This is a genomic window from Paenibacillus sp. J22P90, assembly GCF_059692195.1.
This window is the reverse complement of record NZ_JCAUAY010000002.1, coordinates 1,038,087-1,095,757: the sequence shown is the minus strand read 5'-3', so window position 1 is coordinate 1,095,757 and position 57,671 is coordinate 1,038,087. Positions and strand designations below refer to the sequence as shown.

General features: G+C 42.3%; 37 protein-coding genes and 1 riboswitch. Of the genes, 35 read left to right on the top strand and 2 right to left on the bottom strand.

What is annotated here, in order from left to right:
* Positions 1-176: 176 nt before the first annotated feature.
* From AC58UX_RS09485 to AC58UX_RS09330, 32 genes are all read left to right on the top strand, one after another.
* Positions 177-6,767, top strand: a complete 6,591-nt coding sequence (locus AC58UX_RS09485; RefSeq protein ID WP_497251770.1) for an S-layer homology domain-containing protein — start codon at positions 177-179, stop codon at positions 6,765-6,767.
* Between the two features lie 159 nt (positions 6,768-6,926).
* Positions 6,927-8,504: an extracellular solute-binding protein gene (locus AC58UX_RS09480; protein WP_497251768.1), complete on the top strand. Its 1,578-nt coding sequence runs from the start codon at positions 6,927-6,929 to the stop codon at positions 8,502-8,504.
* Positions 8,505-8,677: 173 nt separating this feature from the next.
* Complete coding sequence (locus AC58UX_RS09475; RefSeq protein WP_497251766.1) at positions 8,678-9,640, top strand: Gfo/Idh/MocA family protein; 963 nt, start codon at positions 8,678-8,680, stop codon at positions 9,638-9,640.
* 18 nt (positions 9,641-9,658) lie between these two features.
* A complete protein-coding gene (locus tag AC58UX_RS09470; RefSeq protein WP_497251764.1) occupies positions 9,659-11,779 on the top strand; it encodes a glycoside hydrolase family 31 protein in 2,121 nt (706 codons plus the stop codon).
* A gap of 80 nt (positions 11,780-11,859) precedes the next feature.
* Entirely contained in the window at positions 11,860-12,879 is a 1,020-nt protein-coding gene (locus tag AC58UX_RS09465) for a response regulator transcription factor (RefSeq protein WP_497251762.1), read from the top strand.
* Positions 12,876-14,711, top strand: coding sequence for a cache domain-containing sensor histidine kinase (locus tag AC58UX_RS09460; protein WP_497251760.1), 1,836 nt, complete (start codon positions 12,876-12,878; stop codon positions 14,709-14,711). Before AC58UX_RS09465 ends, AC58UX_RS09460 begins: the two co-directional genes overlap by 4 nt.
* Positions 14,712-14,722: 11 nt before the next feature.
* Positions 14,723-17,011 (top strand): glycoside hydrolase family 95 protein, encoded by a 2,289-nt coding sequence (locus tag AC58UX_RS09455; RefSeq protein ID WP_497251758.1) that lies wholly within the window; start codon positions 14,723-14,725, stop codon positions 17,009-17,011.
* Between the two features lie 177 nt (positions 17,012-17,188).
* The gene (locus tag AC58UX_RS09450; RefSeq protein ID WP_497251756.1) at positions 17,189-19,084 is read left to right on the top strand and encodes a PrkA family serine protein kinase; all 1,896 of its coding nucleotides are present in this window, start codon (positions 17,189-17,191) and stop codon (positions 19,082-19,084) included.
* A gap of 148 nt (positions 19,085-19,232) precedes the next feature.
* Positions 19,233-19,454: a hypothetical protein gene (locus AC58UX_RS09445; RefSeq protein ID WP_497251754.1), complete on the top strand. Its 222-nt coding sequence runs from the start codon at positions 19,233-19,235 to the stop codon at positions 19,452-19,454.
* Positions 19,426-19,749: a hypothetical protein gene (locus tag AC58UX_RS09440; RefSeq protein WP_497251752.1), complete on the top strand. Its 324-nt coding sequence runs from the start codon at positions 19,426-19,428 to the stop codon at positions 19,747-19,749. The genes AC58UX_RS09445 and AC58UX_RS09440 overlap by 29 nt, the downstream gene beginning before the upstream one ends.
* 440 nt (positions 19,750-20,189) lie before the next feature.
* Positions 20,190-20,960 carry a tyrosine-protein phosphatase gene (locus tag AC58UX_RS09435; protein WP_497251750.1) on the top strand — a complete coding sequence of 257 codons (771 nt, stop codon included), beginning with the start codon at positions 20,190-20,192 and terminating at the stop codon, positions 20,958-20,960.
* A 36-nt stretch (positions 20,961-20,996) separates the two neighbouring features.
* Complete coding sequence (locus AC58UX_RS09430) at positions 20,997-23,381, top strand: S-layer homology domain-containing protein (protein ID WP_497251748.1); 2,385 nt, start codon at positions 20,997-20,999, stop codon at positions 23,379-23,381.
* Positions 23,382-23,470: 89 nt separating this feature from the next.
* Complete coding sequence (locus AC58UX_RS09425; protein WP_497251746.1) at positions 23,471-24,232, top strand: YveK family protein; 762 nt, start codon at positions 23,471-23,473, stop codon at positions 24,230-24,232.
* Positions 24,210-24,902 (top strand): CpsD/CapB family tyrosine-protein kinase, encoded by a 693-nt coding sequence (locus AC58UX_RS09420; RefSeq protein WP_497251744.1) that lies wholly within the window; start codon positions 24,210-24,212, stop codon positions 24,900-24,902. The genes AC58UX_RS09425 and AC58UX_RS09420 overlap by 23 nt, the downstream gene beginning before the upstream one ends.
* 248 nt (positions 24,903-25,150) lie before the next feature.
* Positions 25,151-26,041, top strand: coding sequence for a UTP--glucose-1-phosphate uridylyltransferase GalU (gene galU, locus AC58UX_RS09415; protein WP_497251742.1), 891 nt, complete (start codon positions 25,151-25,153; stop codon positions 26,039-26,041).
* Between the two features lie 17 nt (positions 26,042-26,058).
* The gene (locus AC58UX_RS09410) at positions 26,059-26,751 is read left to right on the top strand and encodes a sugar transferase (protein WP_497251740.1); all 693 of its coding nucleotides are present in this window, start codon (positions 26,059-26,061) and stop codon (positions 26,749-26,751) included.
* Between the two features lie 26 nt (positions 26,752-26,777).
* Positions 26,778-27,719, top strand: coding sequence for a GDP-L-fucose synthase (gene fcl / locus AC58UX_RS09405; protein ID WP_497251738.1), 942 nt, complete (start codon positions 26,778-26,780; stop codon positions 27,717-27,719).
* Between the two features lie 27 nt (positions 27,720-27,746).
* Complete coding sequence (gene gmd / locus AC58UX_RS09400) at positions 27,747-28,826, top strand: GDP-mannose 4,6-dehydratase (protein ID WP_497251736.1); 1,080 nt, start codon at positions 27,747-27,749, stop codon at positions 28,824-28,826.
* A gap of 125 nt (positions 28,827-28,951) precedes the next feature.
* Positions 28,952-29,734 carry a WecB/TagA/CpsF family glycosyltransferase gene (locus tag AC58UX_RS09395; protein ID WP_497251734.1) on the top strand — a complete coding sequence of 261 codons (783 nt, stop codon included), beginning with the start codon at positions 28,952-28,954 and terminating at the stop codon, positions 29,732-29,734.
* Between the two features lie 14 nt (positions 29,735-29,748).
* Positions 29,749-30,951, top strand: coding sequence for a glycosyltransferase family 4 protein (locus AC58UX_RS09390; protein WP_497251732.1), 1,203 nt, complete (start codon positions 29,749-29,751; stop codon positions 30,949-30,951).
* Between the two features lie 19 nt (positions 30,952-30,970).
* Positions 30,971-31,924 carry a phosphotransferase gene (locus AC58UX_RS09385; RefSeq protein WP_497251730.1) on the top strand — a complete coding sequence of 318 codons (954 nt, stop codon included), beginning with the start codon at positions 30,971-30,973 and terminating at the stop codon, positions 31,922-31,924.
* Between the two features lie 22 nt (positions 31,925-31,946).
* Positions 31,947-33,230, top strand: a complete 1,284-nt coding sequence (locus tag AC58UX_RS09380) for a nucleoside/nucleotide kinase family protein (protein WP_497251728.1) — start codon at positions 31,947-31,949, stop codon at positions 33,228-33,230.
* A complete protein-coding gene (locus AC58UX_RS09375; RefSeq protein WP_497251726.1) occupies positions 33,224-34,486 on the top strand; it encodes a glycosyltransferase family 4 protein in 1,263 nt (420 codons plus the stop codon). The genes AC58UX_RS09380 and AC58UX_RS09375 overlap by 7 nt, the downstream gene beginning before the upstream one ends.
* Before the next feature lie 290 nt (positions 34,487-34,776).
* On the top strand, positions 34,777-35,562 hold the full coding sequence (locus AC58UX_RS09370) for a glycosyltransferase family 2 protein (protein WP_497251724.1): 786 nt from the start codon (positions 34,777-34,779) through the stop codon (positions 35,560-35,562).
* The gene (locus AC58UX_RS09365; RefSeq protein WP_497251722.1) at positions 35,562-36,764 is read left to right on the top strand and encodes a hypothetical protein; all 1,203 of its coding nucleotides are present in this window, start codon (positions 35,562-35,564) and stop codon (positions 36,762-36,764) included. The genes AC58UX_RS09370 and AC58UX_RS09365 overlap by 1 nt, the downstream gene beginning before the upstream one ends.
* Positions 36,761-37,696, top strand: a complete 936-nt coding sequence (locus AC58UX_RS09360) for an alpha-1,2-fucosyltransferase (RefSeq protein ID WP_497251720.1) — start codon at positions 36,761-36,763, stop codon at positions 37,694-37,696. The genes AC58UX_RS09365 and AC58UX_RS09360 overlap by 4 nt, the downstream gene beginning before the upstream one ends.
* 320 nt (positions 37,697-38,016) lie before the next feature.
* A complete protein-coding gene (locus AC58UX_RS09355) occupies positions 38,017-38,895 on the top strand; it encodes a hypothetical protein (RefSeq protein WP_497251718.1) in 879 nt (292 codons plus the stop codon).
* 6 nt (positions 38,896-38,901) lie between these two features.
* Positions 38,902-40,344, top strand: coding sequence for a flippase (locus AC58UX_RS09350; RefSeq protein WP_497251716.1), 1,443 nt, complete (start codon positions 38,902-38,904; stop codon positions 40,342-40,344).
* A 526-nt stretch (positions 40,345-40,870) separates the two neighbouring features.
* The gene (locus AC58UX_RS09345; protein ID WP_497251714.1) at positions 40,871-42,235 is read left to right on the top strand and encodes a sugar phosphate nucleotidyltransferase; all 1,365 of its coding nucleotides are present in this window, start codon (positions 40,871-40,873) and stop codon (positions 42,233-42,235) included.
* 82 nt (positions 42,236-42,317) lie between these two features.
* Positions 42,318-43,304, top strand: coding sequence for a hypothetical protein (locus AC58UX_RS09340; RefSeq protein ID WP_497251712.1), 987 nt, complete (start codon positions 42,318-42,320; stop codon positions 43,302-43,304).
* A 116-nt stretch (positions 43,305-43,420) separates the two neighbouring features.
* Positions 43,421-43,509, top strand: a riboswitch (cyclic di-GMP riboswitch).
* A gap of 53 nt (positions 43,510-43,562) precedes the next feature.
* On the top strand, positions 43,563-43,709 hold the full coding sequence (locus tag AC58UX_RS09335; RefSeq protein WP_497251710.1) for a hypothetical protein: 147 nt from the start codon (positions 43,563-43,565) through the stop codon (positions 43,707-43,709).
* Positions 43,710-43,850: 141 nt separating this feature from the next.
* Entirely contained in the window at positions 43,851-44,819 is a 969-nt protein-coding gene (locus AC58UX_RS09330; RefSeq protein ID WP_497251708.1) for a phosphotransferase, read from the top strand.
* 68 nt (positions 44,820-44,887) lie between these two features.
* Here the strand turns inward: AC58UX_RS09330 and AC58UX_RS09325 are convergent, their stop codons facing one another.
* On the bottom strand, positions 44,888-45,019 hold the full coding sequence (locus AC58UX_RS09325) for a hypothetical protein (RefSeq protein WP_497251706.1): 132 nt from the start codon (positions 45,017-45,019) through the stop codon (positions 44,888-44,890).
* A gap of 239 nt (positions 45,020-45,258) precedes the next feature.
* On the opposite strand from AC58UX_RS09325, the gene AC58UX_RS09320 reads away from it, so the two are divergent.
* From AC58UX_RS09320 to AC58UX_RS09310, 3 genes are all read left to right on the top strand, one after another.
* Complete coding sequence (locus AC58UX_RS09320; protein ID WP_497251704.1) at positions 45,259-46,224, top strand: copper amine oxidase N-terminal domain-containing protein; 966 nt, start codon at positions 45,259-45,261, stop codon at positions 46,222-46,224.
* A gap of 97 nt (positions 46,225-46,321) precedes the next feature.
* On the top strand, positions 46,322-46,765 hold the full coding sequence (locus AC58UX_RS09315) for a hypothetical protein (protein WP_497251702.1): 444 nt from the start codon (positions 46,322-46,324) through the stop codon (positions 46,763-46,765).
* A 604-nt stretch (positions 46,766-47,369) separates the two neighbouring features.
* Positions 47,370-51,140, top strand: a complete 3,771-nt coding sequence (locus AC58UX_RS09310) for a heparinase II/III domain-containing protein (protein ID WP_497251700.1) — start codon at positions 47,370-47,372, stop codon at positions 51,138-51,140.
* A gap of 90 nt (positions 51,141-51,230) precedes the next feature.
* Here AC58UX_RS09310 and AC58UX_RS09305 read toward each other — a convergent pair whose 3' ends face one another.
* Positions 51,231-57,182, bottom strand: coding sequence for a discoidin domain-containing protein (locus tag AC58UX_RS09305; RefSeq protein WP_497251698.1), 5,952 nt, complete (start codon positions 57,180-57,182; stop codon positions 51,231-51,233).
* Positions 57,183-57,671: the final 489 nt, after the last annotated feature.

Genomic DNA, 57,671 nt, shown 5'->3' with positions numbered 1-57,671 from the left:
AAATAAAGCAACTGTAATCGTAAATTTTTACATATATGGAAATTAATTAGTGATTTACAATCAGTCGAGTAGGGGAAGGAAGGAGATGAACGTAACTTTCGTTATGGAAGCGATTGCACTGTGAACGATAACCCCTTGTTTCAAATAGGTGTAGCTGACTCAAAGGAGGCTTTAGAATGTTCAGTAGGATGTTGAAGCAACAAGTACTTAAAAAGGCCGTAAGCTTAGTGCTTTCATTAGCTCTTGTTCTTACATTGATTAACATGAATCCAGTAGAGACGGTTCATGCAGCGCCGGAAGACAACTTGGGCATTTTGGACATACACGTGAATAAGCCAGCTAACGCAGTCGTTGATCTTACTGATGCAACAATCGGCATATCCTTGCCTTATGGAACCCTATATCAAATGCTGAATGTAACAACGAATGGTGCAAACGCAGTTCTGTACAGAAGTGACGATACAACGGTAATCCCTTTTGCTGCCAGCGGCATTAACAAAGGTGATGCGAAAATGGACCAATTTTCAACAAGTGGAACCACGACGTATTATTTGGTAGTAACGGATACCAATAACAGCAGCAATAGCAGAAAATACACTATAACAGTAACGGTAGATAAAGTGGTGCCTCCTATTGCAGGTACAATGGGGCCCAATGACAAATTTTCACCGCTCAATATTCAGGCAGGCGAATCCGCATGGGATGTAATGGGCGCCTCCAAGATCGGCAATGGCAGTGGTACGGGTTCCATCGAGGGCCCAACTAGCCCTTCTTCCTATAGTGGGAAACCATGGGCGGAGTCGGTATACGACCGTTCAGGGGACTACCCCGTGGCTTCGACTGTAAATGAATCATGGCTAGGAGACAATATGTATTTGCAGACGATCGGGCGAAATGATCTGAATGCGCTTACGAAATATGGTATAGCAGGCGTGCCAGGAACGTCTAAACTCACCTCTGACATTTTGCGCTTTCACGAGTTTAAACCTTTTGTTACGCCAGAAGGGGTAAGTCGGGACGACGGAGATCGCGGAGCGGTGGGCAGCGACCGGCAGAGATTGGAGATCAAGAGTAATACCAGCGCAGCCAACATCGATGCCAATAGCGTTGGCGGCGACATTATGACCCATCACTGGAGACTCATGCTCCCGTCGGAAACGTTAAGGTTTGGGCAGGATGTTGGTGAATATAAAGCTGGTGATTTTATTAATCCACATCGGTTCTGGCACATCTTTCAACTGAAAGAAATAGCTGGTAACGCAGCCGGCCAACCTGTAACTACGCTAACTCTGGTTTCCAGCGAAGGCAAAGGGCAGCTCGAATTTAGAAACAATCCGGATGGCAGCTATGCGGATCGGATTAAGCCATTATTCACGATACCTTTTGAGAAGGTAGCAGATCGCTGGCTTGATTTTGAAGTCACGATCTTAACGGCTGATAAAGGTTATGTATACGGTAAGCTTGTCGACTTGGAAACTGGCGAAGAGTTATTCAAAGGCGGAATGACAGCCGAAACCTCTAGACGGCCTGAAGTGACCAATCCGACAACTGGCAGACTTGAGAGAACGGATCTCCCCGTTGAAGCGGGTCAACAAAACCGTTCTAAATGGGGGCTTTACCGGGGGTTGTATAACAGCCCAGCAGATGCCGCCTATGCCGATGAATGGCAAGCAGCAACCATGTATTTGTCGGATATTCACTTAATTAAAAGGGATAAAGACAGCTATATTTTTCCTGACGGCTGGAACCCTAATGTTCAAGCGAAGGACGTTGTTGCATGGGCAAGGCCAACAGCCATTTCAGCTTCTCAAGGTACGGCTTTTGGTAGTTTAGCTTTACCTTCACAGCTTGATGTCACCCTGAGTACGGGGAAAACAGAGAAGGTGAACGTTACCTGGAGCTCAGCTGGCTATAACCCTGATCATACGGGCATGAATAAAATCGTTGGTGAATTTAATGGTTCCGGAATTACGAACTCATCGCATATTCAACCATTTATTGAAGTGAATCTTTCCAGTTATAAAAATTGGGCGGTAACTCCCGGGGCTGCGCTTAAGGTTGTGTCTAGCAGCAGCAACAGCAAAAACAACTTTATTGATGATAATGCCACAACGGCTTGGCAGGCGAACAGCTCCCTTACCAAAACAGAGGGTTACCAATATTGGGCGGCTGTACAGCTGGAAAAGAAAATAGATGTGAGTAACATTCAAATTGAGTGGACGAGTAATAGTAAGTTTTTGAAAAATTATCAGGTGTACTACGCGAATGATGCAGCAGCATTTAATGAACTCAAAGAGGGCAATGCCCTGTCGGCAACTTCGGAGGCAACGCGTAAACCGCTTGAGACGGCAAATGGAGCCTTATGGCAGCCAATCCCTGGCGTAGGAAAAACGACACAACTAGAAAATAACGAAAAAGCCAATCACACACTGGCCGAGCCGATTGGAGCGCAATATGTATTGCTTGTGTCCGATGTGCAATTAGATAGTAGTGCTGGCGGAATCAAAGCAAATGTATTCAATGTGTTCGGTGAACCTTCAGTAACGGAAATTCCAGTTATCCCTAGTGCGTCAGTTAACCTGCTAGATCCTTCTCGTTTTACACCGCAAGCTGGTGTCAATCTCAAAGTAAGCTCGGAAGCGAGTAATCATTTGGGGATAGATGCGTTACGATCAGGTGGAAGCGGTTATTGGCGTAATGAAAGCTCAGCTGTCTATAAAGGCGACTATTCGCCATCTTCACTAGCGTTAACGCTTGACTTAGGCGTTCCTAAAACAGTTGATAAAGTATACCTTGAAATACCTAACACCATCACGAATATTCAAAGTAATGCTACCAGGTTTGAGGTATATTACAGCAATGATCCTGCATCATGGTCAAGTGCACCTACGACCTCATCTTCTAATGGGGCACATGATTATGATTGGAAGGCAAACGGCTGGAAGCTCGCTGGCGGAACGGAGACCGAAGGTCTGTGGTCTTATGTGACGTATAACGGTCAACAATGGGGCTATGATACGAAGACGTTTTTGTATCCGTTCACAGCACGGTATGTCATGATCAACACGGTGCTGGTTGGCCCTAGCGATAAGCGTGCGAATGATACCAATTCTATGATGGGGTTATCCGGATTGACGATTTACGGCAAAGATGTCGTTACGAATGAAACTGCGTTAGTACCGGCTAAGGATACCTACAGTACATGGGATCAAGTTGCACCTGTCACGACAACGATGAACCTTGGCGGGCAAGTGTTAACGAGCATTACGAAGGGTGACAATACGCTTCTACTAAATACGGATTACTCCCTATCTGGTAATAAGGTTACCTTTACACCTTCTTATCTTGCCAAATTACCTCTAGGCACGCATGAAATGATGTTCCATTTTAACAGCAGTACCCCTTCGTTATTTACTTTGGATGTCATTGCTCGGGGGTACGGTGCAAATGCGAAGACGATCAAGATGAACGCTATTGAAGGCGTATCTCCTTACAATGTGCTAGGCGGGGCAATGGGGACCGACGAACCAGTTGAAGGCGTTACGAAAAGAATAAGAGATGCCTACCATGCCTTTTATGGTGACCAGCCTCGGGCGACTGCGGCAGATGATCATATCCAGAGTGTTTGGGACAGCACCTTGCAAAAAAACGTGTTCAAGATTTTTGAATACGGTAGAGGTTTGAATAATGAGTTCTTGGATAAAACTCGTGATGGCGAGTATGGTCACAAAGGTGTATTTGACCCAAGTGTCGGCTATATCGTTGATGGCGCAGCTACAACGGATCGGCAACGAGTTGAAATTCGCCCAAGCGAAGATTCAAATAAGGATTTTGTCGCGTACGAAGGGGATTTAGTTTCCTACGAATGGATGTGGAATATTCCAGATGGCATCCAATGGAATCAGCCAAACTTCAGGCATCTCTTCCAATTGAAGGCAACGAATCGTCAAGCGCCGGATACATTGCCAGGCGGCAACAACGGCGGCGAAAATGGCGCCTATATCATTGCGATGTCTATCTCTGGAACAACGAACAGGGACCTGGTTGTCAATCATAACCGTTATGACGGCGATAAGACGCTGATGAGAATTCCTATGAAGGACATTGATGGGCACTGGATCAAGGTAGAGATGAAAGCTCACATTTCTGACAGCGGCTGGCTCACCATTAAGATTACGGATCAAGTGACGGGCAAGGTATACAGCTTTGACAGTCCCGATGTTTATCAGGTGTTCGGTAATCAAGGTACAGGCGACGGAGTTAAAGATCTATGGCGGAGACCGGAACGAGCAGGCGGCTTTGAGACCGAGTATCCGGCTGCGTTTGATCAATATTTGCGTCCAAAATGGGGGATTTACCGCAGCTCCGCTAACGGCACCAACTCTGCATATGACGCTGAGCTCGGGCTGTCCGACATTACGATAAGTAAGTTGGCATCAGGGGTGTCATCTGTTAACCTAGCGCTTAATAAAAAGGCGTATAATGTTGGTCCGACAGTAGGTGCTAACCCGATTCAGCTGCAATCGGCTACCGCAAATGGTTACGGAAATGCCAACAAATTGACCAATGGTGTCCTCCAGGATCCGACCAAATGGACGGTAACAAACGTTACCTATTTAGATCAAATTGGCAATTATTCATGGCTGGGTACTGACGGAGCGCGCAAAGGCAGCTTTGTTATCGACCTTGGCCAGGCTATGGATTTTAGCCAAATTAGATTGTTTGCCAAATCCACGAGGTTAAAGGGCGCAACGGTGTCTGTGGCTGCTGATTATAGCGATCATTCATCGGCAGCTGAATTTAATCATATGACCTTTCAACAAGTGGATAAGCAGACAGCTTTAGGGTATACGTATGATACTGGCATTAGGGATGGCGGTACGGATTCAGCAGATAGCTCTCATCCAATAAACCTGGGGAAAACTTACCATGCCAGATATATTAAAGTAACCGTAGAGAACGCTTCTGGGGGAAATGCAGGTGCAGATCTTACTGGACCTCCACGCCTTACACAAGTACAAGTGTTCAATGCGCCTCTTCCTCCGCAGCATCTGACGATCGAAGCAAGCGGTGCAGGTAACCTGCTGAAGTGGAACGCTAATGTATTAAGTGAAGGTTACACAGTGTACAATGAGACAACGGTACTGGCTGATTTACCAGCAGGTGTCACAACCTATATGTTACCGAGTACCATAACTGATTTCTCCAAAGTGAATGTAAGATCCAAAGGAACCGATCCGTATTCACGCAAATTTATGATTTCGGCACCGACCTTACTTAACATGTCAACGGATATCGTAGGTATAGCACCAATTAGCATCACTACTACTGTAGGAGTAGCTCCTGTGCTACCGACAGTCGTTACAGCGGTTTACAGCGACAACACGACAGGCCAGCGGCCAGTGATTTGGGATACGGTTACAGCATCCCAATATGCTGCTGCAGGGAGCTTTAGCGTGCAAGGAACCGTAACGGGTGTAACTTATAAGGCTTTGGCCAATATTACAGTTACAGCCCGTACGACAGATCCAGGGCCAAGTACAGGGCCAGGTAGCGGAACAGGAACAGGTTCTAGTTCAGGAACAACGGGGATCATCGATCTGGCTAAAGATGCCAAAGTAACGAAAGAAACAACGCCGGATGGAAAGACGGTTACGAAAGTTACCCTAGATCCGGATAAGCTGGAGAAAGCATCAACAGCGCCAGTTGTTGTCATCGAAGTGAAAGACAGTGCCTCCATTGTTAATGTGGAACTGCCAGGTCAAGCGATCCTGAACGCAATCAAGAAGCAACCTGACGTGGTGATTCAAATTAAAGCGAATGGTGCGACGTACGAATTGCCAGCCCAATTGTTTAGCAACATGGCTAAGGATTCAACGGTTAGCGTTGTGATTTCGAAAGTTTCCGGAAAAGCCGGAGACGATGTCCTTGCAGCAGTGAACAAGTTGAACGCGAAGCAAATCGTTACGAATCCAATTGAATTTACGATCACGGTTAACGGAAAAGAAATGAATGATTTTGGCGGCGTTTATGTTAACCGTACGCTGAGCTTGGGGACATGGACAGGTGACCCCGAGAAGGTAACTGCGGTGTGGATCGATGAGAATGATCAAATCCATTTCATACCGGCTATCATTACGACCAAGAATGGGTCATCTGAAGTTACGATTCATTCGCCGCACAACAGTACGTACACGGTTATTCAATCCAATCAATCCTTTGCAGATTTAGCTGGACATTGGGCCAAAGCGGATGTTGAGCTGCTGGCGAATAAAAGGATTGTTGACGGAATGACGGAACACCAGTTTGCACCTGAGGCACAAGTTACGCGTGCTGAGTTTGCGGCGATGTTAGTTCGCTCACTTGGACTCGCTCAGAAGAAAGCAGATGCATTCCGTGATGTACAACCAAGCGACTGGTTCGCTGGAGCTGTTAGCACGGCGCATCAAGCGGGCTTGATCAACGGCTACGAGGATGGTACGTTTAGACCTAACGCCATCATCACTCGCGAACAAATGGTGGCGATGATGATGCGCGCGATGCAAGTAGGCGGCAAGGAAATCCAAGCCGGCAGCACTGTATTAGATCGTTTCACTGACCGCTCGCATATCGGTGAATGGTCGAAAACAGCCATTGCACAAGCACTGACTGCCGGGCTTATTCAAGGCGTGACCAACAATGCCTTCGCGCCGACAGAGCCAGCAACACGTGCACAAGCAGCCACCATACTGAAGCGCATGCTGCAATTCTTACAATTTATAAGCTGATTGATGCCCAGACCGCCATGCTGTTTGGCGGTCTTTTCTTCAATCGTATAAAATGACATAGCGTCTTAAATTTATACATTCAGTAATTCGAGCGTACTCGTTATGATAAACACAGATCGATGCAATCGCTTTCAGTTTAAGAAGGAAGAAGGGGTATCAATGAAAAAAACAATCAGTCTTAGTTTAGCAGTTTTGATGGCAGCTACTGCATTAACCGCATGTTCTTCAGATGGCAAAGTTGCAGGCACGGCTTCACCACAGCCATCAGGTAACGTAAAGGCAGCGCCGGTCAAGTTCTCGTTGCTTTTTCCAACGACAGTCAGTACGGGTTACCACACAAGAATCCCTGATTTAAATAAGGATAAGTGGGTTTTGAAGCTAGAGGAATTAACGAATACGGACTTGGATGTCCGGGTTGTTGAGGATGCCAAATTCGGAGTAATGTTCGCAAGCAACGATATTCCTGATGTTGTTGGCAGCATCGGCGGTCCAGGCAGTAAGTCGATGTCTGGTTCGGTTGAAAACGGCGTGTTTATGCCGCTAGACGATCTACTGAAGCAGTATGGACCTAATTTGCTGAAAAATGTACCGAAAGCAGCTTGGGAAAGTGTTTCATACAATGGCAAGATTTACGGCATTCCTGAATATTTGAGCAATCCTTCCCGCCGTGCCACTTACATTCGGACAGATTTGCTAGAGAAAACGGGGCTGCAAGCTCCTAAAACAGTAGAGGAATTTCTGAATGTTCTGCGGGCGTTCAAAAAACTGGGCGTCGAGAGTCCTTATCAAATGCGGGAAAACTTCAAGTATGCAGACGTCCTACTAGGCGCTTATGATGTTTTGCCATATAAGGACCAATTTGAGCTAGTTGATGGTCAAGTGGTTCCGAAATTTTTTGATTCAGAAAATGTACAGAAAGCACTTACGGCTTATAAAACGATGTATGAGGAAGGCTTGATTCCGAAGGAATTCGCTACTATCTCCGCTACGGATTACAACAAAAGCCTGGATTCGGGTAAAGCTGGGATCTGGTCGCAGAACGCTTCCGGTTTACCAGGTTCCAAAACAAAGCTAAGAGCGCTTAACCCAGACTTCAAAGCGGACATCATTGCTTCACCGAAGGGGCCTGAAGGCAAAGGCGGTTACTTCCTCTATTCACCTGTCGTAAGAACGTTCTATATTAATAAAAATGTGAAGCCAGACACGGCTGCCGGCATTATCAAAATGTTTGAGTGGATGATGACTTCCAAGGATGCAGAAACCTTCTTCACATTTGGGATTGAAGGCGATACTTATACGAAGGATAGTGCCGGAGCGATTAACTATAAATTCCCGGTAACGAAGGAAGAAATTGATGAAGAAGGGTTCCGCAGCGGAACGCTTTGGGCGGTACATGACTCTACCTACAATAAACCAAGAATGCAGCTAAACGATGATGGAAAAACGACGTTGAAAGCATTCGACGAAGTTCTTTCGAAGGAAGGCTTGCCTGGCATCGGATTCTATCCGGATTTGAGCAGCTTCGCTAAATTCCCGGATCTTGCAGCTCCGCAACCAGACGTAGGTCCGAAAATCATCGTTGACCACATGATCAAAATGATTTATGGCAAAGAGCCGATCTCCGATTGGCCGAAAGTTATCGAAGAGTATAAAGCCAAAGGCGGCACCGAAATTATTAAAGAAGCGACAGATCGTTGGAACAAGAAGCAAGGCGCGATTATGATTGATACGAAATAAGGCCTACAGAGACATCCCTTACGCAGCGTATGCTGCGTAGGGATGTTTTTATTTGCTGAAATCGTAAAAAAACACAGGTTAGCTTAAGTTACTCCGTTCTTCTTAGTTGATTAATTTCCTATAATGAAGGCAACGTAAATGCCATTGAAATTAATAAGGAGGTATTTCTATATATGAAAGCAATACTGGTTGGTTTAGGTTCAGCGGGGTTTAGCTGGTATAAACGTCTGAGAGATCAAGGATTATTGGCAGCTGTTGTTGAAGTGGATATAGCAATGAAAGAGAAGATGCAGGAGGATCCGTTTCCTTTTTACACGTCATTAGAAGAGGCATTGCAGAACGAGCAAGTTGATTTTCTAGTCAATGTAACTTCACCGATGATGCACACGGCTGTGAACCATGCGGCATTTGATCGTAAGCTGGCTGTTCTGTGCGAAAAACCGATTTCGTTTGATTATAAGGAATCGATTGAGATTGTAGCTCGAGCTGCTCGGGAAAAGATCCCTTTTATGATCGCAGAAAATTACCGCAGAATGCCTTATGTACGTAAAATGAAACAGCTTTTGGACGAAGGTGTGATCGGCAGTATTTCATCAATGGATATTCAGTTCTACAGATACCACCATGTTCAGCGGAGATATACCGTTAGTATTTTGGACGACATTGGGGTTCATCATTTAGACATGATCCGCTATTTCACTGGTAAAGAAGGGAAGTCGGTTCAATCGAAGCTGTACAATCCGATTGGCGCTTGGAAAGAGGAAGGAGCGGTGATCAATGCTTATGCCTTCTTCGAAATGGAAGGTGGCATCACAGCAACCTATAACGCATCCATCTCGGCTAGAGGGACGGAGACACCATGGAGCGGCAATTGGCGAATCGAAGGAAGCGAAGGGGCTATGGAAGTTATTAATAAAGAAATTCGCCTCATTCGGGACGGTAAAGTCACGGTCGTTGATGATATAAGTGGTGTAGATGTAACAGATACGCTGGCTGAATTTCTGGCATCATTCCGTGAGGGACGTGAAGCGGAGACGAGCGGTAGGGATTATTTGAAAACCCAAGCATTGGTTCATTACACGAAATTGGCAAATGAAGCCGCAAAAACGATGTCCATTGAGGTTCCAAATCTATAGATGAATGGGGAGTTTAAGATGAATTCAATAGATTGGCAACAATCGGCGCCTGGTGTTTGGCGCCTTACGATAGGAGAACCGCAGGGCGTGACGCCGCTCTCTTTGATGGGAGTCTTACCTAAAACAGAAGCGCTACAGCAGCTTCCGCAGGTGAATCCACCCTTTTCAAGGGAAAGCATCGAAATTGAGGATCTAGGTGACTATCTAATTCTATCTATACCGCTTAATCGTGCGGAAAAGCTCTATGGGACAGGCCTTCAGTTATTAAGAATGAATCAACGCGGAAGAAACCGTTATTTGCGGGTGAACAGCGATCCCAAGCAGGATACAGGGGAGACGCATGCGCCAGTGCCTTTCTACATCAGTGATCTCGGGTATGGCGTGTTGGTGGATACTTCGCGCATCGTTACGATGTATTGCGGATCAACGATGCGACAAGAAGAAACGCTGAGCGAGGATATCCGTGATCGAAACACTGATAAAGGATGGAAAGCGACATTAGTCGCATCACGCGTAGAGATTAAAATACCTCGTGAAGGTGCAGACGTCTATTTATTTGGCGGACCAACGCTTTCAGACGTGGTAGCTAGATATAATTTATTTTGCGGTGGAGGTACATTGCCTCCGAAGTGGGGACTTGGCTTCTGGCACCGTGTGCCGACGCTATATACGGACCAGCAAGTGCTCGAAGAAGCAGAGCAGTTCCGTCAGCACGATATGCCTTGTGATGTAATCGGGCTCGAGCCTGGTTGGCATAGCCATAGCTACCCGGTCAGCTATGAATGGGAAAAGAGTCGCTTCCCTGAACCTGAACAATTCGTGAAAGCGCTGGATCAAAAAGGCTTTCGTGTGAACCTGTGGGAGCATCCTTTTGTATCGCCGAAGAGCGAGTTGTATGAAGCATTGAAACCACTATCGGGGAGTCATTCCGTATGGGGAGGCCTTGCACCTGATTATGCGCTGCCTGAAGCTGTAGAGCTTTATAAAAAGCAGCATGAAGAGCAGCATCTCAATATCGGGGTATCCGGTTATAAGCTGGACGAGTGTGATGGCAGTGATTTGACCAACAACTCCTGGATGTTCCCAGGTCATGCGCAATTTCCATCCGGCCTGGACGGCGAGCAGATGCGACAAATGTATGGGTTAATGTTCCAAAAGATGACGACAGAGCTATTCCGCAGCAAAAATCGGCGAACGTATGGGCTTGTCAGGGCTTCGAATACCGCGGCCTCCTCCATGCCTTACGTCTTGTATTCGGATCTGTATGATCACAAGCAATTCATTCGTGGCGTATGTAACGCCTCTTTCAGCGGGTTGCTATGGACGCCGGAAGTACGAAAAGCTAGAAATGCCGAAGACTGGGTCAGACGGATGCAGACGGTCATTTTCTCGCCACTCGCCATGCTCAATGCTTGGGGAGATGGAACGAAACCATGGTCTTTCCCAGAAGTTGAGGACACGGTTCGTCACTATATCAAGCTGCGGATGAGATTGCTGCCTTATTTGTATACGGCATTCGCAGCATACAGAGAGAAGGGGATTCCTCCTTTCCGAGCCATGCCATTCGTGATGTCCCCAGCTGAAATTGCTGCAGCCGAGGCCCTTGAAGCTCAAGCTGCTGAGCAAACCCTGAACACGACAGACGGTGCATATGGCAAGAAGAAAGTGAGAGAATGGGATGACCAATACATGGTTGGCGATGCCTTGTTAGTAGCTCCTCTTGTCGAAGGAGAGGCCCAGCGTGAAGTCCTGCTTCCCGCGGGAATTTGGTACGGATTAGAGACCGGGGAACGATACGAAGGTGGAAGTATCATTCGGATTCAATGCGGATTGGAGAGAATTCCAGTTTTTGTTAAAAATGGATCTATCATTCCGATGATGCCTGCGCTGTCACATGTCCCACCTAGGGGTACACAAGTCCCGCTGGAGCTGGTTCATTTCGGTGATATACCAGGTGTAGGGAATTTGTATGACGACGACGGGGAATCGTTCGACTATGAGGCAGGTAGTTGCGGTTCGTGGAAAGCAACCGTCACCCAAGATGCAGGTGGTTCTTACGCTGGGCAGCTTACTGGGCCGACAGAGAAGCCGCAAGCCTACAGCGCTGTCACGTGGCGCTTCGCACAAACGCGTTTGTAGCGCCATCCGTTTGAAGAACTGTTCACGGTAAGTTATCATAATTGGATATTGCTTCTGAGACATGGCAAGGAGGTCTGTTCATGCATGTATTAATTGTAGACGATGAGCCTGTCATACGTAGAGGAATCGTTAAGATGGCGGAAATGTACCAACCTGCTTTCACAAGAATTCAAACAGCCGAGAATGGTTTAGATGCGTTGGAACAAATTCGTGCCTGCGAGCCTGATCTTGTGCTGGTAGACGTACGGATGCCGAAAATGGACGGATTAGAGCTCTGCAGAATCATTCATGAGGAATTCCCGCAAATCAAAACGGTTGTGATATCCGGATACAGTGATTTTGAATATGCGCAAAAAAGTGTGAATTATGGTGTACGTCATTATATGTTGAAGCCCGTCACGACAGCGGATGTTCATGACATGCTGAATCAATTAATCAAGGAGCCTTCCCGCGGCTACATCCCGCCTTCCCGCTATATTGAGTGGATTGATCAGATGGAGCAGCAAATATGGGCCCTGCAAATGGAAGAGCTAGGCAGCTTAATCGACCGTTGGCGTGACTATTGTCTCTCCTTGCATCTTTCGTTAGCTGGACTTAAAGAACTATTGGATGATTGCCAAGCTCTGTTAGTCAAGCGCTTCCAAGCACGAAACTACTCACCTTCGATCACGCATGCCTACATGCAGGCAGATAGTGGGAAAGAAGCATTAGACATGTTTAATAAAGGTTTAATTCAAATGGCCAAGGGATTGCAAGCGGTTCGAAGCGGGAGCTTTAAAGATCCGATGGAAGAGGCCAAAAGTTATATTGACAGCCGATTATCGGAAGACATTTCGTTGGATCAGGTTGCTGCCATGGTCGGATTGACACCGACGTATTTCAGCTCGCTTTTCAAAAAAGTAACACAAGAGACCTTCGTTCAATATCGCATTAACAAAAGAATGATGAAGGCAAAAGAAATGTTGGCCATCCCTTCGGTCCGAATCGTGGATGTAGCCTCAGATGTGGGGTACGATGATTACCCGCATTTTACGAAAACCTTCAAAAAAATTGTAGGCGTTTCTCCTTCTGAATATCGTGCTGGGCTGGGGATCAAATGAAAATTAGAGGGCTAACGAAGAAGATATTCGTGTATTTCTTGATTGTTATTATTCTTTCTCTTAGCAGTGTAGGCTTCTTCTCCTACATGACTTCATCTGGTGAATTAGCGGAAATGGTGGAGAATCAGATGAACCAAATCGTCGGAAATGCGGTTCATCATACGGATCTGTACTTGAAAGATTATGAACGCTCCATCGTTTCTCTTTTGACCAACAGACAGGTCATGGAGTTTATTGATTTGAAGGCAGATCGAGAGGAATATGACTATTATATTGCTCGAAAAACGATTCTCGAAATGAGTGTTGATCCGCTATTTATTCGTAATCCTAAGTTGGCTTCCGTCTATTTGATCAGCGATAAACTGAATGCGGTTTATTACTATAACGGTGTGAGTGAGCAATCTTTCAATGCAGAGGATAAACGGAAGCAGCGGGAATATTTTCTCGCCAATACAGCGGCTAATGGAAAATTAAGTATTTTGAACCATACGATTATTGAAGGTCAAGAAAATCAAATGCTTACGCTAGTTCGTCGTTTTCGCGGTTTCACCTCGCCTGAATTGAGCGGCATACTCGCTATTGAGATGCGGTCTGCCGATCTGTCCGCCTTATGGAAAGGGATTGATCTGGGTAAATACGGCTATTTGTTTATTATCGATAACAAAGGTCGATATGTGTATCACCCGGATAGTAAAAAAGTCGGATCCGATGTGCCGCAAGAGTTCGTAGAGAAGCTAGAACATGCGGGAAAATCCTCTTTCGTTGATACGAGTGAAGGTGATGAGCGCATGTATGTGAGCCGCAAGTCTGATTATTCGGATTGGCAGCTGGTCGTATCCATGCCGCTCCATGAATTGCGTAAACCTTTGATCAATATTCGCTCGACCACGCTAATTGTCGGTTTATTTACGTTGGTGCTGGCAATTTTGCTTGCGTACCGATTCGGTAAATCGATCGCGAGGCCGATTCAAGTGCTTAAAAGCGGAATGCGAGAGACGGAGAAGGGGAATTGGGCGACGATTCCGTTACCCCCTCACAAGGATGAGATCGTTGAGCTCATGGTTCGCTACAATCTGATGGTTAAGCGGTTATCCGAAGCCGTTGACCGTGTGGTGCAGGTTGAAATCAGCAATTCGGAGATTCGCATGGAGCGTCAGCGAGCGGAGTTTCAATCGCTGCAGCTGCAGATTAATCCTCATTTTATGTACAACACACTGGAGACGATTGTTTGCTATGCCACGATTCAAGAATCAGAGGAAATATCTGAAATTGTAAAAGCATTGGCTTACATGCTGCGATACTCGGTTCAAACCAATCTCGAGGAAATTACTGTTGCTAACGAATTGAAGCATGTTTTGTATTATATTGTTGTGCTGAAGCACAGAATTGGCCGCGAATTTGAGATTGATGTGGCGATAAAGCCTGAATATCTGCTTCATGTTATGGTTCGTTTGACCCTCCAGCCTTTAGTCGAAAATGTGTTCCAGCATGCCTTCCCTGATGGGTTGGAAGATTATCACTTCGTCCGTATTGATGGCGGCATCGAGGACGGGATTTTCTGGATCAGTGTTGAGGATAATGGCTCAGGGATGACGGAGGACAAATTGACGCAGCTGCAAGCGAAATTGAGTGCAAACCGGTTGGCAGATGCAGAAATAGATGCAGGTGGTAAAAAGGGCGGTATCGGTGTGCTGAACGTCCATCGCCGCATTCAAATGGTATATGGAGAAAGCTACGGACTGAGGATTGAAAGTGTGGCTGAGCAGGGAACGAAAATGATTATGGTGATGCCAGCATCGCCTAAACAGGGGGATAACCCCATTGTTGGATAGGAGGCGTATTCTTGAACAACCGTGAAAAATTGTGGTATCTGCAGCCTGCGAAGCTGTGGGTGGAGGCGCTTCCGATCGGTAACGGTCGGTTGGGCGGTATGATCTTCGGTCATGTACAGGAGGAACGTATTCAGCTCAATGAAGACTCCATCTGGTATGGAGGTCCTAAGAATGGACTGAACCCCGATGGATCCCGTTATTTGAAACAAATTCGGGAGCTGCTATTTGCAGGGAACATAGAGAAGGCCACGCGATTAACGCGAATGGCCCTTTTCTCCACGCCCAAATATTACAATCCCTATCAACCTTTGGGGGATTTAAAGCTTTATTTTCATGGTCAAAAGGGTGAAGTTGAAGCGTATCGGCGAGAATTGGATGTCAACAACGCCATAGCTCGGACGAGCTACAGGATTGGCGGAGTCACCTATCGTCGTACGATGTATGCCAGCTATCCGGATCAAGTGATCATCATGCGACTGGAATGCGATGAGCCTGGGCAATTGAACTTCTCGGCGAACCTGAACCGTAGACCCTACGAGGGGGAAACGGGCAGGTTATCGGCCGACAGCATCTGGATGAGCGGCGAATGCGGGAAGCACGGTGTCGAATATGCTTGTGTGTTGAAGGCGAAAGCCGAGGATGGATCTGTCTCTGTCATTGGCGACTTCTTGTCTGTGGAAGGAGCTAGTTCCGTGACGTTGATGCTTGCCGCAGCCAGTACCTTTCGAGAGACGGACCCTTTAGCTGCGTGCCAGCAGCAGATCGCAGCTGCGGGGCAGTTTACTGCGGAAGAACTGGAGCGCCGGCATATCGACGATTATCAAGCGTTGTATAACCGCGTGAGCCTGCAATTGATGGAACAAGATCCGTTAGATGACTTGGCAACCGACGAGCGACTGAAGCTTCTGCAACAATCACCTTCGAATGTGGATGTCGGTTTAACAGAGCTTTATTTTCACTACGGCAGGTATTTGCTTATCGCCAGCTCTCGCCCTGGTTGTTTGCCAGCCAATCTTCAGGGCATCTGGAATGATAGCTTTACACCGCCATGGGAGTCCAAATATACGATTAATATCAATTCGCAAATGAATTATTGGCCAGCGGAAGTATGCGGGTTATCCGAGTGTCATGAACCTTTATTCGATCATATTGAACGTATGCAAGTGAGCGGAAGACAAACAGCAAGGGAGCTGTATGGCTGTTCGGGCTTTGTCGCTCATCATAATACGAACCTATGGGGAGAAACGCGTCCTGAGGGTTTGTTTCCGACTTGTGTTATTTGGCCAATGGGAGCTGCATGGCTAAGTTTACATCTATGGGAGCAATTCCTATTTACGGCAGATACACAATTTTTACGGGATAGAGCCTATCCCATCTTGAAGGAAGCCGCGACTTTCTTCGTTGATTATTTGGTGGAAGCGCCCAATGGGCAGCTTGTGACCGGACCCTCTGTCTCACCAGAAAACCTATATGTATTGGCGGATGGGAGCAGAGGAGCATTGACCATGGGACCGGCGATGGATTCGCAGATCATCCATGCGCTGTTCACAGCATGTATCCAGAGCAGCAATCAGCTGCAGGTGGATGGTGAGCTGCGAGATCAGCTCTCAGCAATGCTAGAACGGCTGCCAAAGCCGCAGATCGGCAAACACGGTCAGATCATGGAATGGTTGGAGGACTATGCGGAGGAGGATCCCGGTCATCGTCATATTTCACAGTTGTTTGCCCTGCACCCGGGAACGCAAATAAGCCCGCACCGCACTCCTGAATTGGCTGCTGCCGCTGCCGCGACCCTTCAGCGCAGATTGGCAAACGGAGGCGGCCATACGGGCTGGAGCAGCGCGTGGATCGTCAATATGTACGCGAGACTTGAGGATGGCGAGCAGTCGCATGCGCATCTGAGTCATATGCTGCGAAAGTCAACGTATCCCAACCTCTTTGATGCGCATCCTCCTTTTCAAATTGACGGCAATTTTGGAGCCACCGCTGGTATCGTAGAGATGCTGCTGCAGTCACATGCAGGAGAGTTAAGTTTGCTCCCTTCTCTGCCGTCTGCGTGGCAACAGGGGGCTGTGAGGGGCCTGAGAGGACGTGGTGGATATGTCATTGATCTTAAGTGGTCCGAGGGTAAGTTATCGGAAGCAGTTATCCATGCAGCCAAGTCTGGCATATGCAGAGTCCGTACATGCGAAGCTGTTCTGGTGCGCAGTGCTGGCGAAGACATGCTAGTGAACAGGGATCAATCGGTAATCGAATTCCGAGTTGACGCGGGCTGTAAGTATGACATTTTCAGAAAATAGACAACATTAACTTGGAATCCTAGTCATTTCCATTTTCAAAAATCGATAAGAGAGAAATCCATTACAATTTAAAATTTCGGGCAAGTTATCCTCCTTGGGTGCATAGGATTGTAGTACACAATTCACCATCACGAGCTGACCTAAAACCAAAAAAGGCAGCAGTGAAAGGAGGTACCCATGGACATATTCAAAAGAATTTCAGAGCATCGTACGGAGAAGGATTCATTGAGCTGGACCGGTACGTTCGCGGAGTACATAGAATTGCTTCGCAGTAATCCTGGACTCGCGAGAACTGCGCATTCAAGGGTCTATGATATGATTGCTTCCCAGGGGATCAACGATCAGAGTGGCCACAAATCCTACAAGTTTTTCAACCAAGAGATATTTGGCCTGGATCGTGCCGTTGAGAAGCTGGTGGAAGAATATTTCCATTCCGCTGCCCGGCGATTGGATGTTCGTAAACGTATTTTGCTGCTAATGGGTCCTGTAAGCGGTGGGAAATCCACAATTGTGACCATGCTGAAACGAGGGTTAGAACAATTCGCCAAAACAGATTTAGGGGCAGTCTACGCGATCAAAGGGTGTCCAATGCACGAAGAGCCGCTTCATTTGATTCCGATGGAGCTGCGACCAGAGATCGAACGCGAGCTGAATGTTAAAATTGAAGGCAGCCTATGTCCTTCATGCCAAATGCGTCTAAAAACGGAGTACAACGGTTGCATTGAAGATGTGCATGTCGAGCGTGTTTTTGTCTCGGAAGAAGGCCGTGTAGGGATTGGTACCTTCAGTCCGTCGGATCCTAAATCGCAGGATATCGCGGATTTAACGGGAAGCATTGATTTCTCGACGATTACGGAGTTTGGTTCAGAGTCAGACCCGCGTGCGTATCGTTTTGATGGGGAGCTCAACAAAGCAAACAGGGGCATCATGGAGTTCCAGGAAATGCTGAAATGTGATGAGAAATTCCTGTGGAATCTGCTCTCACTTACGCAAGAGGGTAATTTTAAAGCCGGTCGCTTCGCGTTGATTAGTGCGGATGAGTTGATCATTGCCCATACCAATGAAACCGAGTATAAGTCCTTTATCTCCAATAAGAAAAATGAAGCCTTGCAGTCTCGTATGATTGTCATGCCGATTCCTTACAATTTGCGCGTATCCGATGAAGAGAAAATTTACTACAAGCTTATCGGACAGAGTGATATGTCACACATCCATATTGCGCCGCATGCGCTTCGTGTAGCTGCGATCTTCTCGATTCTCACACGTTTAAAAGAAACGAAGAAACAAGGTATGGATTTGATCAAGAAAATGCGGATGTACGACGGCGAAGTAGTTGAAGGCTACAAAGAAGCCGATCTGAAAGAAATGCAAAATGAGTACCAGGAAGAAGGCATGAGCGGTATTGATCCGCGGTATGTCATTAACCGAATTTCCAGTGCTCTCATTCGTCAGGATCTCCAATGTATTAATGCTTTAGATGTGCTGCGTGCGCTGAAAGACGGTCTGGATCAGCATCCATCCATAACCAAAGATGAGCGTGAGCGCTTCCTGAATTTCATCTCTGTTGCTCGTAAGGAATATGACGATATTGCCAAGAAAGAAGTGCAGAAAGCGTTTGTCTACTCCTTCGAGGAGTCGGCTAGAACGATTTTCGATAATTACTTGGATAATATTGAGGCTTACTGCAACTGGGGGAAAATCAAGGATCCGTTAACCGGCGAGGAGATGGATCCAGATGAGCGCCTCATGCGCTCCATTGAAGAGCAAATTGGTATTTCGGAAAATGCGAAAAAAGCATTCCGCGAAGAAATATTAATCCGTATCTCTTCCTACTCACGCAAAGGCAGAAGATTTGAGTACAGCAGCCATGAGCGCCTGCGTGAAGCGATTGAGAAGAAGCTGTTCGCTGATCTGAAGGACATCGTGAAAATTACAACGTCAACGAAAACACCGGATGAAAAGCAGCTGAAGAAAATTAACGATGTGACGAAGCAGTTGATTGATGAGCACGGCTACTGCCCAGTTTGTGCCAATGAATTGCTGCGGTATGTTGGAAGCTTATTGAACAGATAGGCAAATGCGATTGAGACTAAAGACCTGAGCGGATGACGATCCCTCAGGTCTTTTTTACCGTGAATTGATGCTGATTACTGCCTAACACGGAATCTATGAATCTCTCATATACTACTTTAGCTTCATATAAAGGGAGGTGTAGAAGATCATGGCAGGGAACTCAATGAAAATGACTGGTGCTTATATTTTAATGGTAGTAAGTTTTCTAGCTATCATCTTGACTTGGGAGTTGAAGCTGCTATCACCTTTGGGGGGAATATTCATTGTAGGTGTAAGCTTCATTGGGGCCGTATTAATGTGGCAGGATGCAGTCGAGCCACTGCAAGGAGTTGGCACGGATCATGTCAACCGAGCCAAAGCCGATCGCTGATCAGCATGAGGATAAGGACAACACCCCCCAGAAGTCGAAGTCTGAATCCGGGAAGTGGAGTGATTTATTTGGATTCGGTAGAATGATGGACAAACTTCCACTGTACAAACTCTCAGCAAGAATGGCTTATTGTATGTTTTTTGATTTGCTTTTATTGTTTTTTATTCTCATTCTTCGTGCCACCGATACCAAAATGAATGAGTTTCCGAATGCCTGGGATTTTAGGTTCATTGTGCTTACGACGATCATAGTTTTCTTCGTCGGCTTGTGTGATTTGATGAAAGTAAAGAAATAATCGGGATAAATGAACATGAAGTGCCTCTTTAGTAAAAAAAATGTAAAGAGGCTTACTTTTTTTGGACACATTTATGTTAGATTGTAAACTTGAATTTACAGAAAATTCAATTAATAACCCGGGGCGATCAATGTCGAAACGAAAATTTTTTATGTAGTATTTTGTCGAACCAAATGGTAAAATGGGATATTTTAACCTATTCTGGTATATCGTAATGGATTACACCTAAATTGCACAAAAAATTCTGAACTATTACAAGGGTTAATATTTGATAAAAATTACATTAAATACGCCAATGTAGTGCTTGTGCACTAGTTCTAAAGGTAGGCAATACGTAGTATATATGTTACACTCTGAATAACAGTTTAATGAAAATAGTGCTAAAAATACATAGTAAATATTGAAAAATGAAGTGTTAGTCCTATTGATTGGGGTTTCCAATGATTGATATTCATAGTCATATACTACCAGATTTAGATGATGGGGCATCTGATCTGGAACAAGCCGTTCACATGGCAAGGGCAGCCGTGGAACAAGGAATTCATACCGTTATTGCTACCCCTCATCACCAAAATGGTAGATTTACGAATGAAGCAGACTTTGTTGAAGATCAAGTAAGATCATTTCAGGAAGAGCTGCTGAGCAGAAATATTCCTCTTCGTATTCATGCAGGTCAAGAGATTCGCGTATATCGGGGATTAATGGATGATGTTGAAGCGGGACGCACTACCACGCTAGATGGATCTAAGTATATGCTGTTGGAATTCCCTTCTGATCGTATTTCTACAGGTATTCATGATGTCCTACACGAGCTGCAGTTAATGGAAATTGTGCCGATCATTGCACATCCTGAACGCAATCGGGAGATTGTAGAAGATCCGACGAAACTTCTCGAATTGGTTCAGCTCGGCGCATTGGCACAAGTAACGGCGCATTCCTTACTTGGCCATTTTGGCAAATCCATACAAGCACTTTCGTTTGCTCTATGCAGAAACAACTTAGCTCATTTTATTTCTTCAGATGCGCACAACATCACCAATCGTGGGTTCGCACTGGCTGAAGGATACGATGCTTTGCGTGCTGAGCTGGGTCAACCAATTGTGAGCACTTTTCAAAACAATGCCAACAGAATTATACATAATTTAACTATTGAGACACAAGCACCTGTGTGGCCGAAATCCAAATGGTTTCAGTTTTGGAAATTTAATTAAATGCATCATTACTAATTTGAAGAGGTGAGATTTAGCATGATGATGAAAAAGAAATTAACCGTAACGACCATGGCCGCAAGCATTTTGTTTGCATCCATTGCTGGACTTCCACTAAGCGAAAAGGGCCTCGCTACTAAACTGGGAATTACAGCAGGAGTAGCTTCGGCTGCAAGTGCTACTGAACAATTAGAAGCTCTTAAAGTTGAGCTTGCAAGAGATGCGCAAGGGCAAGCAGCAGTTCAGGCAACAAGAGATGCAGTAGCTGAGGCTGTAGCTAATCAAGAAATTTCCAAAGATGATATGAAGGAATTACTTGGAAACGTCTGGACTAAAATAAAAGATACTGGTGTTCATTTAAATGTAGATGTTAATTCGATTTTTGGGCTTATTAATGCCTTGAATTTATTCTATGATCAGTCTGCAGAATCCATCGATGCATTGCTTAATGATACGAATATTAAACCAGTAATTGATGCTCTTTTTATTCAAGCTGGCGGAAGAACCGTAACTAAGGCTGATGTCATTGCTTTCCAAGACGCTGCATTTCAAGCACTAGCTTCTGAAGAAAATCAGAGCGATCTACTTGAAAGTGTTGGGCAAGCCTTTTTGTTTGGAGGCACTTCTCAAGATATCAAAGATACATTAAGTGATATTGTTGATAGAGACGTTTTGTCTAAAAGTTTATATATTAGTACATTCCTCAACTACTATGGAGTTACACTTGGAGATCTTAACGCAGTTCAGAACAGAGTTGCGGATAGAATTGGCCCAGAAGCCATTACAGCAAGAATAGCCATCGAATCTGCTGGTATCAGATATCTATTGGCAGATAAATTCGATTTTGAAGATTTGGATGCGAGTACAGCAGTTGTTGAGCCAGATCTTAAAGTTTTTGACTTGGTATCATTAAATCCTTATCTCATTTGGAGTAAACAAAGCGGAACTGGTGTGGATTTTACATCCGGTAAACTTGTGCTTAACGGAGCTCAAACAGGTAAAGGTGTACTCCAAGCACATGATACTAAATTTCATCTGCTTTTGTATATTTCATCTGAGTTACAATTGACGAGCACGGGCGGCGGAAACACCGGAGGCGGTAACACGGGACTTCCTCCAGTTATTCCTACTGGCCCACAGGTAGATTTTGGAGATATTGCAAAACAACTTGAAGGCGCAACTGAAGCCAAGAAACAAGAAATCTTCGAAAAAGCTCAGGAAGCCGTACAGAATGCCATTCAAGAACTAGCGACATTAGATCTAAGTGCGCTCATTAAAGTTGAAGGCGATACAGCGAAACCAACACTTAACGTAACTGAGCTTACGAATAAGATCAAAGAGATCGCTGCGAAAGTCAAAGAACTGAATGATCAATTGAAAAAGTTGAACCCTAATGCTAAAGAAGAAAAAATGGAACTGAATCTTGACTTCGGAACCATTTCTGCTAAAACAACGGAAATTCCATTAGGCAAAGCGTTCCTGGATGCAGCTAATGCAAGTGGTGTTGATAAACTGAACATTTCCATGAATGGTCTAACACTAGGTGTAAGCCCATCTGAGTTCAGCGCAGATACAACACTTAAGGTAACGAACCAAGATTCGAAAGTAGCAACAAGTGCAACACAACTGCCAGTAGCCTCAGGGGTATACGAGTTTGAATTTACATCAGGTGGAAGCCAAGTCAGCAGTTTCAATACACCAGTTGAAGTGAAGATTCCAGTTCCGAATGGCAGCAAGTATGATACCGAGTTGTTATCTCTTGCGAAAATCGTTGATGGAAAATTGGAATTTTACGGTGGCAGCTATGAGGATGGGGTTCTAAATGCACTGCGTACAGGATTCTCTACTTATACAGTAGTAGAAAATAAAGTTGAATTTGGCGATACAGCTTCCGTAAAAGCATGGGCTGGCAGACAAATTCAAGTTGCAGCTGCAAAGGGAATTGTAGAAGGGCGCGCTGCGCAAGCTTTCGAACCGAATGGTCTTGTAACACGTGCTGAATTTGCGAAAATGATCGTGAAAACTTTCTCCTTGGAAAGTGCATCTGCAACTGAGAACTTTACGGATGTGAATGATTCCGACTGGTTCAAAGTCTATGTGGCTTCAGCTGTTAAGAATGGCATCGTGAATGGGAAAGAAGCTGGTAAGTTCGATCCGAATGGTAACATTACGCGTGCTGAAATGGCTGTGATGTCATCCAGAGCGTTAGCACTTAAGGGCATTTCCTTAAGCCCTGCGAAGGTTGATGATGCACTTAAAGGCTTCACTGACGTTAACGCAATCAATGCATCATTGAAAGATGGCGTTGCACTTGCAGCAAGTGAAGGCATTGTAATTGGCGAAGAAGGCAATGTATTTAATCCAAATGCCAACTCGACACGTGCTCAAGCAGCGGTTGTTATCTATCGTTTATTGAATAAATAGTAAACCGTATATTTGGAGGAATCCTCATTTTTCTATTAGATAGAGGGGGATTCCTTATCTTTTGACATCTTGTAGACGGAGGGAATGGCATGGAACTGGATTTAAAGGATTACTTGAAAATTATAAGGAAAAGGGTGTGGATGATAATCACAATTGTTGTACTGGCGACAGTCACAACAGGTATTATCAGTTATTTCTTTATGCAGCCGATCTACCAAGCTTCAACGAAGTTGATTGTTAATAAATCGAATGATCAAGTAGGTTTATCGCAAGTTGATATTAATACAGTCAACTTAAATATCAGACTCATTGACACCTATAAAGAAATTATTAGAACGCCAAGAATTATGGATAAGGTCGTTGCGGATTACCCACATTTGAATATTAGTGCCGAGCAGCTAGTGAATACTGTCAAAGTTAGTTCGGTTAACAATACACAAGTTATGACCCTTATTGTCCAAGATCCTTCTTATACGCGAGCTGCGAGTATTGCTAATGCCGTGTCGATCGTTTTTCAGGATGAAATTCCTAAGATTATGAAAGTAGACAATATTTCCTTGCTGAATGAAGCCAAAGATATCGCAAATCCAGTGCCAGTAAAGCCGAACAAAAAGTTAAATGTGGCGATCAGCTTCGTTGTATCGCTCATGATTGCATTAAGTATTGCCTTCTTGTTGGAATATTTAAATGATCAACTTACAACAGAGGAAGAAGTCGAACAATATCTAGGACTGCCTACCTTAGCCATGATCACAAAGATGAAACCAGAAGATTTTCAGAATACGCATAGCAGACAAACCAATGAAGAGAGAGTGGGGGGACGATCAGATGTCAAGCTCAATAATCAATAAAAGGCCCATCATTACGCATCTGAATCCCAAGTCTCCAATTTCTGAAGCCTATAGAGCACTAAGAACGAACATCCAGTTCTCTTCGATCGATGACGAATTGCGAGTGATTATGGTCACTTCCGCAGGACCTGGGGAAGGGAAATCCACAACGCTAATTAATTTAGCCGTAGCTTATGCTCAGTCAGATAAGAAAGTATTAGTTATCGATGGGGATCTGCGTAAGCCAACTATGCACCATTCATTACGAGTATCTAATCGATGGGGACTTACGAATTTATTAACCAATCAGTTGACAGTTCCTGAGGTACTTCAAGACACCTTTATACCTAATTTGCAGGTTATTACTTCTGGACCTATCCCACCAAATCCATCTGAAATTCTTGCTTCCAAAAAGATGCTAACGACCATAGAAGAATTAAAGAAACATTTTGATATTATTCTGATTGATGCTCCACCTGCGATAGCTGTAACCGATTCGCAAATCATCGCTTCTCGCACAGATGGCGTTATCTTGGTCGTCAATTCTGAAAAGACGAAGAGAGAAGCCGTACTCAAAGCGAAGCAAAACCTTGAGAACGTAAGAGCTAGAATACTCGGAGTTATTCTTAACAATGTGGATCGTAAGAGTAAAGATGCCTACTACTACTATTACTACGGTGAAAGTCAATAATGCGCATTAAGGTAATGTCTACTGTTCCTTTATCAATGTAGATACTCGGTCATGCTGTGGGCGCAAGACGCCTTAGATGTATATCATCAATGGTGTGATGTGAGGTGGGGTTAAATGCCCCATATTTTTATTAAAAAATCGAGTCATGCAGTTTTTTGTGAAAAACGATATGCCTGGTTTTTTTAAAAGAAGCTTTAAAAAATGAAAGGTTGTTGTATTTAACTTACAGGGGAGACATAGATTAAACAATGGAGAAGAAAATCAGAAAAGCAATTATTCCAGCTGCTGGCCTAGGCACTCGATTTCTGCCTGCAACAAAAGCAATGCCCAAAGAAATGCTTCCAATCGTGGATAAACCAACTATTCAGTACATTGTGGAAGAAGCCATTGAATCCGGTATTGAGGACATCATTATCGTGACTGGAAAAGGGAAAAGAGCTATTGAGGACCATTTTGATAGTGCTTTTGAACTGGAGCAAAATTTGATGGAGAAAGGTAAACACGAGCTTCTGCAAGAGATTCTTAAACCAGCAAAAGTGGATATCCATTTTATAAGGCAAAAAGAGGCTAAAGGGTTGGGACATGCGGTATGGTGCGCTCGACGCTTTATTGGTAATGAACCTTTTGCGGTTTTACTTGGTGATGATATCGTTAGCGCTGAAACACCATGTTTGAAGCAATTGATGAATCAGTTCGATATGACCCAATCATCGGTCATTGGTGTGCAACCAGTAAGCGACGAAGACACGAAACGATATGGAATTGTTGATCCAATTAGTAAGAGTGGGGATTTGTATAAGGTCCGAAGCTTTGTGGAAAAGCCGGCGCCTGGCAAGGCTCCATCCAATTTAGCTATTATGGGACGATATATTCTAACACCTGAGATATTTGATTTTCTTGAACTTCAGGAAACAGGTGCAGGTGGAGAAATTCAATTAACAGATGCGATTTCACGATTAAATGAACTTCAAGACGTCTATGCTTTTCAATTTGAGGGGAAACGTTATGATGTAGGCGAAAAGCTTGGCTTTATTCTAACTTCGGTTGATTTTGCATTTAAGAACGACGAGCTTCGAATTCCGTTGCTTCATGCTTTACAAGATGTTCTAGAGAGAGAAAAACGTTTGCAATTTTCATAAGGCTAGGAGGCAAGCAGATGCCGAATATCACCACTGAGACCCCGGTATTAGAGTCAGATAAATACTATTCCACTAGGAAAGTAAAGGCAGTTTACGAGGCCAAAGTATCGTATTTAGTGATCAAAAGAGTAGTGGATTTCTTGGGAGCACTAGTTGGCATAGTCCTCTGCTTACCTGTATTTCTTATCTTAGCTGTTGCGATAAAGCTTGAGGATCCAAAGGGAACAATTCTCTTTTATCAACTACGAGTTGGTAAAGATGAGAAACAGTTTAAAATGTACAAATTCAGATCAATGGTTTCAAATGCAGAAGAACTGTTAGATAGTCTATTGGACCAGAATGAGATTAAAGGTCACATGTTTAAGCTGAAAGAAGATCCTCGTGTTACAAGAATAGGTAAAATTATTCGTAAAACAAGTATAGATGAGCTCCCTCAGCTATGGAATGTGTTGAAAGGTGAAATGAGTTTAGTAGGTCCAAGACCCCCACTAGTAAGAGAAGTGGAGCAATATAGTGATTATCATAAACAACGTCTATACGTAGTTCCTGGGTGCACGGGTTTGTGGCAAATAAGTGGTAGGAACAATGTAAGCTTTGAAAGAATGGTAGAATTAGATTTAAAATACATCGAAAAACGAAGTATTAGGATGGATTTAATCATTATTTTGAAAACGTGTAAGGTGCTTTTGGGATCAAAAGACGCTTATTAAAAACATATACATAATAGAGGTGTTCCATGGAATTAGGAGCTAAAATTTATATTGCGGGACATAGAGGGTTAGTTGGATCTGCAATTTTAAGAGAATTACAAGCGAAAGGCTATAAAAATTTAGTTTATCGTACGAGTGCAGAATTAGATCTAAGGAAATTCGATGATGTTCTAACCTTTTTTACTGTAGAAAAGATTGACTATGTATTCATGGCTGCTGCCAAAGTAGGTGGCATTGTGGCTAATAATGAGTATCCAGCTGATTTTATCCGAGATAATTTAATTATACAAACCAATATTATTGATGCAGCCTATAAGACAGGCGTTATTAAGTTGTTATTCCTTGGTTCCACTTGTATCTATCCGAAGCTTGCACCACAACCACTGAAAGAAGAATATTTACTAACTGGTGAGCTAGAAGCTACGAACGAACCTTATGCCATAGCGAAAATTGCAGGCATTAAGATGTGTCAATCTTATAATCGGCAATATGGTACACGTTATATTTCAGTGATGCCTACCAACTTGTATGGGCCTAATGATAACTTTGATTTGGAGACATCACATGTTCTCCCCGCATTGATGCGTAAAATTTATGAAGCTAAAATGAGTCAGGCACCCCACGTAGAAATTTGGGGTACGGGTACGCCGAAACGGGAATTTCTCCATGCGGATGATTTGGCCAATGCTTGCTTATTCTTAATGAATAATTACGAGAGCAATGACATTATTAATGTTGGTGTTGGTGAAGATATTCCAATTAAAGAGCTGGCTGAAATCATTAAGAAAGTGATTGGTTATGATGGGGAGCTAGTATTTAACACATCCAGACCGGATGGTACGCCTAGAAAGCTTGTTGATGTTACGAAAATTGCAAACTTAGGTTGGAAAGCAAAGATCGAACTGGAAGAAGGAATCCGTTCGGCTTACCAATGGTTTATTGACAATCACATTCTAGTTAAGAAATAGATGAAAGTATATGTGGAGGAATTGATAATGAAAACAGCATTAATTACAGGTGTAACTGGACAAGATGGTTCCTATCTAGCAGAGTTTCTATTAGAAAAAGGATACCAGGTACATGGGGTTATTCGTCGCAGTTCTTCCTATAATCAAGAACGTTTAGAGGATATTCTTAATGAAGATGAAGCAGATGCACTGTTAAGCAATAGTAATTTTCATTTACACTATGGTGACGTTACAGACACCTCTAATATAATTCGATTAATTAGTGAAGTTCGACCGGATGAAATCTATAATCTAGCAGCACAATCCCATGTGAGAGTTTCTTTTGATATGCCAGGATATACATTGGATGTAGATGGCAAAGGAACACTTAACATCTTGGAAGCAGTTCGAATCTTGGGATTAACAGAAAAAACGAAGGTTTATCAGGCATCTACATCTGAATTATATGGAAAAGTTCAAGAAGTGCCACAGAAAGAAACCACCCCTTTCTATCCGCGTTCTCCATACGGTGTTGCAAAAATATATGGTTTTTGGATTACTAAAAACTACCGTGAATCATACAATATGTTCGCTGTAAATGGTATTTTATTTAATCATGAGTCAGAACGACGTGGCGAAACATTCGTAACTCGTAAAATTTCACTCGCGGCTGCAAGAATAGCACGCGGGAAACAAAAGAAATTATCATTAGGCAACCTGGATTCTTTACGTGATTGGGGATATGCCAAAGACTATGTGGAATGTATGTGGCTCATTCTGCAACATGATATGCCAGAAGACTTCGTTATCGCGACTGGAGAAATGCATACAGTAAGAGAATTTGTAGAGTTAGCATTTAAGAATGTAGGCATAGAAATCGAGTGGAATGCTCAGGGTGTTGAAGAGAAAGGTATCAACAAAGCAACTGGTGCAGTTATTGTGGATATCGATCCGAAATTCTTCCGTCCTACTGAAGTAGATCAGTTACTAGGAGATCCTACGAAAGCTAGAACATTGTTAGGTTGGAATCCTACACGAACCTCATTCCAAGAGTTGGTTCAAATCATGGTTGAAGCAGATGTGAAGAAGGTTGAGAAGGAAGATCGAGTTAAGATTATGTTTGATTGAAATAAATTATAGGTTAAATAGTGTATAGGGTACAAGTGAAAGAAGAGCAGCATCAGATGCTCTTCTTTTTGATTAATTATAAGCAGAAATGCTGCTGGAAATAAATGAGCAGGGGAGAAGTCAGCATGTCAATAGTACTAAAACAAGCTCTAAATTATGCTGTTGATAAGTCGAAGATACCTACATGCAACATTCTAGGTGTAAACATAGCAGCTATTAATATGGAGTGGCTAGTTGACTATTTAAATAGAAATATTAAGAGTTTAGCAGGGGAGTACATTTGTGTCTCTAATGTCCATACCGTAGTAACTAGTTATGAAGAGCGGGATTATCGTGCTGTTCAAAACGGTGGGATTATGGCAATTCCAGATGGTGGTCCATTATCTACAATTGGCAGAAAACGTGGTTACGAAAACATGGCAAGAACAACTGGCCCAGATTTAATGGGGGAAATTTTCAAGCTTTCTGTTGAAAAAGGTTACCGTCACTATTTTTACGGTTCTACAGAAGAAACGTTAGAAAAATTTTTTCGAAAATTAAAAGAAAACTATCCTAGTTTAAATATTACGGGGATGTACAGCCCTCCGTATCGTCCATTATCGGATGAAGAGGATGAGGCTATTGTAAAGAAAATCAATACTTCAAATCCAGATTTTATATGGGTAGGATTGGGAGCGCCGAAACAGGAGTTATGGATGGCAGCACATCAAAAAAAAGTGAATGGTCTTATGATAGGTGTGGGGGCGGGATTTGATTACCACGCTGATAATATTGCAAGAGCCCCTAAATGGATGCAGAGAAACAATCTTGAATGGTTTTATCGTCTGATACAGGACCCTAAGAGATTATTTAAGAGATATTTCTATACGAATATAAAGTTCATTTGGCTTGTAACGAGAGGTAAATAGAAGGGGGAGGGAATTTGTACAATATTACAAAACCTAAAATTCTAATTGTACATAATTACTACCAGATTCCTGGTGGAGAAGATACAGTTGTGGCAAATGAAAAGAGGTTGTTGGAAAATCACGGACATGAAGTTATTTTGTATAGCCGCAATAATTCAGAACTTAAAAACTTTAATAAATTTCAAAAGCTATGTTTGCCGTTCACAACGATTTTTTCATTGAAAACCTTTAAAGAAGTTAAACGAATTATAAAAGAGGAGAAAATAGATATTCTCCATGTCCATAACACATTAAATTTAGTAAGCCCTTCAGTTTATTATGCAGCACTTGCTCGAAAGGTTCCTGTAGTTCAAACAATCCATAATTTTCGTTTACTTTGTTCTGCAGCCACATTTTACCGGGAAGATAAAAGAGGCAATAGTCATATATGTGAGTTGTGTATAAGCAAAGGACTAAAGTCCGCAATAAAGTATAAATGCTATCGAGGAAGTTATCTTGAAACATTAGGGATTGTAGCTACATTGAAGATCCATAGATTTTTTAGAATCTATAAGTTTCTCAATTATATTTGTCTTACTGAATTTAATAGACATAAGTTGCTGCAGTTAAATAGGGGTAAAAAGCAGATGGTTAACCCTAATAAGGTGTTTATAAAACCCAATTTTGTGGATACTGAATCTGAATGTATTCCATATGAACAGCGAAAGAATCAGTTTGTTTTTGCTGGACGCTTAGATAAATTAAAGGGTATTCGTTTGTTATTAGAAGCTTGGATAGAAATTAAAGATTCACAATTAATTATTTGTGGAACAGGTCCCGAAGAAGCCTGGTGTAAAAAGTATATAGAAAAAAATGCTCTATATAATGTAAAGATGCTTGGATTTGTGCCAAATGAAGAAGTTAAGAAAATTATTGGTGAATCAAGAGCTCTCATTCTTCCAACCCAGTGGTACGAGGGCTTTCCAGTGACGATTGTCGAGAGTTTATCGAGTGGTACACCTGTAATTGGTAGTAATATTGGAAATGTAGGAAGCATTATTCAGAACGGAATTACCGGGATAAAATTCAAATTCGATTCAGTAGAGAGCCTAAGAAGCTCTGTTGAGGAGTTAACCAATTTGGTTGATTCATCTATGAGGGAATATAAATTATATTTTAATGCAGAAAGCAATTATCAAGTTTTAGATCAGATTTATAATGAAGTTTTAAATAGATAATTAAGGAAGAGCATGTAAAATGAACAATTCCACTATTATAGATAAAGCAATAAAGTTTAACAATGTAAGTAGAGGTAAGGCCACACATTTCGCTTTGAGCAACAAAGGCAAAATACGTTATTTTATTTATCTTAACGGCGGTAAAAAACGACTAGCTTCTAATTTATCATCTTATTCAAAAAAGCTGGAATGGTTGATGAGATTATTAGTTTTTCTTCCATTTAGTGTATTGAAAATGGCTAACTTAGGGGATTTTGTAAACGTATCTTTTGATAAAGAGATTAGTGATTATACTAAAAAAATAGTTGCAAAAAGATTCCTAGAGTATGCATGGAATATCATTGTAGGAACGTATGATGATAAGCAGAAGTTGGTTATCCAATGCTTTGATGCTACAAATTGCAACCTACCGGCGATCTATTTTAAGATCGGTGATCAAGCTTCTACGAAAGAAATGTTAGCAGAGATTGATTTTCTACAAAAGGGAAAGGCATACCGAACATTTAATGTTCCGTTTTTTGTTGGTGCACAAAAAATGGAAGATGGTTATAAGTTTAATATTCAAATATCAGAAGAATTCACCGGTGAAAAGGTCACACCAGTACTTACCGATGAGATAATCAAAATATTTAAGGATATAGCCAATAGTAGACCTATAGAAATGAATAAAGGTAACCCATATGTATTTTCACATGGGGATTTTGCGCCATGGAACATAAAAAGAAATAATGATATTTTCACCGTATTTGATTGGGAACATTGTGGTTATAGATTTTATGGGTTTGACTTAATCCATTATGTATTTCAAATTGAGCACTTGCTGAAAGGAAAGAGTGAAAAGGAAGCATTTGAAATAGCATTAAAACAAGCAAAAAAAAATGATAGCAAAATAAACAATATTCACTTAGAAGAGTTGTATTTTAATGAATATAGAAAAATTCATAGAGACATTAGTGGGGAAAAAAATGAATAGTCGGGAAATATTCAACTACATAATGAGTAGCTTTAAAGAAAAACAAGTGAATTATGTGATTTTGCACTCATATCAGAAACTACCGGAACAATTTGATTCTGATATTGATATCGCTATTCAAGTGTCTCATATTAAAAAGGCAATTAAAATCTTGGACGATACATTGCAGGGAACAGGTTGGAGAATAATCCAATTTTGGCGCCATGAGTATTATGCTGCAGATTGCGTTATCTCTAACAATCAAGAATTTTTACAAGTAGATTTTTGTACTCATTATGAAAGGAATGGTAGAATTCTCCTGTCTATTGACGAACTAGTAAATAATAAATTAGAGTATAAAAATTTCAACGTCCCCACTCAAAATGTTGAATTCACTTACATTCTCGTTAAAAAGATATTAAAGAAAACATTCTCTGATATAAGTAAGGAACATTTAACTAATTTGCTTTCAAGTATGGATGAAAGTGAGACTAGTAGTACAAAGAAATCATTGGGAAGGTTTTTGAGCGTTGATAATTTAGACAAGACCTTAACATGTATTAAAGAAAACAATTTTGATGAAATCATACTCGAAATATTAAACAGGGAATTGAGAAAAAGGACATCAAGTTTTAAAAAAAATATTTACTATATCTTTTTTGATATTTGTCGAAAAATCGAACGTATTTTTCATCCAACAGGTATGTTTATTGTTTTATTAGGGGTAGATGGTGCTGGTAAAAGCACTATTTCTAATGAATTGATGAAACGCTATAAGAATGCCTTCAGAAGAGTTAGGCATTATCATTCTCGTGTTCGGGTGCTTAAAGATATTTCACAGATAAAATCTACACCTGAGGGTATAGATACTAGCAATCCACATGATAAAAAGAAATTTGCAGGTAAATTTGTATCACTTCTTAAGTTTATATATTACTATTTAGACTTTTTGATTGGTAATGTGTCTATCACTAAATCCAGGATACAAAGTTCTCTTATCTTAATTGAAAGATACTATTTTGATTATTATATTGATTCTATTAGATATAATTTAAACCTTCCAACTGGTTTTTTGAGATTTTTTGGAAGGTTCGTTAAGAAACCAGATGCAATATTTATTTTAACTGGAGATGGTCAGACTTTGCTTGAAAGGAAATATGAAATTAAGATAGAGGATATAGAAGAACAAAAGAAAAAAATGAACCATAATTTTAAAGGAAAGAATAATGCTTATTTTATCGACACTACTCAATCAAGTATTGATCAATGTGTGGATGATATAATAACAACATGCAATAAGATTATACGAGGAAGACGCAAATGGTAACCGAAAATAAAAATCCAAATAATAATAGAAGATTAAATATACTAATTTCAGCTTATGCCTGTGAACCAAACAAGGGATCGGAACCTGGCGTCGGATGGAACTGGGCGATTCATTTGTCTAAAAAGTATAATGTATATGTAATTACTCGAACTAATAATAAGGATCTCATCGAAAAGTATATGGAAGCTAATTATAATGATTACTTACATTTTCTCTACTACGATTGCTCAAATGTATTTATAAAGTTGAAAAAGAAACTACCTGGTGGAATTTTTATATACTATCGTTTTTGGCAAAAACAGATACTGCCATTAGCCCAAAATATTGTTAAACAATACAATATCGATATTGTTCATCACATTACTTTTAATGAATACAGAACTCCAGGGAAATTGTATAAACTCGATAAACCTTTTATATGGGGGCCGATTGGTGGAGGTCAATTTTATAATCCCATCACCAAGAATGCTTATTACAGAAAAAGAGATATTTTAAAAGAAAGACTAAGGAATGTTGTGAATTGGCTTCATTTGAAGTGTTCGCTTGATATAAAGCGAGCTACTAAAAAATCTGTAGCCATACTTATTGCTGATCAATCGACAGAAAGAATTATGCCAAAGAACAGGAAGTACTTTAGGTTATTGGAAACGGCATATAATCCTGAACGAAATTCTATAAAGCAATATGATTACAAAGGTCATGATATTAAACTCCTGTGGGTTGGTGGTTTATTCCCAAGAAAAGGGCTAAAAGTTCTGATAGATGCATTAGGAGAGTCTAATTTTAAAAATTTCCATCTAACGATTGTAGGAGATGGGGGAGACAGAAAGCCAAGTGAGGATTTGGTTGGAAAATATGGACTTAGTGAAAGAGTGGTTTTCAAGGGGGCATTATCATATTTAGAAGTCAATGAACTTTATCATTCTGCTGATCTGTTTGTATTTACTAGTTTAAGAGATACTTCTGGAAATGTTGTATTAGAAGCAATGTCGCATGGATTACCGGTCATAGCATTTAATCATCACGGTGTAGGAGAGATAATAACTCCAACAACTGGGGAATTAATTAACATCATTGATTATCGACAGATGAAAAGAGATTTAATAGAAAAAATTAATAAGTACTACAATAATCCTACTCTTATAGAAGAAAAAGGGAAAGCTTCTAGACAACGTCTTGAAACATTATATACGTGGGAAGTAAATATGAAATTTGTTGATTACGTATATAATGATTCATTAGAAAAATATAAGTAGAAGGTTGTGATTGGAAAATATAAGATTGTTATTAATTAATTCATCAGTGTTTTAATCATAATTTGTTAGCTTTATGTTTCTAATGTTTTGAGGATACATTAATGAGCTGCACTTGGAAAAATATGTTTTTTAGATCGAAGTAATACCTCAACTTCATAAATGTAAAGGTTAATAATTATTTTGTGTATTACAGTAAAAGTAATTTTATTGTTACAAAGAATTTGTAATGTTGGCGAGAATTTGCTCAATTTTCAGCAAGAAATAATAAAAAGAATAAAAGGATTAGACATATGATGCCAAGGATTTCGATAATAACAATTTGTTACAATTCTTCAAAGACGATTGAAAAAACTTTTGAATCCCTACTTCGTCAACGTTATGAAAATATAGAATATGTTTTAGTAGATGGAGCATCAACAGATAATACCAATCAAATTATCGCTAAATATATTCCGATATTTAATGCTAAAGGTATAGCTGTGAACCACATATCTGAGCCGGATAAAGGGATTAGTGATGCCTTTAATAAGGGCATTAGTAGGGCAACCGGTGAGATTATTGGTATTATTAATTCAGATGATTTACTAGCAGAAAATGCATTAAATATTGTTGATGAGAGTTTTGATGTTGAAACGGATGTTATATATGGGGACTGCATCTGGAATGATGAAGTACATGGGCTAAGGTATGTACGTAAATCAAAGGAGAATCTTAACAAGCTTAAATATGAAATGGTAATAATGCATCCTACCTGTTTTGTCCGTAAAACGGCCTATGAAAGATTCGGAGTATTTGATTTGCAATTTAAATTAGTTATGGATAAAGAACTCATGGCGAGATTTTACCGTAAAGGAGCTAACTTTAAATATATTCCTGTAATTATTGCTGAAATGTCAGCAGGAGGATTAAGCGATACAAATAGAAAAATGGTCTATGAGGAAGGCATACTTGTTGCTGAGAGAAACGGTGTACCGCGTTGGAAAGCTGAACTAAGAAGTATATATAAATCAGTTGGCTGGAATGTAGTTAACCAACTTAAACAATACAGATTTATTTGGGAAAGGATAAGAAAATGATGGAATCTTTAAACAAAGGAGGAAAACAACGAGAATTAGATGAATATATCGCTGTGACATGGATGATAATCTCTTCAGGCTTTGTTGTTCTGAATTATATATATATGATTCCTTCTATGTTTATTTTGTTAGCTATAGCGCTTCATTTTATATGGAAGTACAGGAACATTAGCAAAATGAATATGAGAATGCTTGTTTTTCTACTTTACTTTATTTTAATTGATGAAACTGTAACTCTATTGATGAAGCCATATCCTCTGGATATTAACAATTTGATAATCTTAGCAATAAGACTTGTATCGCTGGCGTTAATAATAAGTAATATAACAAGTGATTCATTTAGAAAAAAATATGTAAATGTGATGTGCGCAATAGCAGCAATTAGTTTAATTTGTTTTACGTTAGTAACATATACTTCTGTAATTTTACCGTTTTCTGGTAATTATGGCGACCCGACTTATTATGGAACATTCTATTATCAATCAAAGCAAAATTCAATAAATATTACGAGAAATACTGGTCCGTACAGTGAAGCGGGAATGTTTGCTGTTGCTCTTATCATCGCCTTGGGATTTCAATTGTTTTCGGAAAAGAACATATTGAGGGGAAGAAATTTTGTTAAGGTTGCATTATTGGCGTTAGCATTACTTACTACTCAATCTGGTACAGGCTTAGTTTGCTTTGTGATTTTGTTAGCTGTTTACGCAATTAAAAATGGCTTTACTTATCAGGTGATAAAAAATCCGTTAATTCTACTGATTATAATATTCTTAGGTATAGGGTTATATAGTGTAGAAGCGAATTATGGAATTCTTAAGTATAAGGTGTTAGAGCAGGGGGGGTCTTATGGTGTACGTATGGATGACACATGGGAAGGCTACCGAATAGCAAAAGATAATTTATTATTTGGTACAGGTATTGTAAACAATTATAAAGATGCTTGGAATTCTATTCTTGAGGGATCAAGAAGTAATGGAATGGCTAATTTTGCGGCTAGTTGTGGTGTTCCATTGACAATTTTGTATTTATTTACATTGTATAAACAGTCCAAGGTGTTTACACATAAGGATTTACTATATACTGTGGCTTTTTTTTCCGTATTAGTAGTAGCATATAATACGCAACCAGTTGTGCTCCAAACTATAGGATTATCTTTTTTCTTTAATTGGAAGCGGGAAATGGTGAAAGAGGTATGCAAATGATAAAAATAATTTTTGGAGGTGGATTAGGTAATCAGTTATTCCAATATGCTTATGTATTAGCTCAGATCAAGAAATATAATTGTAGCGAAAATAGTATCTCAGCAATTATGCATAGGAATAAGAATGAAGATGTAAGGAATTTTGCATTACATTGTATGCAACTTTCATTAATAATTGAGACTGTTGATGAAGATGCTGCAGGAATGGGATATAAGCTTTTTGTTATTAAAAGAAAGATATTGAATAAAATATGTAGTACTTTCGGAATCACTGGAGAAAGACTGTTTTTATTAATGAACAGGTATGGAATTGTTTATACGCCGGAGATATACAAATATTATGAAAGCCTAAAACTAGTAAAAACGAATTGCTATGTAGAAGGTGCTTTTCAATCGTGGAAATATTTCGATTCTATCAGAGACAAAGTGTTGGATGAATTTTCTGTTCGCTATTCTCCCTCTAAACAGAATAAGAATTTCATAGACGAAATAGAGAGCTGCAATGCAGTTTGTGTTCATGTACGTAGGGGAGATTATGTAAATAGCTATTATGCAAAAACGTTAGCACTATGTGACTATCAATACTATAAAGAAGGAATGGATTATATTTCCTCAAAAGTTGAAAACCCAGTGTTCTTCATTTTCTCCAATAGTCATGAAGACCATGAATGGATCAAGAAAAATTATAGTTTTGATTATCAAGTGCAATACGTAGATTTGGATAATGCAGATTATGAGGAGCTTAGATTGATGTACTCGTGCAAGCATTTTATAATTTCAAATTCAACGTTTAGCTGGTGGGCGCAGTACTTATCTTCTTATGAAAAGAAACATGTGGTTGCCCCATCTAAATGGTATAACGGAAATGTTGATTCAGCAGATATTTATATGCCGAATTGGAAATTAATTAATGTGGGAGTAGATCGAGAATGAGATCGGGCCAAGAAGATTATGAGGAAATGTACCAAAAAGCCAGGGGCCATAATTAACTATGATGACCTTAAGTTGGAATCCTTGCGTGAATATGCGTCTTTTTAATCCTCTCTGGGGAAGTAATAATGGTTAAGTCCCATTTGGAAACTAAAAATTTGATTCTGTATTCCCTAGTTCGTATGCTTTTCATTGGCATAATATGTGGAAGGCGCAGAGTTGAAGATTCTTTTTTTGGATTATTTGAAAAACAAATCAATGATATTATTAATTCACAAAGAAGTACATTGAATAGCTTTTTCGATGTGTGTGGGGAGTGAAGAATGAGGGTCGTAATTAACTATGCAAATGCCGCTTTTCGTGGTGCTCAAAAGTATAATACGAATTCTGCATATGCTGTAGGCGGAATAGACAAGGTTATTGAGTATGGGCCTGAAGATATTGATGAGAAGTTTAAAGAAAATTATAATGATATATTGAAGTCAAAACGAGGCGGTGGGTATTGGCTGTGGAAGCCATATTTTATTAAAAAAACTCTAGATATGATTGACTACGGCGATTACTTATTTTATGTTGATTCAGGTTCCTATTTTATAAGCAGTGTAGATTCTATTATTAATTGTATGGAGTATGATGGAATTGACATAATGAGTTTCTCAATTCCTTTTAGAGAAATTCAATGGACGAAAAGAGAAATATTTGAATATTTTAAGTGTGAAGAAGATATTGAGATAAAAGAAAGTTGTCAGAGAATAGCAACTTTTATTTTCTTACGAAAGACAGATAAGAGTATTGCTTTTGTTCATGAATATTTGACAATTGCTACCTTTGGAACACTCATAACTGATGAATTAAAGGGCGATTTTTCTGAAGATGGCCGGTTTATCCAAAATCGCCATGATCAATCAATATTTAGTGTACTCGCAAAATTGCACAATATTCCTGAATATCGAGATCCTTCAGAATTCGGCAATAATCCAAAGTTGTTATTTGGCATGAACAAAAGAGCAGAATTTCAAATTCCATCGGTACAAAAGTCGCCATATCCACAAATATTAGTGTTGCATAGAAAGAAAAATGTTAATATTTATGTAAAAATTATGGCGCTAATTAGACGTATCTTCCCGTGGTGGGTTTATCGCCTTGTATTATTGCTACAAAAAGGAGTAAAGAATTTTATCCAAATAAAGAAAGAAATGTGAAGTGAAATGAAGACGTTTAAGAATTATCTTTATAATATGACCTATCAGTTATTGGTATTAATAGTACCATTGGTAACGACTCCATATATTTCAAGAGTGCTGCAAGTTGATGGTATGGGAAAATACTCAGTAACACAAGCAGTGATGCAATACTTTGTATTATTTGGGTTGCTTGGGATGGCAACCTACGGAAGCAGGCAAATTGCATACGTTAGAAATAATGAAGAAGAAAAGAGGCAAACATTCTGGGATTTAAATTATACCCTTCTAATTACAATGAGTGTAGCAACTATTGGTTACTTCATTTATGTTCATGAAACTGGAGTCGATAAAGCACTTTATTTAGTACAAGGATTTACAGTATTATCTTCACTTATTGATATTTCTTGGTATTTTGCGGGAATTGAGCGTTTTAGAACAATAGCTTTTCGAAATTTCTTTGTTAAAATAATCAGCGTTATTCTTATTTTTGTATTTGTTAATTCGAAGAATGATATGGTCTTGTATGCTCTTATTATTTCTGCATCAACGTTCATTGGACAGGTAACTTTATGGATTGGTATAAAGAAAACGGTGGGCTTTAAAAAACCTAATTGGAATAACATAAGAGTACATTTGTTAGGATCATTTAAATTATGGCTGCCAACAATAGCAGCTAGTGTCTATACTTCATTTGATAAAATCATGCTTAAGTACTTTACAGATAATATTCAGGTGGGGTTATATGTAAATTCCTTGAAAATAGTAATAATTGCTACAACTATTACAACGGCTCTTTCAGTTGTAACTATACCTAAAGCAGCTAATAGTTATTCAAATGGCAATAAAGAAGAACTACGAGCCACAGTGTATAAATCATTGTACGCAGTATCTTTCCTTGCCTTTCCAATGACATTTGGACTTATGGCTATCAGAGAGACTCTAGTACCATGGTTTTTGGGAAACGGATATGAAGCTGTAACTGAGATGTTGTTAATAAGTCCGTTACTAATATTGACTTTAAGCTGGTCATCTATCCTAGCTAATCAAGTTTTAGTCGCTAGTAAAAAGGAAAATTATTATACTTTTGCGGTTTTACTGGCCGCGGTTGCAAATTTTACATTAAATTTTTTCTTCATTCGCAAATATGGTGCAACGGGATCATTAATTTCATCCGTTTTTGCTGAATATTTGGGTATGTTTGTTATGCTCTATTTCTCTCGTGAAGTTGTTAATCCGATAGTATTTTTTTTGGGGATTTTGAAGTATTTTTTTTCAGGGGTAGTTATGTATCTTTGCGTGTATCCAATTGGGTTCATATATGGTCAGACAATTATATCTACCCTGATTCAAATTTCTGTGGGTGTTATTGTGTATTGCGTTATTATGTTGGGAATTAAAGATCAGATATTGCTATATGTACTTAACAGCCTTAAGTTAAAGAATAAATTAGTGCTTGAGCAACGCTGATAAAAAAAGGTTTGTTTAGAAAGTAATCCCTATTAAGAGAACATACTTAATAGGGATTACTTTCTATCGTTTGTCAAAGGGAAGGATTACTTAAAGAGAATTGTGTTATATATCTATTAATATAAAACATAATTTCTTTCAAATAGTCTTTGATAGAAAGTACATTTTATTAGTATAAATAAAATGACTTTTATCCTATAGCATCACCAAGAAAATGTACAAAATAAATATTAATAAGAAAGAATTATACTGATTTTAGCCATCTTTGGTAGTATTTGTTTACGATATATATTAACCAAATAACCATTTTTTGAGGAATATATCTGCAATATTATTAAAAGGAACTAAAAACGTAAAAATTGTTGTTATTAAATATGATTTATACCAATTATCTTTTCTTAAATTAGAAGAGAGGTTCTAGTGATAGTGGAACATAGTTTAGCATGAAATATTAATGACATATATAGTATTTTTTATATAACTTTGTTCAGTTAGTCTTCTCGAACCTATTTTTGGAGGCGATATTATGAAATTAGTGTTACTATCTGGTGGATCAGGCAAACGTCTATGGCCGTTATCCAATGACTCACGTTCAAAGCAATTTTTGAAAGTGCTGAAGAATGAAGAAGAGCAGCTGGAATCCATGGTCCAGCGTGTTTGGCGGCAAATCGGGAATGTCGGCCTAACCCACTCCACGTATGTGGCGACAGGCAAAGCTCAGTTAGACATGATCTACAGTCAACTCGGAACAGATGCCCCAATTATTGTAGAGCCTGAGCGTAGAGATACCTTCCCAGCAATTGCGTTAGCCGCGACGTATTTATACTCGATGGAAGGCGTTAGTCTTCAAGAGGTCATTTCGGTCTTACCCGTTGATCCGTACGTCGAGAATAGATTTTTCAACAAAGTCAAAGAGTTAGAGAAGATTGTACTTTCGTCTGGTGCAGATATCGGGCTAATCGGTGTAAAGCCGACATATCCATCAGAGAAGTATGGTTATATTGTACCTTCACAAGAAACAAGTAATGATACATATAGGACAGTTAGTCATTTTACAGAGAAACCCCATGAAGACCAGGCGAGGCTCTTGATTGAGCGAGATGCGCTTTGGAATTGTGGGGTTTTTGCTTTTAAATTAGATTACCTCATTAATTTGCTGATTGAGAAGGGCATTCCCATTCAGTATGAGGAACTCGTGAAACAGTACGAGAGTTTAGAGGAAATCAGTTTTGATTATGAGGTCGTGGAGAAAGCAAGTCACGTAGTGGTTGCCCCCTATGATGGGTATTGGAAAGACCTTGGTACTTGGAATACGTTAACGGAAGAAATGAGTTCCCCTCTCATGGGGAATGGCATTATTAGTCATGATTCTGTGAACACGCATGTCGTTAATGAGTTAGATGTTCCTGTCACGGTGATTGGTCTTTCCAATATTGTTGTCGCGACAAGTCCAGATGGTATTCTGGTTGCAGATAAGGCTTCCAGTCCTAAAATCAAGGATATTATGCGAGATGTCGAATTGAGACCCATGTACGAGGAAAGACGTTGGGGTTGGTATAAAGTTTTAGATTATAGTAAGCTGGCTGAAAATCAACACGTTCTTACTAAAAGAATTTGTATAGGTGCAGGCAAAAATTCAAGTTATCAATTACACCATAAGCGCAGCGAAACGTGGACATTTATTGCTGGCGAAGGCGAGATCGTTCTGAATGAGAAACTCATTCCAGTCAAGGCTGGGGATGTAATCCAAATTCCAATGCGTTCCAGGCACGCGATTAGAGGGATTACGGATATAGAGTTTATTGAAGTACAAACAGGCAGCGAACTGATTGAAGAAGACATTATCCGACTTTATATGAGCTGGGAAGAGATTATGCAATTTCCAAGTTAATGCGATCCCCCTAACGGTTGTCACTATGATAATCTTAGGGGGATTATTTGATTTCTAATGAAGTATGGGTGGTGATCATTTCATGAGAAGTAAGAAACCTAAGAGATCATGGAAGAAATGGCTGCTAGGAAGTATAAGCATCATAGTTTTTACAATGTTAGTTGGAGGCGGTATCCTATATTATAAGATTCGTTCGATTGACGTAACAGACATTGTTCAAAGACACCAGCTGCCAATTGATGAACGTCAAGTGACGGAGACTGCATCAGTGGTAGACACAAAAGAATCAAATGAGACCAAGCTTCCAAGTATACTTAGCTCCCCTGTTGAAAAAGCTGAAGAGTTTGCAAGCAAGCCAATTAAGACGCAGGATGCTCTTGATGTAGCAGCGATACTATTAAAATCTGGTTTATCCTTGAAAGAAGTATATTACCTTACTGGGGAAGCAAAAAGCGATCTATCTACAGAGGACAAGCAGAAAATTCGGGATCTTTTACTATCGAAATTAAGTGCAGATCAAATATCTGCTTTACGTTTAATTACTAAGCAATATGGCAAAGGTTTGCTCATCCTTGATCCAAATTATCCAATTGAGTTAATAGGCATTGATGATCCGGTTGAAAGGAAACGAGTTGAAAAGGAATTGCAGGTAAAGAAACAAACGCAGCCAGAGAAAACAATCACTCAACCAGTGATGGTAGAAAAGTCCCCAACTGAGAAAACCCCAACCACAACAACAGATCCTACCGTAGTCGCAGGTTATAAGTCGAAGTTGGATGCTTTAGAAGTTAGCTGCCGGGGGGATATTAGCAATCTAATAACAAGCGTAATAGATGCTAAAAAAGCTAACAACTCTTTGAAGTTAAGTGAACTTCAGAGCATGTTTATGGGCAAGTTTACTAGTGCTGAATCTCGCTGTGATGCAAGTTTTAATGGGATTCTTTCTGACGCAGCACAAGCTGGTGTAAACTCAAAAGAAATAGATGCATGGAAACAGGCATATAGCACTATGAAACAATCTGCACAGAGCAATGCAATCAATCAACTGTCTCAAGCATTTCTTAAATAAAACTAGGTAATTGAGGTCTAAAGAACTAGATTAAGGACGAAACAATGAATCTAAAGATAGATGAAATATTCATAGATTTTGCTAAAATATACCTATAACTGTTAATCACATAACGCGTAGGATAATGGCAAAATTGATGAAAATCAATGACGCAAAGCTATAGGGACTAAATTAGAGTCATCTAATATGTTAGCCAGCTGCCGGTTACGGACCTCCGATTGTTCTTATGTGAAACGATACGTAGGAGGTAGATCTAGTATGTTTTGGCTAATCGTGTTGTTTCTAGTATGGCTGAGTGGTTGTGTATTTTATTTAAGCGTGTTCGCGGCAGCAAAACGTGCTGATGAGATGGCCGCGGCAGTATTTAGTATGGACAGTATGGAACCGAAAGTTATAACTTCATAATGCTAGATTTGTAAATAATACTATCTAAACTAAGGCACCTTTGTCAGGTGCCTTTTTATTTTAAATGAAGTGGATACAGAAAGTGGGTAATGAATAGGTATATAGAGAGTTGGGATAATGCTGTTTGGAGGTGATGCAGCGATGAATGAACAGCGTGAGCATGTACTTTCAAGTATAGTTGCGAACAACGGAAAGTTGAAAGCAACTAAGCTTATAGATAGACGACATTTGTATACAGGTAGAAATGGCAAGGAGATTGAACGATTCTGGGTGGAAATCAATGGACAGCAAGAGTCCTTTATTTTCAAACCATTAACAAATGGAATGACTTGTGGTCGTGAGAGATGGATATACGAACACTTGCTTGACTCAGTTCCTGTACGATTTCCTAAGCTTTATGCAGTTGCTGATCATGAAGATCCAGAATATTATTGGACGATCTTCGAGGACATGGGTGAGTTATCCCATCATTTGGAGGAAGAAGATTATGTTATTGCGGCTGCGAGCATCCCATTGTGGCATAGGCTCCCGCTTTATCGTGTACCTTCGTATTTTAAAGGGGATAAACGAGAGCTTACCGATTTGATTCAAGAGGTTATGCAAGGGTATGATAGTGTGAAAATATGTTTGAATAAGTTTGGATTAGACGAAGATCTGATTACATCAATGAAGCAATTCCTCATACAGTTGGACGGAAATTTTGAGTCTGAAATGGTTATTTCACATGGTGATTATCATCAAGGGAATGTATGCCGGAAAGGCGCAGAGTTTATTATTTTAGATTGGGAGTACGTTCATCATAATTCTGTATACTGGGATTTATTCGCTTTATTAGACATGAGTCATCCCGATTTCCCTAAAATGATTAGTTCCAGCACTCGTCTAGCTGCATTGCGCTCGTATGTGAATCATAGGGTTTCACTTGGTTGGGAAGTTGATGCAGTGGCATTTATTAAAGATTACTACCGCTATGCAATCATACATTCGCTATGGATGCTAGGTTTAATCGAAAACGATATCAAGAGTGGACAATGGGAATTGTCCAAATTACTTCGAGCTCAGCAGGAAACGATGTACTCGCTAACGAATTGTTTCGCCTATTTGTCATGAAAGTTAATCCTTTAGTTATAAATAGGACCATAGTCCCTCTCCAATTATCGTAATTTGGTATATACTAATTAAGTCTTTGAAAGCTTTTTACGTTTTAATCCCCAAAATTTAATCCAAGTAGCGCCTTCATCATCTTTAAATAGCTTAATACCTACTAATTTCAATGGTGTCCAAACTTCCGTGAAATAGTAATTCGGCACTTGCTTCGCCTCCAGTGTATTATATAACTTACTCTATATAACTTACTCGAATATAACTGTTTGATCATGAAATGTATGTCGTAATTTGTCGATGATATAGTAAAATTTCATTAAATTTTTGAGTTCAAAGTACCCATTGGGTGCTTTTTTTTGTTTTGATTTTTGTTGGAATGCGACTTTTAGCCTAAAAAAAGTTATAATAGGTGTTAATACATACATATAGAAGAGGTGTTCAGAAAGTGAAAGCTAGTCAACGAACAAAAGCAGTAATGGGTTTTTCCCTAGCACTTATGATGGGGGTATCTGCCCAAGCATCCGCAGCACAAGCTCCGTTGGATGTGAATGTGTATCAAGTCCCGATGCATTTTACGTTTGACGGGAAGGAATATGCACCGCCAGAAGGTCAGCAGGGTTTCATTTTTGAAGGGACGACGTATGTACCGATTCGGTTCATTTCATATTCGCTGGATAAGGCGGTAAACTGGGACCCGAATACGTACACGGTTTCGATCGCGGAGCCTAAAGCGGCAGAAAAAATTAATATTAATGAATATAAGATGAATGTCCAGGTATATTCGAAAAGCAGCGAGAAGTTCGATAAGTCGAAGTTAGCGCCTAGCAATTTGAAGGCATATAAAGAGAAAATTAATTATGTTTTCAATGGCGTGTCGAAAAGTCCATCGGATGAATTGCCTGGTTATATTGTGGATGGCAGTTTGTTTGTGCCGATACGTTTTTTCTCGGAGTCGGTGGGGAAAACGATTAATTGGGATCCGGAGACTTACACGGTGTCTGCCAATACGAAGGAAGAGAAGAAGCCTGAGGTGAAGTTGCCTGAGGTGAAGCCAGAGACAAAGCCTGTAGTAACGCCGCCAGTTGGCGGCGGTGGTGGAGGTGGAGCTCCTATAACTAAAACATCTGAAGGTTCGATTAAGGCTGATGCAGAGGCTAGAATGTCGCAGCTTAAGGCGGATGCAAGGGCTGTATTAGGAGATCTGTATAATCAATACAAACAATCTCCAAATCCCGCGTTAATTGCACAAGGCTTCGCGAAAGTCGCAGAATTCGATAGTAAATTTTATCAAATCTTGAGTGAGACGGAAACAAAGTTATCAGCGAATGGTTACGATACATCAATTGTTGATACCTACGAAGATCAATATGAGCAAATGAAAGATGATGAACTGGCTAAGCTCAAAAAGTAACCCGCCCATTTTTGGGCTTTTGTTCACCGAGTAGGCAATCGCACACATACAGTATAGTAGAAAATTAAACTATACACAGAATGTGAGTGATTCAGATATGACGAAGCATGAAAATCAACAATTGCGTCCACCGATCGGTGGGCATGGCGGCGGCATTGGCCATGGACCCGGTGGCCTAGGCGGGATAGGTCATGGTCCAGGAGGTCCTGGCGGCCCCGGTGGCCCAGGTCACTTCCCTGGTGGACCTGGCGGTCCCGGACACTTTCCTGGAGGACCTGGAGGACCCGGCCACTTCCCTGGTGGTCCAGGTCATTTCCCAGGAGGCCCCGGCGGTCCAGGTCACGGACCTGGATGGTATCCGCACGGCGGCTTTAACAAAGGCTTTAACAATGTGCTGCCGTGGGTAGTAGCTCCATTGTTATACGGAGCAGCTACACAACCGTACTACCCGCCATACTATCCGTACCCTTATCCGTATCCATACCCATACTATCCGCAATATCCCCCTTACCCTGTAATAAGGGAAGAGGAGGACGTGTAGTCTCATCACAAATTCAGAGCTGCCTTCGTGTAGGGAAACCTACTTTGAAGGTAGCTTTTTTTAGTCTATCGGTATGAATGAACTACTGGTCTTTCAGTGTCCTCTTTTGACTTCTTGAAGCATCCGGACGATTTAAAGACAAATTATAAACATGTATAGTACTTGTATTTTTTAAACATTTAATTATAATGAGATTGTAAACGGGGATGAGCAATGTTAGTCCCTGGGTCAGTTGGCAAAACTTCAAAACGATTTTCAAATCACCTTATTTTCCTCGCCTTATGAAAAACACTCTGCTCATCAGCGTCTAGCGTCTCGTCTTCAATCTTCTTCCAGATTTCATTCTCGCTCTCCTTTTCATTTAAAAAGATCATTCTGATGTCACCTACGGTCCTTATTTCCTCTCTTGGATCATTGTTTATGTTCTGGTGTATTCCTTCGGCTTGTTTATCAAACTGATAACAGAAGGGAGTGTGGTGCCACTCGGCTATACGAACGGCCGTTGATGCAACGGGGAAAGAAGCGCTGTGAAAGCTACTAACTTGAGGACTTCATCATGTTCAGACCGCGAGCTTGCAGTTTTGATTAAGAAGGAGGAATCGTAGTGAAAAACAGCTATGCCGTACGTCTACGAAAATGGGTTGGGTTATTGTTGGCACTAATGCTTGTTATACCGATGGTTGTGTTACCGACTTCCGCTAGCGCGGGAGAGCAGTTGAAGGTGACGATCGCGAACCCTGGTTTTGAAACGGGAAGTCCTCCAAGCAATTGGAATGTCTACGGTTGCACTTGGGGGACGCAATGTACCACTTCAACGACACGCAGCATTGAAAGCTCGAAAAGTCTGAAAATTAATGATGCGTCCAGCACAGCTGCCTATGGCATGGTCAGTGACAAAGTAGCTGCACATCCGTACTCAACCTATGAAGCGATTGTCTCTACATATGCTGAATCAGGTTCCGGCCAGATTTATCTCGAGTTCTGGGATAGCTCGAGCACAAGACTCGGCGTGGCAGTAGGCAGCACAACGAAGGTTGGCGAATGGGAATATGTCATTGCTAAAGGGCAAGCACCGGCAGGGACGACCCAGCTCAGTGTCATGGCGTACAGTCCTAAAACAACAATTGGCGTCACGTATTACGACGCAGTGTCTCTTAAGCGGATTGATGAAGTCGGCGATGTGACGAATGCGAGCTTTGAAAGCGCAGATGGCTCCAATATGCCAACTGACTGGACGGTGGCGTATTCAACGGGAGCCGCTACGGTGAGTACAGATTTTGCACACACGGGTACGAAAAGCTTAAAAATCGTTGATAGCAGCGCTACGGCCAACTACGGCATGCGCAGTATTCGAATGCCGGCTTCTGCAGGCTCAATATATAAAGCGGACGCTTGGGTGAAAAGCACGTCAGGGACAGCCCAGCTCTACCTGGAATTTTGGCAAAGCAGCGTAGGCAATAGCGCGGACACCCGTGTCGGCGCGCAGTTTGTGAGCAGCGGTGCGACCTCCTGGACGGAAATTAACGTGACGGGTACCGCACCAGCCGGGACGGATTATTTGGTCGTCATGATGTATACGTCCCAGACGAACGTCGGGACAGCCTACTTCGACGATGTGTCTGCGGAGCAAACGTACGCTACACCATCGACGACATATGCACCTGTGGTAGCTTCGCATCCACGTCTTTATTTTACAGCCAGTGAAGTCCCTGCGCTTCAGGCTAAAGCGCTTGATACAACACCTAATCAATACGGGGAATCTTATGCTTCCATTTGGCAAAAGGTCAAGGCTCAAGCAGACAGCTATATGACGGAGTCATCGTTTACTCTTTCCTATATCGATAACGTGCAGGTGACGTACCAGCTCCCGCCGGTGCAGCCAGCTCCGCAAGAGAACCCCCCTAGCTTTACGTCAGGTCATTATCCGTTCTGGACGGGGCTGGGTACGGCGTTGCAAGGACGGCTTGAGACACTTTCGCTTGCTTACGTAGTAACGGGAAATACAAGCTACGGTAACAAGGCGAAAGACTATGCACTGGCACTGGCTGGATGGGATTTCTGGAGTGACCCCGCCTATCCTTGTTTAGGCGGCGGAAGCGGATTCTCATGTCTGGATTCTAACTATATCGTGCGCGGGATGTCTGCGGCCTATGATATGCTCTATGGTTTGCTTACACCTACAGAGCGTGAAACCATACTAGACGCGCTGTATGAAAAAGGCATTCGCCCAATGAAAAAAGATCTGGAATCTTTTGTCGATCAGAATATTTATTATTCGGTTTCCGGTGCCATGGCGACGGCTGCGGTAGCTGGACTCGGGGAACGCCCTTATTACGATGCGTTTATCGACAAGGCGTATCAGGTTCATCTGAACTATTTGGATACGCTGAATACGTCAGGGGGGACGGAAGGGTTCCTTTACACAGGCGTAGCCTTGAACAGCATTATGGCGGCAGATGACTTTATCCGTCGTGTTACCGGTGTAGACGACGTCTTTACGCATCCCTTCGTGAGTGATCGACTGGCGAAGTGGCTCGTGTACTTCAATGGGCCGCAGGGCACGGGGAATTCGAACTTCAGTGACTCGGATACCGCAGGCAACATTGCGAATCCTGCGCTCATTCTCGCAAGAAATGGCGACGGATTAGCCGGTTGGTATGTTAGCCAGCAGCTTTCGGATCAAACGGCATTCGGCAGATTCGTCTACTTGAACAATAGCGGTGGATACACGACACCGACCTCAGCAGGGCTTGCGCCTTCCTACCAGTTCCAGGATATCGGCTACCAAGCGTTCCGAACGGGGTGGAGCGATTCTGATGAGCTGCTTTCCTTCCTGTCCGACAACTCGGTTTATGGTCATAACCATCTCGATGACAACAGCTTTGTGCTGAATGCTGGTGGAGAGTGGCTGCTGACGGATCCGGGCTATCACGATGCGACGAATGCGACAACGGATTTGTTTACGCAAGGAACTGTCGGCCATAACAGCATGCTGGTGAACGGCTCGGGCCAATCCAGCAAAGCGGGCGGAAACGCCATTGGATTCTTTGCTTCCCCGGTTTTTGATCTTGGCATAGGGGACGCGACGAGCTCGTATACCACGTCACCTTCCGTTTCTCAATTTAAGCGGCGTGTCATGTCTGTCAAACCGGATTATCATCTCATCGTCGACAATGTCGCGCTAGGTTCGGCGGGAACGCCAGAGATGCTGTTCCATACCGATAAAGGTGGCGTATTCACCTCAGGCGGTTCACCGGTAACGATCGGCTCATCGCTGCCAGCAGCATTTCGCATCGACAAGGCACGGGCTTCCCTCGGGGTGCAAGTGCTGCGTCCGTCGAGTGCAGTTAAGACGCTCACGCAGTATGCAGGAGCGGAGAAGTTCGGCGCTTACGCTAGTGTGAAGCCAGCTTCCACGGTGACCTCGGAGTCGTTTGTTACCCTGCTGCGACCGCTTGTTGATCGGACCGGGGTGGTCGAAGCCGAGAAGATGCTCCCTGCAGCAGCCACCGCCGGAGGACTGGTCTCCCCAGGAATGTTTAAGTTTTATCGAGGCGTGCAATATGCAAGCAGCGGTGTGAACGACTATATTACTTACAACATCACGGTACCGTCGAATGGCTCATACGATTTGCGGCTTGGCTTCGTGAAGCATAATGCTTCAGGTATCGTCAAAGCGGAGCTTGACGGCACGACGCTGCAAACAGGCGTCGATCTGTATGACTCGTATTTTGCAACGAAGGAAACGGTGAATACGAGCTTGTCTTTGACGGCAGGGACGCATGCGCTGAAGCTGACGTTGACTGGCAAAAATGCCTCCAGCAGCGCTTACGGAACCATTCTCGATTACATCCGCTTGACTGCAGCGGGTACAGCGATCAATCGTCCGGCTGCGTACACGACCAGTACCGTCACAAATGGGCTTGCCACTGGCGTCGTTGTGACTCTCCCGGCAGGAAGCGATCAGCTGCTGCTGAATCCGACCAACGCAGCTGTTACGACGACAAGTAATCTCACGATCGCTTGTTCGGCTACGCAATGCTTGGTACGGAAACCAACTGCTGGCGGGTATGAGCGGTATGCAGCGGTAAACACGTCCGTGACTGGCACGAGTCTAGCGGATGGTTCACAAGTACTTGTTAGCGCGCCGGCAGGATCCGCAATTGCCCTCGGTTTAACATCGCCTGGCGTCTGGACAGGAACGATTACTCTTACAGCTGCGGGTTCACCGCAAATCTATGTGCCATCGGTTTCGTCGGTGAAATTGGATGGGGTTACATTGACGAGCGGACAATATACGTACAATGCTACTACGGATATGCTGACTTTAAACAGTGTTACGGCGGCTACGCATAGTGTAGAAGTGAACTTGTAGGACAGATCATTCGAGTGTCAGTTATTTCGTATTAAAAAGAAGGTGCCCCCAGCCAAATATTTGGCTTTTGGGACACCTTCTTTTCATGTATTACTCGTAAACTTCAAGTTCAATCAAGGAATAGCCGTACTGCGTATTACGCTGCGAGCCTGCGACTTTAACGTAGCGAGCCTCAATCGGGGTGATGAGAACATTGTTAATGCCTTCGTGACCGTTCGTTGTTGCGTAAACGGATGTCCAGTTCACACCGTCATTGGATACTTCAATGGTGTAAGCCTTCGCGGAAGCATTCTCCCAGTTCAGAAGGACGCGGCTGATCGAGTAGCTTTTGCCTAGATCGACGCTGATCCATTGCGGATCACGGAAGGGTGATTCCCAGCGTGTGCTTTTGCTGCCATCCACGGCCAACTGGCTACCCTGAAGTGCTTCTTCCGAAGTGCTGGTCTGCTTGTTCAGTGCAAGGTTAACCGCAGCAATGATGGGTTGGATGACCGTCAAATTCTCGTATCCAGTCGCGGACACAATCACTTGGTAAGGTCTAGCTTCTGTGAATAGGGAAGCGTTAATCGTGATTTTGCCTGCAGCCAACGTGTATTGATTGGCGCTAAGTGTAACACCATTTAGTTCAACGGCACTGATCGAATTTCTCCAGTCAGCATTGTCACTAAACGTGATGTCGACGGGTTTGCCAAGCATGTTATTCGTAGAGTCAGCCGTCAATGCTGGTCCAGAGAGTGGAGCGGTATTGCCAGCGAAAACTTCGAACTCCCACAGCGAGAAGCCGTAAGGTGATCCACGCTTGATGCCATTCATCTTGACGTATTTAGCGCTGACAGGTGCGAACGAAAGATCATCGATGCCGCCATTGCCATTCTCGGTAGCGTAGACCGTTGTCCACGTTTGTCCATCCAAAGATACATCAATCGTGTAGGCTTTCCCGTAGGCGTTTTCCCAGTTTAGGACAACGCGGTTAATCGTTTTAGCAGCTCCCAAATCGATACTCATCCATTGATTGTCGGCAAAAGCAGACTCCCAACGACGATCCAGTCGACCGTCAACAGCGTCTGCGCTGGAGCGGTGGAAATGAGGTGACGAATCAGTTGGCTTAGCGAAGGCCAAATTCAGCGGGTTAGGATTTGTGTTCGGATCCTGATGAGGATTTTCTCCTGGATGTTGTCCCGGATTCTCACCAGTAGGTTGGTCTTTCGCTTTGATCGTTTGTTGAATGGACGTTTCGGTGTAGCCTTTTGCTTGAATTGAAATCTGATACGTTTTTGCATCTTTGAACATAGAGGAGTCCAACGTGATTTTACCAGCAGCTACTTTGTATTGGGGAGTATCCATGGTTACGCCGTCAATTTTGATAGTTTCGAGCGTGCTTCTCCATACGGCATCATCGTCGAAAGTGACTTCGATCGGCTGCCCAACGGTTGCATTTGTTGTATCTGCGAACAGTTCAGGTGCACTCGGTAAGCCAGAAGCGTTCCCGTATACTTCGAATTCCCAAAGCGAGAAGCCGTAGTTCGTTGTCCGCTCTGTACCGTTTACTTTCACGTATCTTGCGCTTATAGGTGCAAATCCGATGTCGTTAACACCTGGTTTACCAGTCGTCGTCGCATAGACCGTTTTCCAAGTAACACCGTCTGCGGAGACTTCAACGGTATAGCTTTTGCCCGCTGCATTTTCCCAATTGAGAAGTGCGCGGCTGATGATGTTTTCAGCTCCTAGATCGACCGTTATGAATTGCGGATCACTGGAATCGGATTCCCATCTTGTCGTTTTGTTGCCGTCAACAGCGTAGTTGCCAGCTTGTTTCGCATTAGCAGACGTAAGTGTCGGCTTACGCAGGGCAAGGTTGACAGTTGAATTAGAAACGATGGTTTGCTGGACAGTCACATTTGCAAACCCCGTTGATTCAACGGAAATCTCATAGTTGCCAGCTTCAGGGAACAAGGAGCCGTTTAAAGTAATCGTGCCAGCTGAAACTTGGTATTGTGAGGAGGATACTGCATTACCGTTTACTTTCACGCTAGTAATGGCATTTCTCCAATCTGCAAAATCCTCGAAGCTGATGTCGATCGGTTGACCGGCACGGTTCATTGTTGTGTCTGCAGTAAGCTCAGGAGCGTCAAGATTGCCTGCCGGCGTGCCAAATACCTCCATTTCCCATAGGGAATAGCCGTAATTTGTCGTCCGTTTCGTGCCTTCCACTTTCACAAATCTGGCATTCGTGGCAGGGAAGGTAATATCGTCGATACCTTCATGTCCACGTGTTGTCGTGTATACTGTTTTCCAATTTTGACCATCATCAGAAACTTGAACTGTGTAGCTTTTACCAGCAGCATTTTCCCAGTTCAGACGGATATGGCTAATCTTATATTCGGATTTCAAATTAACAGCCACAAATTGCGGGTCACTGAAAGCCGATTCCCAGCGTGTATCCAACTTGCCGTCAACCGCGTAAGAGCCCGGGTTATTCGGTTTCTCGGAAGTAAACGTAGGCTTGTTCAAAGCCAGATTCACAGTCGAGTTCGTGATCACAACTTGCTGAACCTTCGTATCGGGATAATCTGTTGCTTGAAGAGCGATTTCATAGCTGCCTTCCACCGGGAACAGGGAGCTGTTCAAGGTGATTTTACCGGATTTAACGCTGTATTTGGAAGCGTCAATGACAGTTCCATTTACCAGCACAGCTTGGATGGCTTCACGCCATTTCAAATGGTCAGGGAAGGTCAATTCGACAGGTTGTCCAGTCATATTTTGTGTTGTATCAGCGTTAAGTTGCGGCGCAATGTTACCAGCCAGTTCCGTAACCTTCGTCGGATCCACTTTCAGCAGCGATTTCGGGCCGACTTGCGCAGAACCGGTTACTCCAGCCGCATTATGGAACGTAATCGTTACGGCTTCGTTCGTCGGGTTCCAAATCATCGCCGAGTAGGTTGAATCCTTCTTATACACGGATGCTCCGGACCAGCCGCTTGCCCAAATCTCATCTGTGCGCTTTCCAACCGTTGCCATATTGTGCACGAACCAATACGTGTTGAAAATTTCATTCTTTTGTGTATTTTCAACCGTAAACTTGCTTAGCACTGTTTGTGGATCGCTAAGCGATTGGATAGGCCATACGATATGGTACCAAGCATTCTCGGGGCCTTTGTTGTCCTTAACAAGTCCGTTGTACAGATCAGCAGCTTTAGCTGCATCGAAACCATAGCTTGTCAAGTACTCGCCTGTCGGCAGCCAGTGGATACCGTAAATATTGACAGGGTCTCCGCTGAAGAATGTACCGAAGTTATAGGCGCTGCCATACACTTGACCTACTGATTTGTGGTTGAAGCCAGGCAACCAGTTGTCGTTATCGTAGTTGAACCAGTATTGTTCAACAGCTTTCAGTTCAGTCGTGAAGCCATAAATAGCGATGTCACGGGTAGCTTTATTGCCAGACGTCAGGCTCCACATGTATTCGCCGACCCAACCGAACAGGGACTCACCAGCGGCTTCTTGGTTGTTGCCGTTGTTGTTGTCGCCATATCCGCCTGCCCATGAATGGCCTTCATAGGGATCAAAGTTACGAAGGAATGGATATTGCGGATCTGTTTTCGACGGGTTGCCGTAATCGCGAATGAGATGCTCAACCATACCGCCGTAGTTGTCTTTGAAATCTTGATCATACGTTGCAAGCACGGCAGACGCGAAGACGTAATAACCATATGTGAAATGGTGATCCGTCAGACCAGTATTAGCACCGAATTCACTTGATTTGTAGTACATCGTACCCCAAGTTGGATCGTAGTACATGAAGTATTCAGGCTCGCCCTTGGTGTACGTGTACCAGTCCGTAAGAATCGTCCTTAACCTGCTAAGGAAGATGTTTTTGTAGCCTTGATCACCGATTTGGTCAGCAATCAATACGCCCATAGCTAGTGGGTGCAGTACTTTACCTTGCCAGTAAGCATCCCCCGACATGAAGTTTTTGGAAGTCGCTTCGTCCAAATAGCTTAATTGCTCGAGCAGGGCTTCCCGCGAATAAGACGGATCTCCAGGCTCGGTGAATTGAGGAACGATTCCGTTAAATCGGTCCGTTGTTGTGAACGAGTTGCCTTCATGAAGCTTCAGCGTTCCTCGAATGGACGGATATGTAAGCGCTGTTAGCGGTGAAGCGGTTTGCTTCCACTGATGCGGCATTAGCGCCATCAACGTTGTCGGCTCCATGTCGGCCCGTTTCTGGTCGATCTCGACATCGAAACGGGTCGTTACTTCAGAGGTGTTCTCATCAAAACTCGGAGTAACGGTAGTATTTTTGATGAATGCATAGGCGTGTTTATAAAAATAGTTCAAGTCAGTCGCTGCAGGAAGTGAAGCTAAAGAGAGGTAGTTTTGCCCGCTGCCCAGTCGGATCTTAACTTTGTTGCCGACTTTCATAAAGACAGAGCCTTGGGGGACGAATGCGCCATAATTGCGAGTAACTTTAGTTGCTTGTGGTGATCCGTCAACATTCGTTACCGTGAATCCGATATGGTCCGCCGTAATGGAGGAGCCTTCGTTCACAAGAACCGGGTTGCCATTGTCGTCGTAGAAGCTAGTCGTGACAGGGAAGTATAACTCCGGTGTTGTTGGATCACTGAATTCCGAATACAGGTAAGGCGAGCCTTTCACAAACGTTGTTTTCATTTTGTCAACGTCATTGTCGCTTAGCACGACGTTTGCGGACCAGTCGCCGTAACCGGAAATTTTGTTCTTTGCACGTGAGGCACTAATGTTGCCTGCGTTTAGGTAAACATCAGGCGCACCGTCAGCTGCTTGCGAATTTCCTGTCTCATTCACCCAACCAGCACCAGGGGTCAAAATACTAAGTCCAAGCGGGGAGTATTTGGATTTAAAAGGCAGCGTGATCAAGCTATCACTCAAGTTCTTGATGAGAACCGATTGCCACCAGTCGTTGGAAGGAATGGGAGCTTTCAAGTCGTCCGTTTTGTTGATTGGTGGACGCGGTTGCGGCATCGCGATATCGTTCGTCAAATAACTGCCTTGACCTACATCAACTGTCGAAGCGGTAGGCAATGTAGGAATGGTGTATGTAGGTTTAGGATCACCTGGTACGTAATCGTATACGGAGAAATTAAGCAGGGAGTAGCCGTAACTTGTCGTTCTGCTGATCCCTTTCATTCTCACATATCGACCGGTAGCATAGACTGGTGTGTCCATTAAGCCTTCATGTCCATTGATTTCGCGGTACACCGTTGTCCAGTTGGTTGCATCGTCAGATACTTGCAGATCATAGATGCGTCCTGCCGCATTTTCCCAAAACAATCGAATACGGCCAATGGTGTGCACGTCACCAAGATCGACATAAATCCACTCGTCGCTCGTGTGCTCCGACGACCATCTCGTCGTCAAGTTGCCGTCTACCGCGTTAGTCGCAGGCAGTGCGGGCTTATCTTTATCAGCTTTCTCGTAAGAAGAACTGACCACCGGTCGATTAAGGGCGACATCTTCCCCAAGAATAACAGGCAGGGGATTACTTCCACCCGTACCGTATACTTCAAACTCATACAGCGAGACTCCGTAACCGCCATTTCGCTCTAGAGACAGTAGACGGACGTAGCGTCCAGAACCGGATAGGGCAATCGTGTCATCACCGCCGTTACCTTTGGTATCCTCGTAGATGTCTTTCCAGTTCGTTTCATCGTCGGAAACTTGGATTTTGTACGATTTCGAGTAGGCATTTTCCCATCGAATGACAGCTTTGTCAATGGTGGCTTTGGAACCAAGATCCACATAAATCCATTGCGGTTCAGAGCTGAAGGTGCTGCCCCAACGGGAGTCCAGACTACCATCAACCGCCTTGTCGGGGGTCAATCCACCCTCAACCGACGAAGCGTAAGCGGCACCCTCGTAAGTCAGAATGTGTGAAGCTTCTGCTGATTTGGCTGCTGCGGGAACTGACAAGCCATTCCAAGAACCAAGCAGTACGGAAAGGGCTAGTGCTGAAGATGTCGTCTGGGTTAAAATCTTGCGGATTTTCTTTTCAGGTGAGCTCATTTCTCCAAATCTTCCCCTTTTTGCGCCCTCAATGGGCAAATTATTGTTTGGCATTTCTCGACAATCAGAATCACTTTTTCTCCTTTTTTTGTCAAATTTGATTCCAGCGCCATTATATCGCCTGTCGAATTCTGTTTACAATGAGCGTAAATAACTATTGTTCTTGGGTGATTAGGACGGAATGACTATACAAAGTGAGTTTGTTATTACCGTTTTTTAACAATTTTTAATTGAAGGGTGAGTACCTTAAATTTCTATTTTCTTCAACATGATCGCAGTGGAAAGGCTCTCGTACACGGCAGTTTGATATATCGATTTTAATAGGCCGAAATGCCTGAAAATGTAAGTGGTTATCTGAAATTTCTTAATAAAAAGTTAATATTTAGCGTGAAATAGAAATATTCAAAATTTTTTATTTTATCTGCAACATAATCATCGGAGGAAACGTTTGGATATTATGAACCATAAATAACCAACTTATAGGAGTGG

What these genes read in the sequence shown, in the direction of transcription:
- AC58UX_RS09315 (WP_497251702.1), top strand. Translation starts at nt 46,322, where the DNA reads ATGACGAAGCATGAAAATCAACAATTGCGTCCACCGATCGGTGGGCAT.
- AC58UX_RS09350 (WP_497251716.1), top strand. Translation starts at nt 38,902, where the DNA reads ATGAAGACGTTTAAGAATTATCTTTATAATATGACCTATCAGTTATTG.
- AC58UX_RS09335 (WP_497251710.1), top strand. Translation starts at nt 43,563, where the DNA reads ATGTTTTGGCTAATCGTGTTGTTTCTAGTATGGCTGAGTGGTTGTGTA.
- AC58UX_RS09340 (WP_497251712.1), top strand. Translation starts at nt 42,318, where the DNA reads ATGAGAAGTAAGAAACCTAAGAGATCATGGAAGAAATGGCTGCTAGGA.
- fcl (WP_497251738.1), top strand. Translation starts at nt 26,778, where the DNA reads ATGGAATTAGGAGCTAAAATTTATATTGCGGGACATAGAGGGTTAGTT.
- AC58UX_RS09465 (WP_497251762.1), top strand. Translation starts at nt 11,860, where the DNA reads ATGCATGTATTAATTGTAGACGATGAGCCTGTCATACGTAGAGGAATC.
- AC58UX_RS09475 (WP_497251766.1), top strand. Translation starts at nt 8,678, where the DNA reads ATGAAAGCAATACTGGTTGGTTTAGGTTCAGCGGGGTTTAGCTGGTAT.
- AC58UX_RS09410 (WP_497251740.1), top strand. Translation starts at nt 26,059, where the DNA reads ATGCCGAATATCACCACTGAGACCCCGGTATTAGAGTCAGATAAATAC.
- gmd (WP_497251736.1), top strand. Translation starts at nt 27,747, where the DNA reads ATGAAAACAGCATTAATTACAGGTGTAACTGGACAAGATGGTTCCTAT.
- galU (WP_497251742.1), top strand. Translation starts at nt 25,151, where the DNA reads ATGGAGAAGAAAATCAGAAAAGCAATTATTCCAGCTGCTGGCCTAGGC.
- AC58UX_RS09305 (WP_497251698.1), bottom strand. Translation starts at nt 57,182, where the DNA reads ATGAGCTCACCTGAAAAGAAAATCCGCAAGATTTTAACCCAGACGACA.
- AC58UX_RS09460 (WP_497251760.1), top strand. Translation starts at nt 12,876, where the DNA reads ATGAAAATTAGAGGGCTAACGAAGAAGATATTCGTGTATTTCTTGATT.
- AC58UX_RS09365 (WP_497251722.1), top strand. Translation starts at nt 35,562, where the DNA reads ATGGAATCTTTAAACAAAGGAGGAAAACAACGAGAATTAGATGAATAT.
- AC58UX_RS09355 (WP_497251718.1), top strand. Translation starts at nt 38,017, where the DNA reads ATGAGGGTCGTAATTAACTATGCAAATGCCGCTTTTCGTGGTGCTCAA.
- AC58UX_RS09470 (WP_497251764.1), top strand. Translation starts at nt 9,659, where the DNA reads ATGAATTCAATAGATTGGCAACAATCGGCGCCTGGTGTTTGGCGCCTT.
- AC58UX_RS09345 (WP_497251714.1), top strand. Translation starts at nt 40,871, where the DNA reads ATGAAATTAGTGTTACTATCTGGTGGATCAGGCAAACGTCTATGGCCG.
- AC58UX_RS09445 (WP_497251754.1), top strand. Translation starts at nt 19,233, where the DNA reads ATGGCAGGGAACTCAATGAAAATGACTGGTGCTTATATTTTAATGGTA.
- AC58UX_RS09360 (WP_497251720.1), top strand. Translation starts at nt 36,761, where the DNA reads ATGATAAAAATAATTTTTGGAGGTGGATTAGGTAATCAGTTATTCCAA.
- AC58UX_RS09375 (WP_497251726.1), top strand. Translation starts at nt 33,224, where the DNA reads ATGGTAACCGAAAATAAAAATCCAAATAATAATAGAAGATTAAATATA.
- AC58UX_RS09330 (WP_497251708.1), top strand. Translation starts at nt 43,851, where the DNA reads ATGAATGAACAGCGTGAGCATGTACTTTCAAGTATAGTTGCGAACAAC.
- AC58UX_RS09385 (WP_497251730.1), top strand. Translation starts at nt 30,971, where the DNA reads ATGAACAATTCCACTATTATAGATAAAGCAATAAAGTTTAACAATGTA.
- AC58UX_RS09380 (WP_497251728.1), top strand. Translation starts at nt 31,947, where the DNA reads ATGAGTAGCTTTAAAGAAAAACAAGTGAATTATGTGATTTTGCACTCA.
- AC58UX_RS09420 (WP_497251744.1), top strand. Translation starts at nt 24,210, where the DNA reads ATGTCAAGCTCAATAATCAATAAAAGGCCCATCATTACGCATCTGAAT.
- AC58UX_RS09485 (WP_497251770.1), top strand. Translation starts at nt 177, where the DNA reads ATGTTCAGTAGGATGTTGAAGCAACAAGTACTTAAAAAGGCCGTAAGC.
- AC58UX_RS09425 (WP_497251746.1), top strand. Translation starts at nt 23,471, where the DNA reads ATGGAACTGGATTTAAAGGATTACTTGAAAATTATAAGGAAAAGGGTG.
- AC58UX_RS09450 (WP_497251756.1), top strand. Translation starts at nt 17,189, where the DNA reads ATGGACATATTCAAAAGAATTTCAGAGCATCGTACGGAGAAGGATTCA.
- AC58UX_RS09370 (WP_497251724.1), top strand. Translation starts at nt 34,777, where the DNA reads ATGATGCCAAGGATTTCGATAATAACAATTTGTTACAATTCTTCAAAG.
- AC58UX_RS09480 (WP_497251768.1), top strand. Translation starts at nt 6,927, where the DNA reads ATGAAAAAAACAATCAGTCTTAGTTTAGCAGTTTTGATGGCAGCTACT.
- AC58UX_RS09430 (WP_497251748.1), top strand. Translation starts at nt 20,997, where the DNA reads ATGATGATGAAAAAGAAATTAACCGTAACGACCATGGCCGCAAGCATT.
- AC58UX_RS09435 (WP_497251750.1), top strand. Translation starts at nt 20,190, where the DNA reads ATGATTGATATTCATAGTCATATACTACCAGATTTAGATGATGGGGCA.
- AC58UX_RS09395 (WP_497251734.1), top strand. Translation starts at nt 28,952, where the DNA reads ATGTCAATAGTACTAAAACAAGCTCTAAATTATGCTGTTGATAAGTCG.
- AC58UX_RS09440 (WP_497251752.1), top strand. Translation starts at nt 19,426, where the DNA reads ATGTCAACCGAGCCAAAGCCGATCGCTGATCAGCATGAGGATAAGGAC.